Origin of the sequence: Thiobacillus sp., assembly GCF_018780105.1 — a bacterium.
GTDB lineage: Bacteria > Pseudomonadota > Gammaproteobacteria > Burkholderiales > Thiobacillaceae > Thiobacillus.
The window spans coordinates 1-56438 of the sequence record NZ_JADMKC010000060.1 but is presented as its reverse complement, the minus strand read 5'-3'; the positions used below and the strand labels follow the sequence as shown (position 1 = coordinate 56438).

Sequence of the window (56438 nt, the reverse complement as noted above, 5' to 3'; positions counted from 1 at the left end):
CGTCTTCGTTCAGGGTCTTGTCGCCTTCCAGCCATTGCGTCAGCGGCAGGTCGAGGCTGAACTGCGCCGCCAGGGCCTTTTCCAGACCCGGCACGTCCCATTGTTCGTCCATGCTGCCCGGCGCGATGTGCAGGCTGATGGTTTCGTGCAGCACGTCGTCGCGCATGGCGCGGATGGTGTCGGCGATGTTATCGCTTGCCAGTACTTCGTTGCGCTGCTCGTAGATCACCTTGCGCTGGTCGTTCGACACGTCGTCGTATTCGAGCAGCTGCTTGCGGATGTCGAAGTTGCGCTGTTCCACCTTGCGCTGCGCGTTCTCGATCGCGCGGGTGACCCACGGATGTTCGATCGCCTCGCCCTCGGGCATTTTCAGGCGATCCATGATGGCGGCGACGCGGTCGGACGCAAAAATGCGCAGCAGCGGGTCTTCCAGCGACAGGAAAAAGCGGCTGGAGCCGGGGTCGCCCTGACGGCCGGAACGGCCGCGCAGCTGGTTGTCGACGCGGCGCGATTCGTGACGCTCGGTGCCGATGATGTGCAAGCCGCCCGAAGCCAGCACGGCGTCGTGGCGTGGCTGCCAGTCGGCCTTGAGCGCCGCGGTATGCGCATCCTTCTCGCTGTCGGACAGCGCCTCGTCGTTACGGATCGCGTCGATTTCTTTCTGGATGCTGCCGCCCAGCACGATGTCGGTGCCGCGGCCGGCCATGTTGGTGGCAATGGTGATGCCGCCCGGCATGCCTGCCTGCGCGATGACTTCGGCTTCGCGTGCGTGCTGCTTGGCGTTCAGTACGTTGTGCGGCAGACCGGCTTTCTTCAGCTCGGCCGACAGATGCTCGTTGGCCTCGATCGAGGTGGTGCCGACCAGCACCGGCTGGCCGTTGGCGTTGCGCGCACGGATGTCGTTGATCACCGCCTGGTCGCGCTCGGCAGCGGTACGGTAGACCTGGTCGTGCTCGTCCTTGCGGATCATCGGGTTGTGGGTCGGGATGACCACGGTTTCCAGGCCGTAGATGCTCTGGAACTCGAAGGCCTCGGTGTCGGCCGTGCCGGTCATGCCGGACAGTTTCTTGTAAATGCGGAAATAATTCTGGAAGGTGATCGAGGCCAGCGTCTGGTTTTCCTTCTGGATCGCCACGCCTTCCTTCGCTTCGACGGCCTGATGCAGGCCTTCCGACCAGCGGCGGCCGCTCATCAGGCGGCCGGTGAATTCGTCGACGATGATGACTTCGTCATTCTGAACCACGTAATGCTGATCGCGGAAAAACAGCGCGTGCGCACGCAAGGCGGCGTACACGTGATGCATCAGCATGATGTTGGCCGGCTCGTACAGGCTGCCGCCCTCGGGCAGCAGGCCCATTTCGGTCAGGACGGCTTCGACTTTTTCGTGTCCGGCCTCCGACAGCAGCACCTGGCGGGATTTCTCGTCGACCGAATAGTCGCCTTCGCTGTCTTCCTTGTCCTGCCGCACCAGGCGCGGCGGCACCAGATTGACTTGCTGGTAGAGCGCGGTGTTGTCTTCCGACTGCCCGGAGATGATCAGCGGCGTACGCGCCTCGTCGATCAGGATCGAGTCGACTTCGTCGATGATGCCGAAAGCCAGCGGACGCTGCACTTTTTCGCTCATCTGGTGGACCATGTTGTCGCGCAACAGGTCGAAGCCGTATTCGTTGTTGGTGCCGTAGGTGATGTCGGCGGCATACGCGGCCTGCTTGGCGTCGTGCGGCATTTGCGACAGATTCACCCCGGTGGTGAGGCCGAGGAAGCCGTAAATTCGCCCCATCGCCTCGGCGTCGCGGCTGGCGAGGTAGTCGTTCACCGTTACCACGTGTACGCCCTTGCCGGTCAGCGCGTTCAGGTAGGCGGGCAGGGTTGCCATCAGCGTTTTGCCCTCGCCGGTGCGCATTTCGGCGATCTTGCCGTCGTGCAATACCATGCCGCCGACCATCTGCACATCGAAATGGCGCATGCCCATCACCCGCTTCGAGGCCTCGCGCACCACCGCAAAGGCCTCGGGCAACAGCTTGTCGAGCGTTTCGTCCAGCTTGTCCGCGCCAGCCTGACTCAGCCGCGATTTGAACTCGGCGGTCTTGCCGGCCAGTTCGCTGTCGGACAATTGTTCCATCGCCGGCTCCAGCGCATTGATCGCTTTGACCTTTTGCAGGTATTGTTTGACCAGCCGGTCGTTGCGGCTACCGAAAACTTTTTTGAAAATGGATTGCAGCATGGGGAATCCGAAATGTCCGCAGGACGCGGTAAATCGTTCGATTTTAACATAGCGATCGCGGCTTCCTGCGACGTTCACGTGACACGTCCATGAGCTCAGCCAGCCTCGCCGATCTGCTTGCAAGCCAGTTGCCACCGGGGCTGGCCGTGCGCGCCCGGGTATTGCTCAATACCCAGGCGGCATTGGATCGCGCCTTGCCGGCGGCGCTGGCTGGCCACGTCCGCGTCATGCAGCTGGAAAGCAGCGTGTTGAGTGTCGCCTGCGACAGCGGGGCGGTTGCCAGCCGTCTGCGACAGCTGGCCGACGGCCTGGTGGTGGGCCTCGTCAAACGCGGCATCGCGGTGGCGTCCCTGCGCGTCAACGTCAACCCCGAGTTGATGGCGCGTTATGTCCATCCGGTGGAAAAAGCCGGTGTGCCACCCGCCGCGCTGGAGGGGCTGGCGCATCTGAATGCGGAAATCGAAGCCGGACCGCTTAAAGACGCGCTCGACAAGCTGTTACGGCATCACCGTTCGGCTTGAGAGGCTGAGCGCCCGGCTCAGGTCTGTTCCCACGGCAGCCCGTCGAACTTCCAGCCGTTGCGGGTGCAGCGGTGGCGCTGTTCATCCATGTCGCCCTCAAATCCGTGGGTGACGTTATAGACCTCGGGAAAACCGTATTTCTCAAGGTAGCGCCCGGCTTCCATCGAGCGTCGTCCGGAGCGGCAGATCAGCACCACCGGGCGATTGACCGAGGCCGCCTTGCGCGAGTGGCCAAGAAAATCGGGGTTCACGTCCCAGTCGGGGCCATCCTGCCAGGCAATGTGGATCGCGCCGACCGGGTGGCCTACAAACAGGTATTCGATTTCCGAGCGGCAGTCGATGAACACAGCTTCGGGGTGTGACTGCACAAAGGCATGGGCTTCTGCTGGATTGAGCTGTTTCATGTGCGGCTCCTTCAGGATCAGATTTACACCATAGCAGCGAGGCCGAGCGGTTTGAAACGTTGCGGCATAAAAAAACCCCGCACTGGCGGGGTTTTTCTTTGGCCGGATGACTTAAACCGCGGGGCGGCGGCTCGTCATGCGGGTCAGGCTCAGCAGTCCGGCGCCCAGCAGCAGCATGGTGCCGGGTTCGGGAACAGGGTTGTTGCCGCCGCCGCCGCAACCGCTGCCACCGGGGTTGTCGGTACAGGTGAGGCCCGAAACGGTTTTCAGCTTGAAGTAATCGTAGGTCGAGTCGGCGCCGGCGCCGTTGTAGGCGCCAATCAGCCAGTAGCTGGAGTAAATGCTGTTGGCGAAATCCTTGCTGTCGCCGTTGTTGTTGCTCTGGCTGGCTTCGTTGGAATGGCTGATCAGCGTCCAGCCATTGCTGGTGAGGTTGCCATAAGTCAGCCCGGCCACAGAGCCCACGCCTGCGCCGGTGTAGGCATAAACGGAGAAGTCGGAGTCGCCGGAGATCCAGCCGAAATAGCTGGAAGTGAGGTTGACCTTGTCGCCGGCAAAGCTGAACAGGATGGATTCCTGGCGGCCATCGTTGTCGATGGCGTGCTGCGGCGAGTTGGTGCTTTCGCTGTCGGCATGTTTTGCGCCTACGCCGCTGGTTCCTTGCGGGGTCAGATAGGCGCTGGCCAGTACGGTGTTGCTGCCGCCTGAGCCATTAGCGGTATTCGCCCATGCGGTTGCGGTGGCGGTCACGGGACCGACGGTGCTTTGCGCCGCACCAAATCCGGCCGGCTGTTCCAGCGTGCTGCCGGTGAAGGTCCAGGTCGTGGCACCGGCACTGCCGGCTGCGCACAGAGCGGCAGCGGCCAGCAGGCGGGAAAGGGATTGAATCCGCATCATTTTCATTTTTTACTCCTGAAGCTATAGGGTGAGTTGCTTAACAAGTAAGCAACATTGATACCAGAAACAAAAACCATCATTTAATCAACGCATTAACAAATACACGCCCATGCCGGCAAGGTTTTGTGTAAAAAAACCCGACAGTCTGGGGCGGTTAACGCTTGCCCAGTTTGACCAAAGCCGCGTTCAAGTGGGATTGGATTTCGCGATTGTCCGGCGCGCGCAACGCAGCTTCGCGCAGATAGCGCAGGCCCTTTTCGGCTTGTCCCTGTTGCACCAGGACCCATCCCAGGGTGTCGTTGACCTGCGGGACATTCGGCGCAAGGGCGCGGGCACGCTCGGCATGGCTGAGCGCGGCAGCCAGTTCGCGCTGCTGCAGCAGCACATTGGCCAGGTTGTTGTGGGCTCGGGCGTCGTTCGGATCGGTTTTCAGCAGTTCAGCGAACACGGCGCGCGCGCGCGGCCAGTCCTTGAGCAGCATATACGCTTCGCCGAGGGCATGCCGGGCGGTCCGGTCCTGCGGGTGCAGCTTGCTCCAGGACGCCATCAGGGCTGCGGCTTCGTTGATCTGGCTGGTGGCCAGCAGGGCGCGATACAGATTGAACAGGCTGTCGCTGCTGTTCTGGGCGGCATGGGCGATCTGGAAAGCCTGACGTGCTTCGGCGTAACGTTTTTGCTGCATCCGCAGTTCGCCCAGCAAACTCTGCGCCTGACTGCGGGCGTCGGGCCGGGCCATGAGTTCGGCAATGCGTTTGTCGGCTTCGGCCAGCTTGCCGGTTTGCAGGTCGATGCGGATCTGCAGTTCCAGCGCAGTCAGGGCACGCGGATCGGCCAGCAGAATCTTGCTCAGGGTGTAGCGGGCGGCTTCGGTATCGCCGATGCGCATCTGCTGGTTGGCGACGCGTCCCAGCCAGACGGGATCGAAGGTGGCGAGCTGGCTGATGCGGCGCAGGGAAACGCGCGCCAGTTCGGCATTGCCGACGGCAATTTGCGCCATGGCCAGCGTCATCAGGGTGTTGGGCTGGTCGGGCGCGATGGCCTGCGCTTCCTTGGCGGTGTTGAGCGCCAGTTGGGCGTTGCCCTGACGCAGATACAGGCTGCTCAGCGCCAGCAGGGGGCGCAGGTCGTTGGGTTGCAGGCTGCGGGCTTTTTCCAGCCAGCGGATGGCTTCATTAGGGCGGCCGGTGGTTTCTTCCAGGCGCGCCAGTTCGAGCATGGCACTGACGTGCGTGGGGTCGGCCTTGAGGACGCCGAGGTAGCGCGCGCGTGCGCGTGCGGGCTGTCCGTCGGCCTCGTCCAGCCGTGCCAGATTGAGCTGGGCGGCGTGGAATGCCGGATCGGCCTTGATGACGGCTTCGTAGGCGGCGCGCGCGCCCGCGCGATCGCCCGCCGCCAGTTTGGCCACGCCCAGCAGGTTGCGCGCAGACAGGTTGGCGGGCTCGCGCTTCAGCACCGCCTCCATCACGGCCACGGCTTTCTTCGGCTCGTTGCGCTTGAGGTAGGTGATCGCCAGCGGCGCGCCGGTCTGTTCCTGCCCAGGGTTCTTTTGATAGGCGCGTTGCAGGGCGGCAAAGCCGGCGTCCTGCTGGCCGCGTCCGATCAGGCTCAGGCCCAGGCCCAGCTGGACATTCGGGCTGTCTTTGGCCTGTGCGGCTTCCTGAAACAGGCTGGAGGCCTTGACGTGATTGCCTTTGCCCATGTGCGCCGAGCCGAGCATGGACAGGGTGTCGGCGTCGCCCGGCTGCGCCTTCAGGGCAGGCTCGAGCATGGCGATGGCGCGGTCGTATTGCTTTTCGGCCAGATAGATCGCGCCCAGCACCTTGCGGGCGCCGGCCTCGCGCGGGCGCTTCTTCAGATACTGCACCAGGTAGCCTTTGGCACGTTCGAATTCGTTCAGTGCGTAATACGAAAGACCGCCGAGCAACTGGAGTTGTTCGCGCGTGGCAATGAATTCCGGCGACAGCTGCGACAGCGTGCGGGTGGCTTCGATCAGCGCTTCGCGCCCGTTCTGGGTGTCGCCGCGCCGGCCGTAATAGAGCGCGCGCAGATAGGCGCCGCGCGGGTCATAGGCAAACCGCTTCTGCAGATAATCGAGATCGGTCTTGGCTTCGGCATCGCGCTTGAGGTCGAGCAGCAGCCCGGCGCGTGCCAGACGCGCTTCCAGATGGTCGGGCTGGAAGCTCAGCGCGCGCGTGTAATCCGCAACGGCCTGATTCAGGTTGCCGCTCAAATGCGCGATCGATGCCTGCATGTTCCAGGCATCGGCATCGCGCGGTGCCAGCTGCAGCGCGCGCGCCACGCTGGCGCTCGCCTCCTGCGGCCGCCCGGCGTTGAGATGGATGCGCGACTGCAGGGCCAGCGTGCGCGCCGCCCCGCCTGGCACCTGTTCGGCGAGCTGCGCCGTGCGCATGGCGGCGTCGAACTGGCTCAGCGCCATCTGCGACTGCGCGCGCAGCAGCAGGATTTCCAGGCGCTGGGCAGAGGGCAGGCCCTGGTCGCCAAATTTTTCGAGTAGCGCCTGATATTTGCCTTGGTCGAAATACGCTTTTGCCTGGAACGTCACGATGCTGGCGCGTGCCGCCCCCAGCCGCTCGGCGTCGGCGAACACCCGCTCCGCCGCGGCGAATTCACCGCGCCGCGCATAGGCCTGGCCCAGCAGCACCAGAGCCGGCAGCATGCGCGGGTCTTCCTTCAGCGCATTTTTAAGCTGGATGATGGCGCCGGCGTCGTCGTGGCGCTCGTAGCGGGTCAGGGCATTTTCGTAATAGCGCGAGGCATCCTCGGCGCGGTCGGCCAGTGCCAGCGGGGACAGGCACGAGCCGGCCAGCAGGCCAGCCAGGAGATAGGGTTTCAGCATGAAATCAGCGTCTCATTTGTATTGGATGCGGAATCGATGACGGATCGTTCGCTTCCGTCGGTACCCGATCTTTCGCAAGTTTTGTACCGGCGTGCACCCTATCCGCGCTGCCCGGCCCGTGTGGCCGGGGCGGCTGCTCCGGCAGGTCCGGGCAAGCCGGTCTGGCTGTCGAGAGTTGAACAGGTGTGACAGGAATTCAATAAAACGCGGCCGCGCAGCGGCACGCGCAAGCCGTCCGGGCATCGGGTTGCAGACCTTATATAATCCCGCGCTCCCCTCGCTTTCTCTGATCGCCATGTCCCGCCTTGCCCTGCTGCAATCCCTGCTTGCCCAACGCATCCTCGTGCTCGACGGCGCCATGGGAACGATGATCCAGTCGTACTCGCTCGGCGAGGCCGACTATCGCGGCACCCGCTTCGCCGATTTCGCGCACGACCTCAAAGGCAACAACGACCTGTTGTGCCTGACGCAGCCGCACATCATCAAGGAAATCCACGCCAAATACCTGGCGGCGGGCGCCGACATGCTGGAGACCAACAGCTTCAACGCCACTTCGATTTCCATGGCGGACTACCACATGGAATTCCTGGTGCCGGAGCTCAACTTCGCCGCCGCCCGCCTCGCACGCGAGGCCGCTGACGAGGCGACCGCGCTCAATCCGGACAAGCCGCGCTTCGTCGCCGGCGTGCTCGGCCCCACCTCGCGCACTGCCACGATTTCACCCGACGTCAACGACCCGGGCTTCCGCAACGTGACGTTCGACCAGTTGCGCGTGGCCTATCTGGAAGCGATCGACGGTCTGGTCAAGGGCGGCGCCGACATCCTGATGGTCGAGACGATCTTCGATACGCTCAACGCCAAGGCTGCTTTGTTCGCCATCGAGGAATACTTTGAAGCGAACGCCCTGCGCCTGCCGGTGATGATCTCCGGCACCATCACCGACGCCTCCGGCCGCACGCTTTCCGGCCAGACTGGCGAAGCGTTCTGGAACTCGGTGCGTCACGCCCGGCCTTTGTCCATCGGCCTCAACTGCGCGCTGGGCCCCGACCTGCTGCGCCAGTACGTCGCCGAGTTGTCGGCCAAGGCCGACGTGTTCATTTCCGCCCACCCGAATGCCGGCTTGCCGAACGCTTTCGGCGAATACGACATGGACGGCGCGGAAATGGCGGTGCATATCGGCGAATGGGCGCGTTCGGGCCTGTTGAACATCGTTGGCGGCTGCTGCGGCACGTCACCCGCGCACATCGCGGCGATTGCCAAGGCGGTCGAAGGCGTCGCGCCGCGGGTGCCGCCGGTGCTGGAACCGGCGATGCGCCTGTCGGGTCTGGAGCCGTTCAACGTCGGCAAGGACAGCCTGTTCGTCAACGTCGGCGAGCGCACCAACGTCACCGGCTCGCGCGCGTTTGCCAAGATGATCCTCGAAGGCCGCTACGACGACGCGCTGTCGGTGGCCCGCCAGCAGGTCGAAAACGGCGCGCAGGTGATCGACATCAACATGGATGAGGGCATGCTCGACGCCGAGGCGGCGATGGTGCGCTTCCTGCTGCTGATCGCGTCGGAGCCCGATATTTCCAAAGTGCCGATCATGCTCGACTCGTCGAAGTGGAGCGTGATCGAAGCCGGCCTGAAATGCATTCAGGGCAAGGGTATCGTCAACTCGATCTCGATGAAGGAAGGCGAAGCCGAATTCATCGAGCGCGCCAAACTGTGCCGGCGCTACGGCGCGGCGGTGATCGTGATGGCCTTCGACGAGACCGGCCAGGCCGACACCTACGCGCGCAAGACCGAAATCTGCGCCCGCGCCTACAAGTTGCTGACCGAAACGGTGGGCTTCCCGCCCGAGGACATCATTTTCGACCCGAATATTTTCGCGGTCGCCACCGGCATCGAGGAACACGCCAACTACGCGGTCGACTTCATCGAAGCCACCCGCTGGATCCGCCAGAACCTGCCGCACGCCCACATCTCCGGCGGCGTATCGAACGTGAGCTTCTCGTTCCGCGGCAATGACGGCGTGCGCGAGGCGATCCACACCGCCTTCCTCTACCACGCCATCGCGGCGGGCATGGACATGGGCATCGTCAACGCCGGGCAGCTCGGCGTGTACGCCAACCTCGACCCCGAGCTGCGCGAGCGCGTCGAAGACGTGTTGCTCAACCGGCGCGAGGATTCGACCGAGCGGCTGGTGACGTTCGCCGAAGGCGTGAAAAGCGGCGCGAAGGAAAACGTCGTCGACCTGGCCTGGCGGCAACTGCCGGTCAACGAGCGCCTGAGCCACGCGCTGGTGCAGGGCATTACCGAATTCATCGTCGAAGACACCGAAGCCGCGCGCCTCGAATGCGAGCGCCCGCTGCACGTCATCGAAGGCCCGCTGATGGCCGGCATGAACGTGGTCGGCGACCTCTTCGGCGCCGGCAAGATGTTCCTGCCGCAGGTGGTGAAATCGGCGCGCGTGATGAAGCAGGCCGTCGCCCATTTGCTGCCCTACATCGAAGCCGACAAGCAGGCCGGCGACGCGCAAAGCGCGGGCAAGATCATCATGGCCACGGTCAAGGGCGACGTGCACGACATCGGCAAGAACATCGTCGGCGTGGTGCTCGGCTGCAACGGCTACGACATCGTCGATCTCGGCGTGATGGTGCCGGCACAGAAGATTCTCGACGCCGCGCGCGAGCATAAGGCCGACATCATCGGGCTGTCCGGGCTGATTACGCCCTCGCTGGAGGAAATGGCACACGTCGCCAAAGAGATGCAGCGCCAGGGCTTTACGATTCCGCTGCTGATCGGCGGCGCGACGACCTCGCTCGCCCATACCGCGGTCAAGATCGAGCCGAACTACGAACACCCGGTGGTGTACGTGAAAGACGCCTCGCGCGCGGTCGGCGTCTGTACCCAGCTGCTGTCGAACGACTTGCGCGCCGCGTTTGCCGCCGAAGTGAAGGCCGATTACGCCGTCACCCGCGAGCGCCACCTCAAGCACAAGTCCGACACCGTGCGCTTGTCGATCAACGAAGCCCGCGCGCACAAATTTGCCATCGACTGGTCGGCCTACACCCCGCCCAAGCCAGCGCAGCCCGGCGTGCACGTGCTGAAAGCCTACGACCTGCAGAAGCTGGTCGGTGTCATCGACTGGACGCCGTTTTTCGCCTCGTGGGAACTGCACGGAAAATTCCCGAAGATTCTCGACGACGAAGTCGTCGGCGTCGAAGCGACCAAGCTCTACAACGACGCAAAAGCGATGCTGAAGAAGATGGTCGCCGAGAACTGGGTCGAAGCGCGCGCCGTATTCGGCCTGTTTCCCGCCAATGCGGTGAACGACGACGACATCGAGGTCTACGCCGACGAATCGCGCACCCAAACCCTGATGACCTGGCACAACCTGCGCCAGCAGATGAAAAAGCCCGAAGGCCGCGCCAACCTCTGTCTTGCGGATTTTGTCGCGCCCAAGGCAAGCGGCTTGAAAGATTACCTGGGCGCGTTTGTGGTGACCGCGGGCATCGGCGAAGACGAACGCGCCAAAGCCTTCGAGGCCGCCCAAGACGACTATTCCGCCATCCTGTTCAAATCGTTGTGCGACCGTCTCGCCGAAGCCTTCGCCGAGCACCTGCACCTGCGCGTACGCCTCGAATTCTGGGGCTATGCCAGCGAGGAAGCGCTCGCCAACGAAGATCTGATCGGTGAGAAATACCAGGGCATCCGCCCCGCCCCGGGTTACCCGGCCTGTCCCGAGCACAGCGAAAAAGCGGCCTTGTTCGAGGTGCTCGACGCAACGAATGCCATCGGCGTCGTGCTCACCGAAAACTACGCCATGTGGCCGGGCGCGGCGGTCTCGGGCTTCTACCTGTCGCACCCCGACAGCCAGTATTTTGCGGTGGCCAAACTGGAGAAAGATCAGGTCGAGGATTACGCGCGGCGCAAGGGCTGGGATCTGGCGACGGCGGAACGCTGGCTGGCGCCGAATCTGGCTTACTCCAGCTAAGCCATGGCTCTATTCAAGCATCTACCAGATGCGTTATTTGCACCTTTGGCAGGCGCAAACCGGAGCATTTACGTTAACGTTTTGACGCGTTTACACGCGTTGTTCTTTGGTTCCTCTGCAGCGTTGCTGCCTGCTTACGAAACGGTGCGGAACGAGATCGAGGAAGTGCTTTCGGATATGACGTTGCAGAACTGGCAACCCGAGGAAGGCGAAGAGAATTCCTTGGATATCCCCAATACTCAACTTGGTTATGCTGCCCGCGCCTATAGGCGTTTACGGCAATGCGGCTGGCTGGAAGAAGAGCAGGACGGCTATCGCACCCGCGTCGCTATGCCGCCCGATGTCGGGCGGCTGCTCGGGAATTTGTTGGAGATCGCTCAGCAACGTAATCGCCTTTATGGCGGGATCGTGCAGACCATCCACAACAATATCGTCCAAGTGCAACTCAATCCTGGTGAGCAGGCTGCCGCACTGTCCGAAGCGGCGCGACAGGCGCGAGAGTTCTTTTTACATCTGCGCTCATTGGCCTACGGCTTACGCGAAGTATCGCAAAGGCTACGCGCAGAGCATGACCCCAGGATTCTTCTGGGCGGATTCTTCTCGGACTTTGTTGAGGAATTTCTGGTTGCGGATTACAAGACGCTGTACACCCGTGATAACCCCTTCCGTTATAAGGCGGAAATCCTTAACAAGGTCAGAATCATTCGTTTTTCGCATGATGCGCGCACGACACTTCCGCAGGCTTATCTGCGCCAGCGCATAGCCCGTAGCGAAGCAGAAGCCTTGCGTCGGGTGGACGACGACTTGGCTACGCTAGAACAGGTATTCGCCGAAGTGGATACGCACTTGGAACGCATCAATGAATTTCGTGCGGGCCTGGAACGCCGGGTTGCCGAGGCAGTGCGTTATATGGATAAAACCCAGCCCGGTGCTGCCGCACGCATCGCACGGTTAGTGACGCGCTTGGCCTTAGCTGATGATGCCGCAGCCTTACCGGCACCCCATCGCCTGATGCGTGTGTTGCCGTTTTCACCGCGTAGTCCTCGCACCCCCGTTTCACCTAAGCGTCCGCCCGAGCCGGAGCGCCTGCGCCGCACTGCGCCAGACCCGGCACGCTTGGCGCGACAAAAGGCTATCCGTGATTACCTTGCTCGCCGCCGGCTGGATCCGCGTGCGGTGGAGATCTACCTGGATCAGCAAATGGGATCGCGCCACGAGCTGCGTGCGCAAGAATGCCGCATAGAATCGGTCGAGGATTTCGTCGCCTTCTCGCATCTTTCGCAACTTGGCCATCTGACACGGTCAGGTGAAAGCGGTCGGCGGCTTAATCGACGTTTTGAGGTGCGCACTGGAACGGCACGTATCGAGACAGAATGGCTTGCGTGTCGGGATTTCACCATCATCCGCAAGTCAACATGATGCTGCGCGACCTCAAACACCTGCTCGACCGCAACGACGAACTCAGCGAAGCCGATTTCAAGAGTGCTGCCAATGCCTTGTTGACCCGACAGTTTCTTTATCTGGCCGACGAGCGCCCGCACTATCGCTTAATTACTGACCATTTCGAGTACTTTCACGCGCTATTCGATGCGTTGGGCTGGCAACTTTATCTGGACCAGGACTTTGGCTACGTCGGCGTACTACCAGGCGATGAAGAGACCTATCTGCGTCTTGATCTCACCGAAACCTTGTTCCTTTTTATTGCGCGTCTGGCATTTGAAGAAGGCGTGGAAGCGCGCCAAACTCAGGATGGCAAGGTGCACCAAAGTGCCGCCGATCTGCTGGAGCGCTACGGTGTGTTGACCCACCGTGAATCGCCCAAGAAGAGCGATTACATCGGTTTGCTGAAACGCTTTCAACGCCACGGCCTGCTGCGCCTTGGTGACGAAGATGCCGCTACCGGCCTACCTCGAATTGCCCTGTTGCCAGCTTTGCGCCAGGTGGCAGGAGACCACTGCCTGGAACGGCTAGAAGCGCACTTGAACAAGACTGGGCAAGCCAATGACATTGACACGTCGGAAACAGGTGAGCCATGAAGCTGCTTAACCGCATCCTGCTGGTCAATTGGTATCTGCTGTCGGCCGAACAGATTGACATTGAGGGCAACACAGCCTTTATCGGCCCGAATGCATCGGGCAAATCCTCTATTTTGGATGCAATTCAGGCGGTGCTGCTGGGCGGCGACCAACGGCTAATTCAACTCAACGCCAGCGCGGGCGAAAAAAGTCGGCGCACGTTGCGCGAATATTGTTTGGGAGTGGTGCGCGACCCGTCTACCGGTGCAGACCTTGACCCTGACTTGGCACCACGTCGGCAGGCTGTTTCTTATATCGTGCTGTGTTTTCGCGACGATGAAACCCATGATGAGACCGCCATCGGCCTCGCTATGCACGCCCACCTCGACAACGGTGTATTCGAGGTTGATGGTCGCTTTATCGTGCCGCGCGCCTCATTGATTTTGCGCGATCTCATTGAATCGGCCGGAGGTGAAGATCGCCCGATTCCGTGGGATCGCGTGCGCGAAGACCTGCGCCGCCGTTGCCACGCGCAGGGCGCGGAGTTCGAGAACCTGAATGAATCTGGGCGCTTCATTAAACGCTTGGGCGAAGCGCTCGGTTATGGCGGTCGTTCATTCGAGCCGATTCGTTTCGCGCGCAGCCTGAAAAATGCCGTGACCTTTGCCCCGATCAAGGATGTATCTGAATTCGTGCGTCGCCACATTCTCGACGACAAGCCCATCCGGGTAAAAGCCCTGCAGGAATCGCTCAAGAATTACCGCGATATCGAAGCCAAAACGAAAGAAGTGCGCGACCGTATCGCCGCGCTCAAGCTTGTCCAGGCTCACTATTTGGAGGCGGCACGCCGGGGACAACGGGCGGTGCAATACGATTGGATCGAGATGGAAGCGGCGGTGCTACGGCTGGATGACGAGCGAGTACGCATCGAAGACGCGCTGGATCAGATTGGTCAACAAAGCGAGGCATTGGAGGTGGCGTCCAAAGACTTGACCCACCAAGACGAGCAGGATCAAAGAGAAGTCTTGCGTCTCAACAGGCTGATCGCGGCAAGCGGTAGTGAGGCCAAACGCCAGGAACTGGAAGCGCGCATCGAGACGCAGCAGACGCACGCAAACCAGGCTGACAACGGCTTGGATATCATTCGGCGAAATCTCTCCGCTGTCTGGAAACTACTCGACTTTAGTGAAGACTTGCCCAAGCCCTTTCTGACTGTCCTGCAAATGCTTGCGGATACGCTCCCCCAAGACGAGTTGCTCATCCCGACTTGGCCAGAAGTGTCCGAGATCGTCGAACAACTTGCCAACGAAGTTCGTACCGAGCTAGAAGCTGTGCTGCCAGGCATACAGGAACGTGCTAAGAAACTCGGAAATGAAGTCGAGGCTATGAACACCAACTTGTTGGATTTGCGCGAGCGACTGCAGACCCTTCAACGCGGCGAAATCCCTTTGTCGAAAAAAGCCCAAGCGCTCGTCGCCTTGCTCGACCAGCACAACATTGGTAGCCGCCCGCTGTGCGATTGCGTGGAAATCGTGGACGAACGCTGGCGGGACTGCATTGAGCGCTATCTCGGCAGCAATCGCGAAGCCTTAATCGTCGCACCCGAATATGCGCGTGACGCCATCAGCGTCTACCGCCGCCAAGGTCGTGAGCTGTTCGGTGCACGCGTAATCAACACCCGCAAAACCCAGGATTGGCTGAAGCGTTGCGAGCCGGGTTCGCTGGCAGAAATCGTCACCACCGACGACGACCATGCCCGCGCCTATATCAATCGTCTGCTTGGGCGTGTGATGCGGGTGGATACTGAGGATGAACTTCTGCGCCAGGAACGCGCGGCCACTGATGACGGGATGCTTGCCGCCAACGGCGCCATCGAACGCATGGCGCCTGTGGGTGATCACCTGCTCGGACGCGCCAGCCGTGAACTCACACGCAAGCGTCTGGAACTACAGTTTCAGGAGGATGCAGCCAAATACGCCGAGGCTGATCGCAGTCATAAAAGCTTTGCGGGCGTTTCCGAAGCCTTGGCTGACTTTGCACGCAAGCTGGAAAATGGCATCGAGCTTACTGCACTGGCGGCTAACCGAACCGATGCTCAATTTGAGATCAAACGTCTGAACGAAGAACTGGGGCAACTTGATCTGAAAGAAACAGACACTCTCAAACAGAAACTCAAAGATACTCAGGAAAGCATAAAAACGCGCAAGGAGCAGTTCAGCGCACTTGAAACGCAGAAAAAAGATTTGTTAAAACAAACTACGCTCGAGGAAGAGAAGAGTCGCCAGAATGATGTGGCATTCGCACAAGCCACCGATGAACGCACGTGCCGCACCCAGTCCGCGGCCCTCAAGATGGCAGAGGCTTCTGCCCAATTCGAGCGCCTGCAGACTGAACACGGTGAAGACCTCAACAAAGTGGAGGAAACTGCTCGTCAGCGTGCCCGAAAAAACCGCACCGAGCAGGTTCAAAATCGGGATGCCGCGCATGCTGAACTACGCGAATACGCGTTGAAGCACTCTGCTTTGTTGCCCGGTTCGGCCAATCAGATGCCCGAAACTTTGCACACAGAACTGGAAGCCTGGAGTATTGCCACCCTCTCCAACTTGGAAGACACTCAACTTGCCGGCCTGACTGATCGCGCCGAGAAGGCAAGGCTGGATGCCGAACAAATTTTTCACGCCCAGTTCATCGGCCAGTTACGTGACAATCTGGCCGGCATCGACGATGCACTCGACGAGCTCAATCGCAACCTGAAAAAGCGTAATTTCCACGGCGAGTTGTACCAGTTCAAGAAATTTGATGAGAAAGAATTTGAACCACTAATCAAATGGATTAAATCAGCGACAGCTGAAGTACAAGCCAATGTCGGCAGTCTGTTCGACACGCAGGCTTTGCCGGGTTCTGAGCATTTCGAAGCACGCAAAAAAGTCCGCGAACTGCTCATGGGCGGTGCCGATGGCGCTAAGGCGCTGGAAGACAAGCTGGCCGACTACCGAAACTACTATCGCTTTGACGTGGAAATGAAGGACCCCAATCGGGCAGGTTCCGCTGCCTGGCTATCGCAGCGCTTGGGTAAAGGCTCCGGAGGTGAGCATCAGGCGCCTTTTTATGTCGCCATTGGCGCTGCGCTGGCAGCTACCTACCGGCTGGAGCGTGACGAAGCGACTGGCAACGTGAGGGGCGGCATGGCATTGGCTTTGTTCGACGAGGCGTTTAGCAAACTGGATGTGGGAAACACGCAAAGCGCGCTCGCTTTCCTGCGCGATCTTGGGATGCAGGCGGTAATCGCCGCACCCGACGAACGCCATGCACTGTTAGCCGAAGAGATGGACACCATCGTCAACGTATACCGGGATGGCGGCGCGGTATCGATCGAGTCCCAATACTTCAACGCACCGCTACACGCGTTGCTGGCTAAGGATAATCCTTTCAAGATACATGGCTGAGCCGGCTCTCGATCTTCTGAACAAGTTGTTTGAGCGCTGGCAGCGAACCGACAACCACGACAGAACATTCAGCCTCAACCTAGCTGGCCGCGATGGCTCTCGCTATCGAGAAACTTCAGGTGCGAGCCGCGAAGCTTTCCATGCCGTAATGGCGAACGCCGCCAAATGTGGCGCGGTAAAGCTTGAGTGGGGGCGGTTTGAAATTTCACACGAGCTGGTTCGAGTGGTGTTTGTAGATGGCAACAAGCTTGCCAGTTTTCTTGACCGCTTACCTGCCCAAGCCCTGGTGGAAGCGTTTTCACCACGAGTCGCCCCACTGCTGGAGTTGGCTCCCCCATGGCTGAAAACTTGTTGGGATAACGCTGCTGTTCGCTGGCAACGTGGCGAAGCTGCGCTGCGGTTGCGGCTCCCACAAAACGCCGACGACATCGAACGGCTATTCAAGGCTTTGCTAGCAGTCAGTCGCAATCAACAGGCCAATCTCGATCTGCGCAGTTTCAGCGCCCTGACCACCGGCGACTCGAAAGCCTTGGAGCGCCTGAAAGCTAGCTTTGCTGAAGCATGGTGTACCGCGCACGACTGCGAATCATTGGATGCCAACGACCTGTACCACTCGTTGGGTTTGATCAAAACGCCTCAACCAATCTTGTTACGGGGAGCGGTGGGGTTGCGCAATGAAAATGCCGTGTTGGATTTGTCCGGGGTGCTTCCCTGGGTAGGTCTGCCAGGCGAAATGCTTGCTCAGATGATTCTGCCTAAACAACCAGTCTATGTGCTCAGCATAGAAAACTGGGCAAGCTTTGCCCGCCATTGCCGAGAGGTGCGTGACCAAGGCCTGATCCTCTACACCGGCGGATTTCCCAACCCAAGTGTTCAGATTTTATTCAACCGTCTCGGGCAAGAACTCAGCGAGGCCACCCCTTTTTATCATTGGGGCGATACGGATGTACGTGGCTTAGAAATTTTCGCCTTGATTGCTCGACTGAGCCATCGTGAGATAAAGCCCCATCAGATGGACCGTGCGCAGTGGTCAAGTCCACAACCACTTACACGATCCGAAATTCGCACTATTGAAGGTCTACGCAATACATGGGGCATTGCAGCCTTAGCAAACAAGCTCATTTTGTTAGGCGTACCACAAGACTTTGAGCAGGAAAACCAGGCGCCTAAAGCGCCCGTTTAACCAGCCGCAAGGTTGGCAATCACAAGTTACCAGCCCTGATCGCGCAGTTTTTCCAGCCAGAACAGCCCGATCACGGTCTTGGTTTCGCAGATTTTCCCGCTGCGCAGCCAGTCCATCGCCTCGCCGAACGGCAGGCGGAACACTTCCAGAAACTCGTCGGGGTCGCGCGCGTGGTCGCCGAGGGTGAGGCCGCGCGCCAGATAAAACGCCAGCCGCTCGTCTGAATAACCGATGCACGGATAGATGGTGGTGACTTCGCGCCATTCGCTGGCGGTGTAGCCGGTTTCCTCTTCCAGCTCGCGTTGCGCGCACAGCAGGTCGGCTTCACCGGGATCGATCTTGCCGGCCGGGAATTCGATGAAATCGCGGTGCAGCGGGTAGCGGTGCTGGCGTTCGAGCAGGACGTCGCCGTTGTCGAACACTGGGATGACGACAACCGCGCCGGGGTGAACGATGTATTCGCGGGTGGATTCGCCGCCGTTGGGTAGACGCACATGGTCGCGCTTGACGTGCATCAGCCGCCCCTGAAAAACGGTTTCGCTGGTCAGCGTGGATTCGGTGAGGGAGAGGGGATTGTCGATTTTCATGTGCGCCATGATACCCAGCGCGGGCAAAAAAATTGCCGGGTTCTTGCGAACCCGGCGAATCGAGGAGTAAGACTCCTCAGCGGAGAACTTCTGCCTGCAGCGCAAACCACAAGCGAAGCCATCTTACGAAGCCGGGCAAAACTTTGATATACAACTTTAGTTGTAGTCGGATGATAACCGGCTGTTTATATTGACTTTATTTTTTCGCGAAGGGCGGAGTACTGGCGCCGGCTGACCATTAACCGCTCGTCCAGCCCGTCCAGACGCAAAAAATGGCCGTCTTCGTCGCCGGGCAGCTTGCCGATTTCGCGGATGCGCGCACGGGTGACCAGACAGTTGCGGTGGATGCGCAGGAACACCGTGTCGAACTCGGTTTCCAGATGGGTCAGCGATTCCTCGATCAGGAATTCGCGTGCCGCGGTGCGCACCGTGACGTATTTGAGTTCGGCCTTGAGATACAGGATATCGTCCACCGGGATCAGCACGATGCGGCCTTTTTCATTGAGCGACAGATGCGTGCGGGCCTTGGGGTGGGCGTCGCGCAATTGGTCGAGCGCGCCGTGGCTGAGGCGGTGCGCCCGCGACAGCGCACGCACCAGCCGTTCTGCGCGCACCGGTTTCAGCAGGTAGTCGACCGCGTTGAGGTCGAAGGCCTGGCAGGCATAGGCATCGTAGGCGGTGCTGAAAATGATGGCGGGCGGGGGGGCCAGGCGGTTGAGGTGGGCGGCGCATTCCAGCCCGTCCATGCCGGGCATGCGGATGTCTAGCAGCACCACGTCGACCGGCTGCTGCTGGGCCTGTTCGAGGGCGTCGAGGCCGTTATCGGCCTCGGCGACGACATCGACCGCGAGCTGATCGGCGCAGTCGGCCAGCAGATCGCGCAGGCGATGCCGCGCGGGGGCCTCGTCATCGACGATGAGGACGCGCAGCGGCAGGCTGGGTGGTGTGTTCACGGGTATAGGGGATGACGATGCTCACCTGGTAAACGGCGCCCAGCGGTTCCAACTTGAGTTGCGCGTCGAGGTCGAAATGCAGCAGCAGGCGCTCGCGGATGTTGTCCAGTGCGATGCGGTTGCCCTTGTGATGGCTGGCTTCGGCGGCGATGGGGTTGCGCACCACGATATGCACCTTGTCGCCGCTGCGGTAGATGTTGAGGCTGATTTCGCCGCCCGCGGGCAGCGGTTCGATGCCGTGGTAGACCGCGTTTTCCACCAGCGGCTGGATCACCAGCGGGGGAATCAGCGCTTCGCCCGGCATCTTGCCGATGTGCCAGACGACCTGCAGACGGTCGCCCAGGCGCAGTTGTTCCAGTTCCAGATAGGCGCGGGTCAGCGCGACCTCGTCCTCCAGTGGCGCCAGCTGGCGGGCGTCGTTCATCAGTGCGCGGAACAGGTCGGCCATGTTTTCCAGCGCGTGCTCGGCGCGGCGCGGGTCGCTGCGCACCAGCGACAGCACGGCATTGAGGCTGTTGAACAGAAAGTGCGGGCGGATCCGCGCTTGCAGGGCCTGCAGCCGCGCCTCGGTGATGGCGGGCGACAGTGCGCGTGCACGCAGGTTGAAATACGCCAGCAAGCCGGCACCGACCGCCAGCGAAAACAACGCGACTCCGGCCGGCGAAAAAGCGGTCGACCCGGTCAGCAAGGGGTTGAACCAGGACCACACCAGCACCGGCACGATGGCACCGATGGCCAGCGCGGCGCCCGCGCCCCAACGATACGGCAGGCTGCGCAGCCTGCGCCCCGCCAGGCACAGCGCCAGCAGGCTCAGCAGCAGGGCCGGCTGCGCCAGTGCCGACAGGGCGATGAAGTCTGACTGGAAGTCCGCCGCATTCGACGCCCGCGCCACGGCCCCGGCCACCAGCGCGGCTTCCACCGTCAGCGCAATGCGCAGGTTCACCCCCAAATGGCAGAAGTTCGGTAATTCAACCAGCCGGTTGTTATGATTCTTTCTTTTCATACCCTGTTATTTGCCCCATGAGCACGCCATCGACGCCGCCTGCAGCGTGGTCGGGCCGGTTTTCCGAGCCCGTTTCCGAAATCGTCAAACGCTATACCGCGTCGATTCCCTTCGATTATCGGCTGGCCGAGTTCGATATTCAGGGTTCGCTCGCACACGCAGCCATGTTGCATCACGTGGGCGTCCTGTCCAAGGACGATCTGGCAGCGATTCAGCGCGGCATGGCCGAATTGCTGGGCGAAATTCGTGCCGGTGGCTTCGCCTGGTCGCTCGACCGGGAAGACGTCCACCTCAACATCGAAGCCGCGCTGACCGCCAAAATCGGCGACGCAGGTAAGCGCCTGCATACTGGGCGCTCACGCAACGACCAGGTGGCGACCGACATCCGCCTGTATCTGCGCGACGCCATCGACCGCATTGTCGGCGGCCTCAAAGCCTGCCAGACTTCGCTGGTCAATCTGGCCGAACAGCATGCCGACACCGTGATGCCAGGCTTCACCCACCTGCAGGTCGCGCAGCCGGTCACGTTCGGCCACCACCTGCTGGCGTACTTTGAAATGCTGGCGCGCGACGTCGAGCGCATGGTCGACTGCCGCCGCCGCGTCAACCGCTTGCCGCTGGGCTCGGCCGCCTTGGCCGGCACCAGCTACCCGATCGATCGCGAATACGTCGCGCGCGAACTCGGGTTTGAGGCGGTATGCGAAAACTCGCTCGACGCCGTCTCCGACCGCGACTTTGCCATCGAATTTACCGCCGCTGCCGCGCTGGTGATGACGCATCTGTCGCGCCTGTCGGAAGAGTTGATCCTGTGGATGAGCCCGCGCTTCGGCTTCATCGATCTGGCCGACCGCTTTTGCACCGGCTCCAGCATCATGCCGCAGAAGAAAAACCCCGACGTACCCGAACTGGTGCGCGGCAAGACCGGCCGCGTCAACGGCCATCTGGTGGCGTTGCTCACCCTGATGAAGGGCCAGCCGTTGGCCTACAACAAGGACAATCAGGAAGACAAGGAACCCTTGTTCGATACCGTCGACACCTTGAACGACACCCTGGCGATTTACGCCGACATGCTCACCGGCATCACCGTCAAACCCGACGCGATGCGCGCCGCCGTCCTGCAGGGCTTCGCCACGGCCACCGATCTGGCCGACTATCTGGTGAAAAAGGGTCTGCCCTTCCGCGATGCGCACGAAGTCGTCGCGCGTGCGGTGCGCGCCGCCGACACCAGCGGGCGTGATCTGGCCGATTTGTCGCTGGCCGAGTTGCAGGCGTTCAGTCCGATGATCGACGAAGGCGTCTATGCCGTGCTGACGCTGGAAGGCTCGCTGGCCGCGCGCGACCATGTCGGCGGCACCGCGCCCCGGCAGGTGCGGGCAGCGATTGCGCGGGCGCGGTTGCGGATTTAAGCCAGCTTAAATAAGCCGCAAATGCGGCGTCGCCGATCCTGGGGTGAGGATGGCGATCGGCACGGTCAGGATATGTCAATCATTGTGACCCTTGCCTTTGTCCTGGCCCTTGCCTTGGCCCTGGCCTTTGCCCCGTTCTTCATAGTGCTTCTGCACCATGGGGTCACGCGGCTGGTAACGGTAGTGCTGCTGTTGAAGCTCATGCTGCCGCTCCACTTTTTGGGGGTAGCGATCCCCTGAGTATTGGCGCTGGTAGCTGGGCAGCGGAGCCGGCGGCGGGGCAGCCCGGCGCGCGTCTTTTTTGTCCCAATCGCTTCTATGCTGCTCCCAGCCAGGGCCCCAGCGATCCTCCCAGCGTGGCGGCGCGTCGGGGTGCCAGCCATGAAAATACGGCGGGGGCCTGCGGTAATAGCGCACCGGAACGCGCAGCACGTACAGCGGCACATAAGCACGATCCACCCAATCCCACGGCCCGTTGTACCAGCTGCTGACATACCAGCCGTCGCCATAGAACACCCAGTACAGGCCGTCGTAAAAGAAATAATTCGAATTGACGCGGGGATCGTAGTACACCGGATAGCCGGGCACCGGGACAAGTCTCGGATAGGCTGGCAGGTTGATCCCGATACTGACGCCCGGGACGTTGATGCCGATTCCGACACGGACCTCGGCGTGAGCTGCGGTTAACGGAAAAAGCAGCATCGACAACACAAGCAACAGGTAGCGCATGTTTGTTCCCCTCTGATGGGTAAAAGGCCACCGCAGCGATGTTCATTCAAATCGGCCGCTTGCTGCGACGACGGGCCGCACGGGGTCACGATATGTTCCCGTTTCTGCGCCTTGTTGTAATGATAGAAAATCCCAAGGCATTTGCTGGCGGAGGGTGCTGGGGCGATGCGTTAACCGAGCTCAGTCAATCGCTCTGTGTCTGTTCCGCGCGAGCCAGTTCACGCAAGCCGTCCAGTGCAAGTTTCAAGGTGGGGTTGTCGCTGTCGCGTGGGTACACCATCCAGGCGGGCAGCTTGAATTGCGGGGCATCCGGCAGGCGCCATAATTGTCCGGCTTCGAGGTATTGCCGCACCAGGCGCAGCGGAAAATAGCCGCTGCCGCCGTAGGTGAGCAGTTGCTGCACGCCCAGCCAGCCGATATTCGCAATCAGCGCGGGCGGGCCGGCCTCGGCAAAGTGATCGCTGAACTGGGCATGGAATTCCGGTCCCCAGTCGATGTGGATGTAGCCGCTATCGGGCCAGCCGCGCTTGAGGTCGCTGGTCACCAGCAGCAGGGTTTCGTCGAACAGCGGTTCGACCACCAGCCCGCTGCGCGAGGTGGGGGTGTACATCACGCCGATGTCCACCGTACCTTCGATCAGTCCTTGCATGATGTCGGGCTCGAAGCCGATTTCCAGCCGCAGCGAGACATCCGGCGCAGCTTCGCGCATCCACGCCACCCAGTGCGGCAGAAAGCCTTCCCACAACGCGATGCGACCGGACAGCGTCAGCACGTCGCGAAAACCCTGCGGCAGGCCGACGTCGTGGTGCGCCTGTTCGACCGTTCGCACCAGGTTTTTGGCGTGGCGCAGAAAGCGCTTGCCGGCCGGCGTCAGCTCCGCGCCGTTGCGGCCGCGCTGGAACAGGCGTCCGCCAAGCAAAGTTTCCAGTGAGTGTATGCGCGCACTAACCGTGGACTGGGTAACGTGTAGCCGGCTCGCGGCAGCGACGAAATTGCCGGTGGCGGCGACCATCAGAAAGGTACGGGCGAGTTCTGTATCCATGGTTTAACTATCGGATTATTCGATATTAGATAGCAAAATATATCGTTGGATGGATGGTTAGGGAATCCCTAAACTGGGCGCATCGTGAATTTCAGGGGACTGAAATGGATGCAATGACCCAGACTGTGATGCCCGAGCGCGATGCCGAGGGCTACCTGATCGAACCCGGCGACTGGAACGAGGACGTGGCGCGTGCTTTGGCGGAGGATGAAAATATTGCCTTGAACGACGACCATTGGGACGTGCTGCGTTTCATGCGGGCATTCTACGAAGAGCACCAGGTGGCGGCCGATGCCCGCTTCGTCATCAAGCATTTGGCTGAGCGCATGGGGCGCGAGGCGCAGAAGCAGCTGTTCGTGCTGTTCCCGTACGGTTACGTCAAGCAGGCGTGCAAGATAGCCGGCATGCGGCGCCCGCGCGCCTGGAGCACGGGCTGACCGGGAGCGGAACATGGTGCGCAAACTGGCGTATTCCGTATCGGAGCGTGAGCACTGGATCTCGGCGACAGGTGGCCTGCTCGGCATACTGGCGGTGCTGTGGGTGAGCCACGCCCTGCTGGGCGATCACGCCGGGACCCTGGCCGTGGCCTCGATGGGTGCATCGGCGGTACTGTTGTTCGCCGCGCCGCATGGCGCCTTGTCGCAGCCGTGGCCCGTAGTGGGCGGCCACCTGGTGTCGGCGGCGGTCGGCGTCACCTGCGCGCAATGGATCGCCGAGCCAATGCTGGCGGCTGCCATCGCAGTCGCGCTGTCCATCGGCTTGATGTACGGGCTGCGCTGCCTGCATCCGCCGGGCGGGGCCACGGCCCTGTTTGCGGTGATGGGCGGCGAACCGATCCTGGCGCTGGGTTACGACTATCTGTTTGTGCCCGTGCTGTTGAACGTCACGGTGTTGTTGATCGTCGCAGTGCTGTTCAATTTCCCTTTTGCCTGGCGGCGCTATCCGCAGGTTTGGTGGCGAGAGTCGGTGGAAGGGCAGGCCGCCGAACCGCTGCCCGAGGCGGCAAATGAACGCATGATTTCGCACAGCGATCTGGTGTATGCGCTGTCCCAGCTCGATACCTTCATCGACGTCAGCGAAGAAGACCTGCAGCGGATATATGCGCTGGCGCTGGGCCGCAGATCAGAAACGCACCCGCTCGCAGCACTGCAGGAACAGGCGGGGCGCGCCTGAACCCCGTCGTTGCGGCGTATCAAGCACGTGAGCGTGCGGTGTTAATTGGCCGGGAAGGGCGTCGGGACAGCACGCAGGGCCACGTCGCTGGCATACAACTGGATCATCGCCCGCGCATGTGCGGTAAAGCGCGCCAGCGCTTCGCAGTTTTCGGGGCTGGCGCAGCTTTTGTCCTCGATCAGCCGTGACACGGTCACCGCCAAGGCATCGCATGCCTTGATCAGGCGGTCGAACCGCACGGCACCGGCACATTCGCGCAAATTCAGCAAAGCCAGTGCATACGACGTAATGCCATCGGGCGTCAGGGCATCCGGGCTTTTGACGCATTGCATCGCCACCACATTTTCCAGCCTGCCCAATGCATCGAGGACCGCCGAAATCCCGTGTACAGGCACCGCATGGCCCCGCTGCGGCAGCTTGTCCAGACGAAAAGACGCAACAACGCCAAATGCGTGTCTGGCATTCCGGTTTTGCGTAGCGCGCATGGCAACTCCCCCGTGATTAAGACGGCCAGCAAACCAGGTGTGTGCGGTGCTGGCTGACCAGTAACGGCGGATGCTAACCGGACTTTAATGAATGTACTAGTAATTAATGGTTGTTTTGTACTACTTTAAGCCATTGATAATATAAGCACATTCTTAACTATTGGCCTGGACAGGCAGGGCACCGATGCGCCATCGCTGCCAGGGGCATGCAAACAAATCGACGTCGCCCGCACGTAGTGCGCGGGTTTTACGCAGGCAATTTCAAGTTCATGCGTCAGAGCGTCGAGACGTTTATCTCGCGTCCAAAGCCGAGCGCTCCGCTACGCCGGACAGCAAGAGGGCGCGTTCCAGCAAGGCGTCGTCAAGATTGATGGTGGTGCGCCATAGGAATCTCGCTTGAAATGAGGCCTCATCAAGGTGATGTGGTTCGGGAAAGCAACCAGGGTGAACCCGAAGTTCATTCTTGGAATTGAGGTGCTGGCCGAGGATTCGGCTGAAATTCATCCGCGGACAGCAGCATGTCAGTAGAGGAAGGCAAAAGACAAGGCTTGGCCCTGTGCCTGGGGTAAGTGGAGATAGGCTCTATGGCAAGGCCTGACCCTGCAACTTAGGGCCGGCAAACACCGCATAGCCAGCCCCCACTTTGCTATAGCCTCACGGCGAGACCAAGGACTTGAACTCAGGTGCCTTGACCAGCTTGCCGATCAGATTCTGAACGGCGGGCAGATAAGCTTCAGCCGTTTGCTTGCAGGCCGTGTCAGCAATGAAACCACTGTTGAATTCGTAATGTTCTGCAATGAAAACGGATTGCCCATTTGACGAACTGACATTGAGTCCGATATCCCAGGTTCCGCCGGTTAACCCTCTCGATGATGAAAACCCGAGCTGCACAACAGTGCCGGTGAGGGTGATTTTTTGGGATTTATCGTCAAACTTTCCAGCGACTTTCAATTCATCTGCTAGCGCCTTCTGGATATAAGCCTCGAAACTCATATTGTCTGGCGGCGAGATGGGCCCGGCAGCCCGGCAGCCCGGCAGCTGTTGTCAAAATTCTTGGGGCCCTGGAAGGCACCAACATTGATATTGCCCACAGCCATTTCTTTCAAGGCCACATTGGTATCCGCGTTGATGCTGTAACGCTGGGGCATGTAAGTAGAGCACGCACTCAGAGATACAACGGCAACTGCAACAATCATTTTCCTCACTATTTACTCCCTGGTTAAAATTTGACGGATGACCTGCATCAGCTTGAACGTACTTCGAGGTCCTGTATTAACGCATGCCTCCCTGCCTTCACGCAGCCAAGGCCCGCATCACCGCCTTGGGTTCCCGATCGATCAAATTCAGCAAGACCAGAGCCGGGCCATGCGGCGTCCTGTCACCGCGTTCCCAATGGCGCAGGGTGGCCACCGAAAACCCGAAGCGGGCGGCAAACTGCTCTTGCGTCAAACCCAGGCGCTTGCGCAAACCGGCCACGTCGACTTCATAAGGTTGGTATTCATTGACACCCGCCTGATTTCCTTTGGCATGGGCAACCGCTTCGGTCAGCCCCTGTTTGATACTTTGAAATGTGCTCATGCTTATTTCTCCAGCCATGCCGAGACCAGGATATCCACGAGTCCGGCCAGTTCGTTGCGTTCTGCCTTGGTGAGATTGGCGCGCTCGTTTTTGGCAAACAAGGTCAACAGATAAAGCGGCATCAGTTCGGAGTGAACGTAATAAATCACCCGAACGCCGCCACTTTTACCGCGGCCCTGTCGGCCCCAGCGCAGCTTTCTAACGCCGCCGGTGCCTTCCATGATGTCGCCGGCCTTGGGGTTCGCCGCCAGGTAATCCACGATGTCCCGGCGTTCTTCTTCGGTCAGTAATTTCTCGGATCGACGGATATATTCCGGCACTTCCGCGATGGTCAGCACAATCTAATCATAATCCATTGGATTAGTCATGGCTATCTCTCCCGCTCACCGCAACACCACTCGCTCCACCACATAAAACAACGCCGAGATCAGGCCGACCACCAGCGCGAAGCGCAGCACGCGGCCGATATACCCGAGGTATGTGCGGTTGCCGGTGAACAGCCACGCCAGACCGAGCGCCACCACTGCAACGACGAGGGCGACGATCAGCAGGCGCAGGACGATCATGCGGCGGCGAGGGGATGCAGGCGGAGGTAGGCGGGCGGGGTGTCTTCCTCGCGTTCGAAGCTGACGTATTCCCACGATTCCTGGTGCTGCAGCAGTTCGCGCAGCAGGGCGTTGTTCAGCGCATGGCCCGATTTGTAGGCTTCGAAGGCGCCGATGATGGGGTGGCCCAGCAGGTAGATGTCGCCGATGGCGTCGAGCACCTTGTGTTTGACGAACTCGTCGTCGTAGCGCAGGCCATCCTGGTTCAGCACGCGGAATTCGTCCATGACGATGGCGTTGTCGAGCGAACCGCCCAAAGCGAGCCCGTTGTTGCGCAGGTATTCGACTTCGTGCATGAAGCCGAAGGTGCGGGCGCGGGCGACTTCCTTGGTATAGGCGCTGTCGGCAAAATCGATGCTGACGGTCTTGCCGCTCTTGTCGAATACGGGATGCTTGAAGTCGATGGTGAACTCGACCTTGAAGCCGTTGTGCGGTACGAAGCGCGCCCACTTGTCGCCGTCACGCACTTCGATCGGCTGCTTGATGCGCACGTATTGCTTCGCTGCGTCCTGTTCGACGATGCCGGCGGATTGCAGCAAAAACACGAACGGCGCCGAGGAGCCGTCCATGATCGGAATTTCGGGGCCGGTCAGATCGACCAGCAGGTTGTCGATGCCGAGGCCCGCGAGCGCGGACATCAGGTGTTCGACGGTGGACACCTTGGCCAGGCCGGATTCCAGCATGGAACACAGCCGGGTGTCGGTGACGAGATACGGGTCGGCCTTGAGTTCGGCCGGCGGATCGAGGTCGATGCGGCGGAACACGATGCCGGTATTGGGCGCGGCCGGGCGCAGCGTCATCTCGACCTTGACGCCGGAATGCAGGCCCACGCCGGCAGCCTTGACCGACGATTTCAATGTGCGTTGCTTGATCATCTCGTCATTTTAATCACTTTGAGGGCGAACGACCCCGGCCTGGCACGCATGGCGTGCCAGGTTGCAGCCGTCGCCGGCCATCTCAGTCTGCCTGGCGACGCAGGAAGGCCGGGATGTCCAGGTGGTCGACGCCGGAGTCGGTCATTGCCTGAACCCGGGTGCGGCGGTTGCTGCCCATTACGCTGGGCAGTTCCTCATCGCTGCCGAGCGTCATCACAGCATCGTCGGTGCCGGTGCGGATGATCTGCATCGGACGGGTCTGCTGGCGGGCGACCGGGCTGCCGAGGCCGGTGGCGACCATGGTGACGCGCAGCGCATCTTCCATGCTGTCGTCGAGCACCTGGCCGACGATGACGGTGGCTTCTTCCGCGGTGAAGGCCTTGATGGTGTTCATCACTTCGTGGATCTCGCGCATCTTCACGGTGCTCGATGCGGTGATGTTGACCAGTACGCCGCGCGCGCCGGCCAGGTTCACGTCTTCCAGCAGCGGGCTGGCGACGGCTTGTTCGGCCGCAATGCGGGCGCGGTTTTCGCCGCTGGCCTGCGCCGAACCCATCATCGCCATGCCCATTTCGCTCATCACGGTGCGCACGTCGGCAAAGTCTACGTTGACCAGTCCGGGGCAGTTGATGACTTCGGCGATGCCGCCGACTGCGCCGTGCAGCACGTTGTTGGCGGCCTTGAAGGCGTCGAGCATCGACACGTCGTCGCCGAGCACCTGCATCAGTTTTTCGTTGGGGATGATGATCAGCGAATCGACGTGCTTGGACAGCGCCTCGATGCCGGCGTTGGCGGCGCGCACGCGCTTGCCTTCGAACATGAACGGCTTGGTGACTACGGCCACGGTCAGGATGCCGAGTTCCTTGGCGACTTCGGCCACCACGGGGGCGGCGCCGGTGCCGGTGCCGCCACCCATGCCGGCGGTGATGAACAGCATGTCGGCACCGTCGATCAGTTCGGCGATGCGCTCGCGATCTTCCAGTGCGGCTTCGCGGCCGACGTCGGGGTTGGCGCCGGCGCCCAGACCCTTGGTCACGCCGTTGCCCAGTTGCAGCTGCAGCTTGGCCTGGTTGCGGTTGAGCGCCTGCGCGTCGGTGTTGATGGCGATGAATTCCACGCCATTCAAGCCCGAGCTGATCATGTGATCGACCGCGTTGCCGCCGCAGCCGCCCACGCCTATCACCTTGATCACTGCATCCTGGGTATCTACATCCATCAATTCAAACATCGTGCTTCCTCCTTATTGCTAATCAAAAAACCCAAATCCTTTGGTGTGTCTGCCTGGATGGTTTGTCTGCATCCGGCACAACAGCCAAATCCCGTTTCAACGTCGCACGCGTGGATCACGCGGCGGCGTCAGAAATTCCCCTTGAACCAGCTTTTCATGCGTTCCAGAATGTCCTTCAGGCTGCTGCCCGACAGCTTCGGTGCGTCGCGTCCGCGCGCTTCCAGCCCGGCCAGCAGCAGCCCCATGCAGGTGGCGTAGCGCGGGTTGTGCATAACGTCCGACAGCCCGCCTTCGTAGCGCGGCCAGCCCATGCGCACCGGCATGTGGAACACCTCTTCGCCGAGTTCGACCATGCCCTGCATGCCGGCCGAGCCGCCGGTGATGACGATGCCGGACGACAGCAGTTCTTCGAATCCGCTACGGCGCAGCTCGGCCTGCACCAGCGAATACAGTTCCTCCATGCGCGGCTCGATGAACTCGGCCAGCGTCTGCTTCGACAGCGTGCGCGGTGGACGATCGCCGATGCCGGGCACTTCGATCATGTCGCGCGCGTCGGCCAGCTGTCGGAGCGCACAGCCGTACTGCACCTTGATGTCCTCAGCCTCTTTCGGCGGGGTACGCAGCGCCACCGCGATATCGTTGTTGACCTGGTCGCCGGCCACCGGGATCACTGCGGTGTGGCGAATCGCGCCGTCGGTGAACACGGCGATGTCGGTGGTGCCGCCGCCGATGTCGACCAGGCAGACGCCGAGTTCCTTTTCGTCTTCGGTCAGCACCGCCATCGCCGAGGCCAGCGGCTGCAATACCAGATCGCCCACCTCGATGCCGCAGCGGCGCACGCACTTGATGATGTTCTGCGCGGCCGACACTGCGCCGGTGACGATGTGGACCTTGACCTCCAGCCGTACCGCGCTCATGCCGAGCGGGTCGCGCACGTCTTCCTGGCCGTCGACGATGAATTCCTGCGGAATGGTGTGCAGGATCTGCTGGTCGGTCGGGATGTTGACCGCGCGCGCGGTGTCCACCACGCGGTCGACGTCGAGCTGGCTGATTTCCTTGTCCTTGATGGCATACATGCCATGCGAGTTGAAGCTCTTGATGTGGCTGCCGGCGATGCCGGTATAGACCTCGCGGATCTTGCAGTCGGCCATCAGTTCGGCTTCTTCCAGCGCGCGCTGGATGGCGTTGACGGTGGCTTCGATGTTGACCACCACGCCGCGGCGCAGGCCGCGCGAGGGATGGGTGCCCATGCCGATGATGTCGAGCGTGCCCTCGTCGTTGATTTCGGCGACGATGCAGACGATCTTGGAGGTTCCGATGTCGAGACCGACGACCAGGTTTTTAGGGTCTCTTGGCTTGCTCATGATGTACTCGGTTTGAAAGGGGAGGCGCCGTTCGGCATCCGCACGGCAAAGCCGTCGGCGTAACGCAGGTCGACGCTGAGGGGAAGAGTCGAGGCAGCAGGTTTGAGATCAACGGCTGCCGCTACCGCCGAGGCCAGCGCGCTGCCAGGCGCCTGATTGAGCGCAGGCACCAGGCGCGTCACCGCCTGCGCGGTCATCAGGCGCGGGTACAGGCTGACAAAACGTGCCAGCCGTGCGTCGGTTTGCTCGCGTCCGAGCACGAGCTGCATACCGTTGTCGAGGCGGATCCACCACGCCCGGCGCGGCGACAGGCGCAGCTCGGCGATGTTCATGTCGAGCGGCTTGAGCGCAGTCTGGTAGCGCTGATAGGCGGCGACCACTTCGGCGCTGCTCTCCTCCGGTCCGGACAGGCGCGGCAGGGCGTCGGATGCCGCTGCGACGAACACGCCGCCCTCGCCGTTCACCAGCGCGTTGTCGTTCCAGCGCGCCACCGGCACCTGCTCTACCAGCGATACGACCAGGGTATCGGGCCAGCGTCGTTCGACTCGCGCCTCGCGTACCCACGGCAGTTTTTCCAGACTCTCGCGCACGTGTTCGAGATCGACCGTGAAGAAGGTACCGCGCACGCGGCGCTCGGCCACCAGGCGAATTTGTTCCTCGGTGACATGCGCCACCGGCGTTTTGACTTCCAGCGTGGTCAGTGCAAACCACGGCTGCGCCACCACCCAGCTGGTCGCGCCGTAGGCCAGCAGGCCGAGCGCGCCCCAGGTCAGCACACGGGCGACCTGATTGAGCGGATGGTTGGCGAGTTCGGCGTTCATGCCAGCGTCTGCTCCAGAATCGTCAAACACAGGGTGTCGAAATCCAGCCCGGCCACGCGGGCAGCCATCGGCACCAGACTGTGGTCGGTCATGCCGGGCGAAGTGTTCACTTCCAGCAGATAGGGATTGCCGAGGCTGTCGCGCATCACGTCGACGCGCCCCCAGCCGCGCCCGCCGACCAGCCGGAAGGCGTCCAGCGCCAGTTGGCGCATCGCCTGTTCGTCCGCTTCCGGCAGGCCGGCCGGGCAGTGGTACTGGGTGTCATTGCGCAGGTATTTGGCGTCGAAGTCGTAGAACGCGGCGTCCTTGGCCGGCTCCAGGCGGATCAGCGGCAAGGCGCGGTCGCCGAGGATGCCGACGGTGAACTCTGGACCATCGATGAAGGTTTCGGCCAGCACCAGCGGGTCGTGTTCGGCAGCGGTTTCATAGGCGGCTTGCAGCGTGCCGGCCACGGTCACCTTGCTCATGCCGATGCTGGAGCCTTCGCGTGCGGGCTTGACGAAAATCGGCAGGCCGAGCTGTTTTTCCACGGCGGCGAAATCGCTGTCGGCGTTGAGCATTGCCCAGTCGGCGGTCGGCAGTCCGGCCGCGCGCCACAGCAGCTTGGTGCGCCATTTGTCCATGCCCAGTGCCGACGCCATCACGCCGCTGCCGGTGTAGGGCATGCCCAGCACTTCGAGCGCACCCTGCATGCAGCCGTCTTCGCCCAGCCGCCCATGCAGCGAAATGAACACGCGGTCGAATTCGCCGCTGATGAGGTCGCCGAGATTGCGGGTGGCGGGGTCGAACGCATGGGCGTCGATGCCCTGACGCTGCAGCGCCACCAGGACGGCCGCGCCGCTGTTGAGCGACACCGGGCGCTCGGCCGAGGTGCCGCCCAGCATCACGGCGACTTTCCCGAATTGTTTTGCTGACGCGTTCACTGCCGTTCTCCAATAATCCGGACTTCGCGGATCAGCCGCACATTGGTGCGCGCTTCCACGCTGTCTTCCACATGTTCGATCAGGCGTTCGATGTCGGCCGCGTAGGCATGGCCGAGATTGACGATGAAATTGGCGTGCTTCTCCGACACCTGCGCATCGCCGATGCGGAAGCCCTTGAGGCCGCAGCTTTCGATCAGGCGCGCGGCGTGATCGCCGGGCGGATTGCGAAACACCGAGCCGGCGTTGGGCAGATTCAGCGGTTGCGCCGCGATGCGGGTTTTCAGCAGGGTCTTGATGGTGTTGCGCGAGGCCGCGCCGTCGCCGTGCTCAAGACGGAACCAGCCGCCGACGAACCATTCTTCATGCGCCTGCTTGAGCGCCACGTGGCGGTAGCCGATGACATAGTCGCCCGGCAGGCGCTCGTTCAATTGGCCCTTGCGGTCGAGCGTCAGCACCTGTACCAGCTTGTCCCAGGTTTCGCCGCCGTAGCAGCCGGCGTTCATCGCAATTGCGCCGCCGACGGTGCCGGGGATGCCGGCCCAGAATTCGCCGCCGACCAGATTGTTGTTGGCGGCAAAGCGCGCCAGTTTGGGCGAGGCCACGCCGGCCTGGGCATAGATCAAGGCCGTATCGCGACCGGTGGGCGCAGCGGGCAGTCCCTGGGTACGCGACTCGATCGCGAGTTTTTTCAGTACGCCGTGCAGCAGGATCACCACGCCGGCGACGCCGCCGTCGCGTACCAGCAGATTGCTGCCGAGCCCGACCATGTGGATGGCTTCGTGCGCCGGCACTGAGCGCACCAGCCAAGCGAGGTCGTCGAGGTCGGCCGGGATATAGACGCGCTGGGCTTCGCCGCCGGCGCGCCACGACACGTGCTTGCTCATCGGTTCGTTGTAGAGGAAATGGCCGCGCAGCGTCGGGGCTGCGCCGCCGCCCAGATCCATCTCGCTCATGCGGAAATCATGTCGCATGCGGCGTCCCCAAAGCAGGCGCGACCTGACCGATGCTGCCCGCGCCCATCACCAGTACCACGTCGCCGTCGTGCGCCAGGTCGCGCACCGTTGCCGGCACATCGCCCACCTGTTCGACGAACAGCGGCTCGACCTTGCCGCCGACCCGTACCGCGCGGGCGAGGGCGCGGCCATCCGCTGCGACGATGGGCGCTTCGCCGGCCGGATAGACCTCGGTCAGCACCAGCACGTCGGTTTCCGACAGCACTTTGACGAAATCCTCGAAGCAGTCGCGCGTGCGGGTAAAGCGGTGCGGCTGGAAGACCAGCACCAGCCGCCGCCCCGGGAAAGCGCCGCGCGCCGCGGCCAGTGTCGCCGCCATTTCCACCGGGTGGTGGCCGTAGTCGTCGACCAGCGTGTATTGACCGCCGTCCTTGGCCGGCTGTTCGCCATAGCGCTGGAAGCGGCGACCGACGCCATGAAATTCGGCCAGGGCCTTGACGATGGCGGCGTCGTCCGCGTCGACTTCGGTGGCCACCGCGATCGCCGCCAGCGCGTTCAGCACGTTGTGCATGCCGGGATGATTCAGCACGATGTCGAGATCGGCCATGCCTTCACGCTGCACGGTGAAATGCATCAGGCCCTGCTCGAAACGCGGGTTGACCGCACGCACCTGCGCCGCTTCGTCGAAGCCGTAGGTGGTGATCGGCTTGGTGATGCGCGGCATGATTTCGCGCACGTGCGGGTCGTCAATGCACAGCACCGCCATGCCGTAGAAAGGCAGCCGCTGGCAAAAGTCGACGAAGGCGGTTTTCAGGCGCTCGAAATCATGGCCATACGTGTCCATGTGATCGGCGTCGATGTTGGTGACGATGGCGATCACGGGCGTGAGGTACAGAAAGCTTGCGTCCGACTCGTCAGCCTCGGCGACGAGGAAATCGCCCTTGCCGAGCCGCGCATTGGTGCCGGCGGCGGTGAGCTTGCCGCCGATGACGTAGGTCGGGTCCATACCCGCCTCGCCGAGGATGCTGGCGACCAGGCTGGTGGTGGTGGTTTTGCCGTGGGTGCCGGCAATCGCGATGCCGCGCTGCAGCCGCATCAGTTCGGCGAGCATCAGTGCACGTGGCACGATGGGGATTTTCTTTTCGCGCGCGGCGACGACTTCGGGGTTGGATTCCTGCACGGCAGTCGAAGTGACCACCGCATCGGCGTCGGTAATGTTTTCGCTGGCATGCTGGTGATGGATGCGCGCGCCCAGGCTGGCCAGCCGCTGCGTTACCGCATTGTCGGCCAGATCGGAACCCGATACCGCGTAGCCCAGGTTCAGCAGCACCTCGGCGATGCCGCTCATGCCGACGCCGCCGATGCCTACGAAGTGAATGTGTTTGACGGCGTGTTTCATAGGGGGTGAGCGGTGAGCAATAAGCGGTGAGCGGGGCGCACTTGGCAGAGATGGGTGCGGGAAGTCATTGATTGCCTGCCTTTCCTGCCAGCGCTTCGCAAATATCGGCGACGCGTGCGGTCGCATCGGGTTTGGCCAGTGCGCGCGCCTTGCCGGCCATCGCCGCCAGCTGGCCGCGATCCAGCCCGGCGATCAGCGCGGCCAGCTTCTCTGCAGTCAGATCCTTTTGCTGGATCAGCCAGGCGGCGCCGGCTTCGGAAAGGAATTCGGCGTTGCCGGTCTGGTGGTCGTCCACCGCGAAGGGGAAGGGCACCAGCACGGCGGGCACGCCAGCGCAGGCCAGCTCGGCTACCGTCATCGCGCCGGCGCGGCAGATGGCGAAATCACAGGCGCGGTATTCGGCGGCCATGTCTTCGATGTAGTCGCGCACGTCGGCTTCGACGCCGGCGGCAGCGTAATTCGCGCGCAGGATGTCGAGGTGTTGGCGGCCGGATTGGTGCACGACGGCCGGGCGCTGGTCAGCGGGAAGCAGTGCCAGCGCTTTGGGCACCAGATCGTTCAGCGCCTGCGCGCCCAGGCTGCCGCCGACCACCAGCAGCCGCAGCGCGCCGCTACGCGCTGTGTCGGTTCCTGCCGTGATGTCTGTACGCTGTTCGTTGGCCAGAGCGAAGACTTCGCTCCGTACTGGGTTGCCCACCCACTCGGTCGTCACGCGGCGGCAGGGAATCGGCTTGTCGTGGGCATGGGTGAACACCTTGGGGAAGGCGGTCAGCACGCGCTCGGCCAGACACGCCAGCACGCGGTTGGTCAGCCCACCGACCGAATTCTGTTCGTGGATCACCAGCGGCTTGCTCAGCAGGCTCGCCATCATGCCGCCGGGAAACGCGGTGTAGCCGCCCATGCCGAGCACCACGTCGGGTCGGCGCTGCACGATCGCGCGCAGGCTTTGCCAGAACGCGAGCAACAGCGTGGCGGGCAGCAGCAATTTCTTCAGCCAGCCCTTGCCGCGCACGCCGCCCATCGATACCCACACCATGTCGATGCCGGCAGCCGGCACCACGCGTGCTTCGAGGCCGTTTTTGGTGCCGAGCCAGAATACGTCCCAGCCGCGCGCGCGCAGTGCATCGGCCACCGCCAGCGCGGGGTAGACGTGGCCGCCGGTACCGCCGGCCATCACCATCAGGGTACGGTTCGCGGCGGCCATCAGAAGGTTTTCCCCCGCATCGTCAGTCGATTTGGGCGCGCGTCGCGCACGTTCGTTCCCTCGCCCCTTGTGGGAGAGGGGTAGGGAGAGGGGAGATGATGCGAGGACGACCGAATCAGCATCAGAAGGTTTTCCCCCGCATCATCTGCCGGTTTTCCCAGTCGATGCGCAACAGCACGGCCACCGCCAGGCAGTTGGCGAGAATGCCGCTGCCGCCGAACGACAGGAAAGGCAGGGTCAATCCCTTGGTCGGCAACAGGCCGACGTTCACGCCCATGTTGATCAGCGATTGCACGCCGATCCAGATGGCGATGCCTTGCGCCACCAGCGCGTTGAAATTGCGCTCCAGCTGTGCGGCGCGCAGGCCGATCAGGAAGGCTTTCACGATCAGCCAGGCGAACAGGCCGACCACCACGAGCACGCCGATGAAGCCGAATTCTTCGGCAATCACGGCGAGCAGGAAGTCGGTGTGCGCTTCCGGCAGATAGAACAGTTTTTCGATGCTGCCGCCGAGGCCGAGGCCGAGCCACTCGCCGCGACCGAAGGCGATCAGCGCGTGCGACAGCTGGTAGCCCGCGCCGTAGGGGTCTTCGAACGGGCCTTTGAGGAAGGTCTGCAGGCGCTGCAGGCGGTACGCGGACGAGAAGATCAGCGCGGCAAAGCCGATCACCAGCATGACGATGAGGCCGGCGAACACTTTCCAGTTCAGCCCGCCGAGGAACAGGATGCCCATGGCGATCGCCACGATCACCACGAAAGCGCCAAAATCCGGCTCGGACAGCAGCAGCAGCCCAGTCATCAGCATCACCCCAGCCATCGGCAAAAAGCCTTTCTTGAGGTCGTGCATGAACGCCGCCTTGCGCGTGGTGTAGTCGGCGGCGTACAGCACGGCGAGCAGCTTCATCAGTTCGGAAGGCTGCAGGTTGGCAAAGCCGAGCGGGATCCAGCGGCGGCTGCCCTTGACCTCGTGGCCGATGCCGGGGATCAGCACCACCACCAGCAACAGCAGGCCGAGCAGGAACAGGTAAGGCGCGATCTGCTGCCATATCCGCATCGGGATCTGGAATGCGCTGATGCCGACCGCCACGCCGGCGGCGATGAAAATGCCCTGCCGCATCAAATAGTATTCGCCGTTGTGGCCGGTGTAGCGGGCCGCTTCGGCAATCGCGATCGAGGCCGAATAAATCATCACCCAGCCCAGCGCCAGCAGGCCGAGCGTCAGCCACAGCAGGCTGAAATCGAGCTCGGCACTGGGTTTGGGCGCGCGCGCGGTGTAGAGCATCAGCCCGCACTCCTTTGCGCAGCGAGTTTGTGCACCGCCTGGACGAACACTTCGGCGCGGTGCGCGTAATTGCGGAACATGTCGAAACTGGCGCAGGCGGGCGACAGCAGCACCGCGTCGCCGGCCAGGGCGAGGCGCTGCGATTGCTCGACCGCGTCGGGCAGGCTGGCTGCCGGGTAGGTCGGGATATTGCAGCCCTCGATTGCGGCTGCGATCAGCGGTGCATCGCGGCCGATTAGCAGCACCGCGCGCGCGTTGGCTTCGACGGCGGCCTTGAGCGGGCTGAAGTCCTGGCCCTTGCCGTCGCCGCCGAGGATGACCACGGCACGGCGGGTACCCAGGCCGTACAGCGCGGCCTCGGTGGCGCCGACGTTGGTGCCCTTGGAGTCGTCGTAATAGGTGACGCCATCGATTTCGGCAACCTGTTCGACCCGGTGCGGCAGTCCCTTGAAGTGGGCCAGTCCGCGCAGCAGGGTCGCCATCGGCAAATCCAGCGTGCGGGTCAGCGCCAGCGCGGCCAGCGCATTGGCAACATTGTGCAGGCCGTGGACCTGCAGCGCGGACATCGGCATCAGCATGTCGCCGCCCAGACACAGCTCGTCCTCGCACAGGCCGAAATTTTCATCGTGCGGGCAGCGGTCTAGGCCAAAGCTGATGACATGGCGCCCAGGCAGCGCCATCGCCAGCGTCAGGTCATCGTCGCGGTTCAGCACCTGAATGCCGTTGCCGCTGAAGATTCGCGCCTTGGCCTCGGCGTAGGCGGCGAGGCCGTCATAGCGATCCATGTGGTCCTCGCTGACGTTGAGCACGGTCGCGGCGGTGGCGTTGAGGTTGGAGGTGGTTTCGAGCTGGAAGCTGGAGAGCTCCAGCACCCACACCTCGGGTGCCGTGGCGTAGCCGGTTTCCACTTCGAACAGGGCGTCGAGCACTGGCAGGCCGATGTTGCCGGCGACGCAGGTCGCCAGTCCGGCGATGCGGCACATCTCGCCGCACATGGCGGTGACTGTGCTTTTGCCGTTGCTGCCGGTAATCGCGAGCAGCCGCATCGGCGCAGCCGGCTCGGGGGCGGCTGCGCGCACGGCGTTGATGGCTGCGAGCGCGCGGGCGAACAGTTCGACGTCGCCCACCACTTCCACTCCAGCGGCGATGGCCGCGGCCACGGCCGGATCAGTCAGCGGCACGCCGGGGCTGACCACCAGCAGTTCGGCCGCCTGCAGCTGGGCCGGGTCGAACGCGCCGGTGGTGAGCGGCACGCCGGGCGCCAGTTCGGCCAGCCGCGCAGCCTGCGGCGGCGCGGCGCGGCTGTCAGCCACGCTGACCCGCGCGCCGCGCGCCTGCAACCAGCGCGCACATGACAGGCCAGTGTCGCCGAGGCCGAGCACCAGGACGTTTTTACCGGAGAGATTCAGGCTGTCGTAGTTCATCTGAGTTTCAGGCTCGCCAGGCCGATCAGCACCAGCATCATTGAAATAATCCAGAAGCGGACCACCACCTGCGTCTCCTTCCAGCCCTTGAGTTCGTAGTGGTGGTGCATCGGCGCCATCAGGAACACCCGCTTGCCGCGCGTCTTGAACGAGGCGACCTGGATCATCACCGACAGGGTTTCCATGACGAACACGCCGCACATGATGAACAGCACGATTTCCTGCCGCACGATCACGGCCACCACACCGAGCGCCGCGCCGAGCGCCAGCGCGCCGACGTCGCCCATGAAGACTTCGGCCGGGTAGGCGTTGAACCACAGGAAGGCCAGCCCCGCTCCCGCCATCGCGGCGCAAAAGATCGCCAGTTCGCCCGCGCCGGGTACATGCGGCACGCCGAGGTATTTGGAGAACACCGCGTTGCCGGCGACGTAGGCGAAGATCGCCAGCGCCGAGGCGACCATCACCGTCGGCAGGATCGCCAGGCCGTCGAGGCCGTCGGTGAGGTTGACCGCGTTGCTGGAGCCGACGATGACGAAGTACACCAGGGCGATGAAGGCCACGGCCGACAGGCTCAGCGTGGCGTGCTTGAGGAAGGGAATGATCAGCTCGGTGTGAGCCGGCAGGCTGGCGGTCTGCCACAGGTAGGCGGCAACGGCCAGGCCGATGACCGACTGCCAGAAATACTTCCAGCGCGAGGGCAGGCCGCGCGAGTTCTTCTCCACCACCTTGCGCCAGTCGTCAATCCAGCCGATGACGCCAAAGCCGATCAGCGTGGCGAGCGCCACCCATACGTAGTCGTTCGACAGATCCGCCCACAGCAGGGTGGTGATGGCGACCGACATCAGGATCAGCACGCCGCCCATGGTCGGGGTGCCGGCTTTCACCAGATGCGTCTGCGGGCCGTCGTTGCGCACTGACTGGCCGATTTTCAGCGCAGTGAGTTTGCGGATCACCGCCGGGCCAAGGATGAAGGAAATCGTCAGCGCGGTGAGCATCGCCATCACCGCGCGCAGCGTCAGGTAATTGAAGACGTTGAAGGCGCGGATGTCCTGGCCCAGATATTGAAACAGCCACAAGAGCATGTCAGGGAGTCTCCATAAAGCTGTTGACCACGCGTTCCATCTGCATGAAGCGCGAGCCCTTCACCAGCACGGTCGTGTCGGGTGTCAGGGCGTTTTCGAGTTCGGCGAGCAGTTCCTGGATGCGCTCGAAATGCATCGCGCCGGCGCCGAATGCGCCGACGGTTTCGCGGCTCAGCTCGCCCAGTGCCAGCAGGCGGTCGACGCCGGCGGCACGCGCGGCGAGCCCGATCTGCGCGTGCATCGCGGCGGCGTCTTCGCCCAGTTCGCCCATGTCGCCCAGTACCAGCAGTTTCTTGCCGGGTTGTTGTGCCAGCACCGCCAGCGCGGCTTTCACCGAATCGGGGTTGGCGTTGTAGGTGTCGTCGATGAAGGTGCTGCCGTGCAGCGCGGGCTTGCGCTGCAGGCGTCCCTTGACGCCGGTAAAGCCGGACAGGCCGGTGACGATGCTGCGGTGGCAGACGTCGAGTGCGCAGGCGGTGGCGGAAGCCGCGAGCGCGTTCATCACGTTGTGGAGGCCGGGCACCTGCAAGTCGATCTCACAGTGGCCGCTCGGCAGGGTGACGCTGAGCGTCGAGCCGAATGCGGTGGGTGTGAACGTCGCGTGCACCTTGGCCGACGGGTCGAGACCGAAGTCGATGATTGGGCGCTGCGCGTTCTGCTCGCGCCACAGGTGGGCGTGGGCATCGTCGGCGTTGAAGATCGCAATACCCGTCTCGGCGAGCCCGTTGAAAATCTCGCCCTTGGCACGCGCGATGTTCTCCACCGAGCCGAGAAACCCGATATGCGCCGTCAGCGCATTGATGACCACGGCGATATCGGGCCGTGCCAGGCGGGTCAGATAGTCGATCTCGCCGCTGTGGTTCATGCCCATTTCCAGCACGGCGTAGCGATGCGACTCGCGCAGGCGCAGCAGCATCAGCGGCAGGCCGATGTCGTTGTTCAGATTGCCCTCGGTGGCGAGCACCGCATCATCCGCACCGGCTTCGATGCGCAGGATGGCTGCCAGCATTTCCTTCACCGTGGTCTTGCCGTTGCTGCCGGTGATGCCGATGACAGGCAGACTGAAGCGCTGGCGCCAGGCGGCAGCCAGCGTGCCGAGCGCGAGACGGGTGTCGGCCACGCGCAGGGCGGAGGGGAGGTCGGGCGCCTGGCGGGCGTCCAGCACCACGCCGGCCGCGCCCTGTTGCAACGCCTTGGCGGCGTACGCGCCGCCGTCGAATTTGTCGCCGCGCAGGGCGAAGAACAGGTCGCCCGGCTGGATCGTGCGGCTGTCGGTGGAAATGCGCAGCACCTCGGCATCGGCGCCGCTGAAGGGCACGCCGAGCATGGCGGCAGCGTCGGAAAGACGCATCATCGGCGCGCTCATGTCCACGCCTCCAATGCCTTTCTGGCGACCAGCACGTCTGAAAACGGCAACCGTTCGCCGGCGACTTCCTGATAGTCCTCGTGGCCTTTGCCCGCGATCAATACGACATCGCCCTGACGTGCCTGGCCGATGGCCTCGAAAATGGCGCGGGCGCGATCGGGTTCGACATGCGGCTTGCCGCTGACGCCCGCAAGAATGTCGTCGATGATGCGGCGCGGATCTTCGTTGCGCGGGTTGTCGCTGGTGATCCAGACCGCGTCGGCGCCTTCTGCCGCCGCGCGCCCCATCAGCGGCCGCTTGCCGCTGTCGCGGTTGCCGCCGCAGCCGAAAACGCAGATCAGGCGGCCGCCGCTGACGATTTCGCGCAGCGTCGCCAGTACCTTTTCCAGCGCGTCCGGCGTGTGCGCGTAGTCGACCACGACCAGCGGATGCGCCTCGCCGCCCAGTGTTTGCATGCGCCCCGGCGGCGGCTGGATGTGGGCCAGGGCCTGGCAGGCCGCGTCCAGTTTGACCTCCGACACCAGCAGGGTGGTCAGTACAGCAAGCAGATTGGCGGCGTTGAAGCGGCCCAGCAGTGGCGCGGCCAGATCGGCGCCGCCCCAGTCGGTGCGCACGCGCAGTTGCAGGCCGTTTTGCGACAGGCGCAGGCTTTCGCCGATCACCGCGCCGCGCTGGAAGCCGTAACCCGCCACCCGGACGGAGCGGAGGGATTGTTCGAGGCGCTGGCCGAAGGCGTCGTCCAGATTGAGCACCACCGTGTCGAGTCCCGGCCAGTCGAACAGTTGCGCCTTGGCGGCGGCATAACTGTCCATGTCGCCGTGGTAGTCGAGATGGTCGCGCGACAGGTTGGTCAGCACCGCGACATTGAATGACGTGCCGTTGACGCGTCCCTGCACCAGGCCGTGCGACGACACTTCCATCGCGCACGCGGTCGCGCCCTGCTGGCGGTAATACGCCAGCCGCTGCTGCAGCTCGATGGCGTCGGGCGTGGTGTTGAGTGCCGGCGTCAGCGCGCCGGGGAAACCGTTGCCGGCGGTGCCGACGATGGCAGTTTTGCGATCAAGCCGGGCAAACGCTTGCGCCAGCCAATGCGCCACAGAGGTTTTGCCGTTGGTGCCGGTGATGCCGACCATGTGCAGTGCACGCGACGGCTCGCCATAGATATGCGCGGCAATCTCGCCGATGCGGGTTTTGAGATCGAGTACGCCGGCGTTGGGTGTCGGTAGTGCGGGGTCCCACAGAAAATGGTCGGCCTCCCACAGCACGCCATCGACGCGCCGCGCCACCGCCTGCGGAATGAAGTTGCGGCCATCGCGCGATTCGCCGGGATACGCCGCGAACACGACACCCGGCGCAGTTTTGCGGCTGTCGTTGACGAGTTCGGTCGGCGCAATACCGAGGCGCTTCAGGATATGCGTCACCGACTCGTGCGGGCGCGGCGCGGCGGACGTGGGCTTGCGCTGGGCTCTGGGCATTACACCCCCTTGCCCGCAGCCATCGGCAGCGGCGGCGTGTTGTGCGTCATCTGGGTCGCCGTCTCCGGCGCGTCGGGCGGCAGGGCGAGCTGGCGCAGGCTGGCCGCCATCACCTGGGCGAACACCGGACCGGCCACGCTGCCGCCGTAGTACGCGCCGCCGGAGGGCTCGTCGATCACCACGCCGATGATGAGGCGTGGGTTGGACGCGGGCGCCATGCCGATGAACGAGGCCAGATAGCGGTCGGCGGCGTAGCGGCCGTTGACCAGCTTGTGTGCGGTGCCGGTCTTGCCCGCCACGCGGTAGCCGGGCACGCGGGTGCGGGTACCGGTGCCGCCTTCTTGCGTCACGGTTTCCATCATGGCGCGCACCTCGCGCGCCACGCTGGGGGAAAACACGCGTTCGCCTACCACTTCCTGCGGCTCGCGCTTGAGGAAGGACAGCGGCATCACCTCGCCGTCATTGGCAAACGCCATATAAGCGCGCGTCAATTGCAGCAGGCTGACCGACAGGCCGTAGCCATAGGCCATGGTGGCGTGCTCGACCGGCCGCCAGGTGGCGGGGTCGCGCAGGCGTCCCGACGACTCGCCGGGGAAACCCGAGCCGGGTTTTTCGCCGAAGCCGGAACGGTGCAGCACTTCCCAGAATTGCTGCGGGGTGAGCGACATTGCCATTTTCACGGCGCCGACGTTGCTCGATTTCTGGATGATTTCGCTCACGCTCATGCGCGGATGCGGGTGTTCGTCGCGCACCAGCTTGGTCCCCACGCGCCAGGTTTGCGGCGTGTCGAGCACGCTGTCGGGATGGAACAGGCCGCGCTCCAGCACGGCTGCCGCGACAAAGGGCTTCACCGTGGAGCCGGGCTCGAAGGTGTCGATCACCGCGCGGTTGCGCATCGGCTCGGGCTTGTAGTTGCGGCGGTTGTTCGGGTTGAAGTTCGGCTGGTTGGCCAGTGCGAGGATCTCGCCGGTCTTGGCGTCGAGCACCACCACGCTGCCGCCCTTGGCCTTGTTCAGCTTGATCGCGGCGGCGAGTTCGCGGTGCGCCAGATACTGGATCTTGAGGTCGAGCGACAGGGCGAGGTTGCCGCCCATCTGCGCCGTCTTGATCGGCGCGAGGTCGCGGATGATGTTGCCGCGGCGGTCGCGCACGATCTGGCGTTCGCCTTCGCGGCCGACCAGCCAGGTTTGATACGCGCGCTCGACGCCTTCCTGCCCGACGTCGTCCACATTGGTGAAGCCGACCACGTGGGCGGCGACTTCGCCGGCCGGGTAGTAGCGGCGGAATTCGCGCCGCAGATAGAGACCGGGTACGCCCATGGCGGCGATATCGAGTGCCTGCTCCGGTGTGACCGGGCGGCGCACACCGAATTCGCCGCGACCCTTGCGCTTGAGTTTTTTGCCGAGTTCGGCCTCCGGCATGTCCAGCACCTTGGCCAGGTGCGCCTGCTGCCCGGCGGTCAGCTTGAGTTCGGACGGGCGCGCCCACAGCGATTCGACCGGCGTGCTGATCGCCAGCAACTGGCCGTAGCGATCGGACACCTGGCCGCGATGGGTGGGCAGGGTGAGGTTGCGGTTGGAGATCGCATCGCCCTTACCTTGCAGGTAATCGGTATTGAGCCCCTGCAGATAGAACGCGCGGCCCGCCACCAGCACCAGTCCGCCGATCAGCAGGCCGCCCACCGTCGCCATGCGCCAGGGCGCCAGCTTGAGATCGAGCAACTGATTCGAGCGGGCGTGACGGGTTTTGAAGCTCACGGCGTCACCCCCCGGATTTCCGCCGGCACAGTTTCAACGTGGATGCGTTCCTGCGGCGGCGGCACCAGTCCGATGCGGCTGCGAGCGAGCGTGTCCACCCGTGCCGGATTGGCCCAGGTGCTTTGCTCCAGTTGCAGTTGTCCCCATTGCTCGTCGAGGAGACGCGCTTCTTTTTTCAAACGTTCCAGACCCACAAAATACGTACGCGAGCGATGCTGTGCCTGTATCACCGCCAGCGCGCACACGATCAACACCAGTGCCAGGACGATGTTGAGCCGGCTCATGTCGTTTCGCTCACACGCTCGGCCACCCGCAGCACGGCGCTGCGCGCGCGCGGATTCGCGGCCAGTTCGGCATCGCTCGCATGCTGGGCACGCCCGAGCAGTTTGAGGCGACCGGGTTTCAGCATCGCAGCCGGAATCGGCAAGCGGCGCGGCGCCTGTTCACCCAGCGCTTCGTCGCGCATGAAGCGCTTGACGATGCGGTCTTCCAGCGAATGGAAGCTGATCACCGCGAGCCGGCCGGCGGGCAGAAGGGCCTCCACGCATTGCGGCAACACGGCGCTCAACTCTTCCAGTTCGCGGTTGAGATAAATCCGTATAGCTTGAAAGCTACGCGTGGCCGGGTGCTGCCCCGGCTCGTGCCGTTTGACCGTTGCGGCGATGAGGCGCGCCAACTGCCCGGTCGTGCGGATGGCTTCGATTTGCCGCGCTGCAACAATCGCGCGCGCAATCGATTTAGCAAACCGCTCTTCCCCGTAGTTGCGGATGACTTCACAAATCTCTCCCTCTGCCGCCGTTGCCAGCCAGTCCGCTGCCGACAGCCCGCTTCCCGGATCCATGCGCATGTCGAGCGGCGCATCGAAACGAAAGCTGAATCCGCGCGTGGCGTCGTCCAGTTGCGGCGACGACACGCCTATATCCAACAAAATACCGTTCACCTGCGGCACGCCCATTTCAGCGAGCACGGTGCCCAGGCTGGAAAACGTGCGCTGCACCAGCGTCAGCCGCTTGTCCTGCATATCCGCGCCGGCGCGGATGGCGTCCGGATCGCGATCCAGCGCGATCAGGCGTCCGCCCGTCCCCAGCCGGGCGAGAATCAGGCGGCTATGACCGCCGCGCCCGAAGGTGGCGTCGACGTAGACGCCATCGGGTTGAATCGCCAGCGCCGCCACCGCCTCCTGTGCCAGCACCGGCACATGGGCGGGTTCCATCACAACGTAAAGCCTTCGAGTTCCGGCGGCAGCACGTCATCGCTGAAGGTCAGCGCCTGCGCCACCTGCGCTTCCCAACGTGCCTCGTTCCACAGTTCGACCTTGCTGCCTTGTCCTACCAACACCACGTTTTTGTCCAGGTCGGCGAATTTGCGCAGCATCGGCGGCAGCAGCACGCGGCCGGCGCTGTCCATGTCCATGTCATGTGCATAGCCCACCAGCAACTGCTTGAGGCTGCGCGTACGCGGATTGAAGTCGGACAGGCCGTTGAGCTTTTTCTCGATCGGCTCCCATTCGGGCAGGGGGTAGAGCAGCAGGCACTGGCTGGGGTCGGCCGTGATCACCACGCGACCGCCACCATTCACCAGGAGGGCGTCGCGATAGCGTGCCGGCACCACAAGCCGGCTCTTGCTATCCAGACTGACTGTTGCGACCCCCCGAAACATGCGCTCTCCGTATTTGATTGGTTTGTGCTCGGCAGGGGGATTTTCTCCCACATCCACCCACTAATCACCACTGGCACCCACTATAGGGGATAGTTTTGGGGAGGTCAAGACGACGAACGTAAAAAAACCCCTATGCCTCAATGACTTAGGGGTGGTTCGTGGCTGTGGATAAGTTTCTGGAAAAACCGTCGCTTAGCAGGTGATTTTGCCTAAAATTTTAGGAAAAATCGCTAAGCCATTGAATTAAATAAAAAGTGGAAAAGTCGGTCGATAAGCCGGGTTCTGTCGTGGACAACCATTCCTCTAGGCGGGTCATTACTGGCCCGCTCCAGCCACCTACCCGCAGACTCAGCGAGCCGCTTCATCGCCTGCCTATTTGGTGTTGCTCCGGATGGAGGTTACCGCGTTTCACCGTAACTGAATACGCTCGTCTCTGTGGCCCTATTCCTCGCCTTGGCCGCCATGTCTTGCAACATGACGGTTGCTGCGTCTGGCCGTTAGCCAGCATCCTGCTCTGTGGAGCCCGGACTTTCCTCCCCCATCTGCATGGCGGCGGTTGTCTGACCGGCTTTTCCACGCACAGTATAACTTTTACTTGTATGTACCCGTAGATTTGCTAATACGACGTACCAAAGGCAGATCAATGCCATCTATCCAGGAGACCCATCATGAGAAGACGCTTGTATTTCATGGTGCCGGACGTCAGACGAGCCCGACTCATCCGCGATGAACTGTTGCTGGCCCGCATCGAAGACAACAACATCACCCTCATGGCCAAGGACGGCGTGCCGCTGACCGGCTTGCACGAAGCCTCTATCCTGCAGAAGTCCGATTTTGTTCATGGCGCTGAAACCGGCCTCGCGGTGGGCGGCGGCATTGGTATACTCGCCGGTCTGGTCGCGCTGGTGTTCCCGCCGGCCGGGGTGGATATGCAGCTGGTAACGGTGCTGGTGACCGCGCTGATTGGTGCGGCGTTCGGTGCATGGGTGTCCAGCATGGTGGCGAGTTCCATACCCAATTCACGGCTGAAAACCTTTGAGTCGGCGATTGCCGCCGGGCATGTATTGATGATGGTGGACGTGCCTTCCGGGCGCGTAAGCGAGATCAGGCAGATGATCGCTGCGCATTACCCCGAGGCCGCCAGTTCAGGTATCGAGCCGACTATTCCCGCATTTCCGTAGACGACTCCTCACGCGCGACGCAAAATCGCGCGATCCTAGGAAGCGCTGGCTAGCTTCCACCAACGGCAGACCCTAACGTCTGCCGTTTTTATTTTCAGCGCGTGCGGGATTCATACCACCCGCCACTGAATGGTTTCCCCTGCGCGCAATGGAACCAGCGCCGATTCGCCCATGTTCAGTTGCTGCGGCGCGGTCCAGCTTTCACGTTGCAGCGTGATCGTGTCGGTATGCCGCGGCAGGCCGTAGAAGTCCGCGCCATAAAAGCTGGCGAAGGCTTCCAGTTTGTCCAGCGCGCCTGCAGCGTCGAACGCCTCGGCGTAGAGTTCAATGGCGGCGTGCGCGGAATAGACGCCGGCGCAGCCGCACGCGGATTCCTTGGCGCCGAGCGCGTGTGGCGCGGAATCGGTGCCAAGGAAGAACTTTGGATTGCCGGAGATGGCAGCGGCCATCAGCGCCTGGCGATGGGTTTCGCGCTTGAGGATCGGCAGGCAATACATGTGCGGGCGGATGCCGCCCTGGAACATGGCGTTGCGGTTGTATAGCAGGTGATGCACGGTCAGCGTCGCGCCGACGGTAGCGGGCGCGGCGGCGACAAACTCAGCGGCCTGCCGGGTGGTGATGTGTTCGAGCACGATCTTCAGGCGCGGAAAGTCGCGCATCAAGTGTGTCAGGTGACGCTCGATGAATACGACTTCGCGGTCGAATACGTCGACCTCCGGGTCGGTGACTTCGCCGTGCAGCAGCAGCGGCAAGCCGGCTTCCTCCATCGCGGCAATGGCGGGGTAGGCGCGGGCCAGATCGGTGACGCCGGAATCGGAATTAGTAGTCGCGCCGGCCGGGTAGTACTTCACCGCATGAATGAACCCGCTATCTCGGGCACGGACGATTTCGTCCGGCGCGGTGTTGTCGGTGAGGTAGAGCGTCATCAGCGGTTCGAAGGTCCGGCCTGCGGGCACCGCAGCCAGCAGTCGTGCACGGTAGGCAGCGGCGAGCGCAACGCTGGTCACCGGCGGCTTGAGGTTGGGCATGGCGATGGCGCGGCCGAACACGCGTGCGGTGTCGGGCAGCACACTCGCCATCGCAGCTGCGTCGCGGAAGTGGATGTGCCAGTCGTCGGGGCGGGTAATCGTGATCGTATCGGTCATGGCGGAAGCGTTGCTTATTGAGATTCCTGGGGTTTGCGGGCGAGGGACATCTGATACAGCTCGGCCTTGGGGCGTCCGGTGATTTTGGAAGCCAGCTTGGCCGCCAGCGTGGGCGGCAGCGCATCCGCCAGCAGGTCGAGCACGCGCATCGCCTCGGCGTCGACGGCCACGGCGGCGGCGCGTGGCGGATGCACGATGACGACGAATTCGCCGCGCACATTGTTGGGGTCGGCGGCCAGCCAGGCGGCGGCGTCGGCCAGCGGCAGCGTGACGATGGCCTCGAATTTCTTGGTCAGTTCGCGCGCCAGTGTCAGCAACCGGTCGCTGTCGAGCACGGCGGCCAGATCCGCCACGGTTTCCTCGATGCGGTGCGGCGCTTCGTAAAATACCAGCGCGGCGGGCAGTGCAGCCAGCGTCAGCAGTTCGGCCCGGCGTGCGCCCGTCTTCGGCGGCAAAAACCCATGAAAAAGCCATGGAGAGGGCTCGATGCCGGCAGCCGACAGTGCGGTCACGACCGCCGACACGCCGGGAATCGGTACCACGCTGAGGCCTGCCGCGCGCACCGCCGCGACCAGCCTTGCGCCGGGGTCGGATACCGCGGGGGTGCCGGCGTCGGACACGTAAGCCACGGCCTCGCCCGCCACGATCCAGGCGATCACTTTTTCGGCCGCCTCGCGTTCATTGTGTTCGCGGATCGACACCAGCGGCTTGGAGATATCGAAATGCGCCAGCAGTTGCCCCGACACGCGGGTGTCTTCGGCGGCCACGCGATCCACTGCTTTCAGGGTGTCGAGCGCACGTAGGGTGATGTCGCCGAGGTTGCCGATCGGCGTGGCGACGACGTAAAGCGCGGCGGGCAGGCGGTTATGATGCGGGCTGTCTTTCATCCTTCTCATTGTCGCAGATGTTGAAATCCCTGCTCGGGCAAACCGCCGAAGCGCGCGCCGAAGCCTTCCTGGTCAAACAGGGACTGGCACCTGTTGCGCGCAACTGGCGCTGCCGTTTTGGCGAGATCGACCTCATCATGCAGGACGGCGCGACGCGGGTGTTTGTCGAGGTGCGCCTGCGCAGTCGCAGTGATTTCGGCGGCGCCGCCGCCAGCGTGACGCTGGCCAAGCAACGCAAGCTCCTGGCCGCCGCTCGCCAGTATCTGAGCGGACTGCAGACGCTTCCGCCGTGCCGTTTCGACGTGGTCGCGCTCGACGGCAGCAGTGCGCCGGACTGGATCAAAAACGCGTTCGACGATGTGGCTTAGCGCGAAGGTGGGATAATTCCGCTATGCCTTTACACGACAGAATTCTGGGCCACTTCCAGGCCTCGGCCCAAACCCTGCTCGACGCGGCTGAGGCGCTGGCCCCGTCCATCGAACAGGCGGCCCGCCTGATGGTGCACAGCCTCACGCAGGGCGGCAAGATCATGGCCTGCGGCAACGGCGGGGCCGCGGCAGACGCGCAGCGCTTTGTCGCCCAGATGGTGCACCGCTTCGAACAGGAACGTCCCGGTCTGGCCGCGATTGCGCTGACCACCGACAGTTCGACCCTGACCTCGATCGCCAACGACACCGCCTACGATCAGGTGTTTGCCCGCCAGGTCAAGGTGCTCGGGCAGCCGGGCGACATCCTGCTGGCGATCTCCACCAGCGGCCATTCCCCCAGCGTGCTGCAGGCGGTGGTCGCGGCGCATGCACGCAACGTCCATGTGATTGCGCTGTCCGGCCGCAGCGGCGGCAAGCTGGCGGAACATCTGATCGAAGACGACGTCTTAATTTGCGCGCCAGCCGAATCGGCAGTGCGTATCCAGGAAGTCCACCTGCTGACCATCCATTGCCTGTGCGATGCGGTGGACAGCGTTTTATTAGGAGTCGAAGAATGAACAAACTGATTTATCTGGCGCTGGCGGGTGTTGTGGTCGCGCAGTTGCAAGGCTGTGCGGCGGCAGTGGTGGGAGGCGCGGCCGTCGGCACCTCGGTCGTACTCGACCGCCGCACCACCGGCGTATACGTCAGTGACCAGGAAATCGAGCTGCAGGCGATGGATCGCCTGGGCAAGGCCTATCCATCGGCCAGCAACAGCATCTCGGCCACCAGCTACAACAAGCAGGTCTTGCTGACCGGGCAGGTACAGGACGAGGCGACCCGCAGCGATGCGGCCAGCCGGGCCAAGGCGATCCCCGACGTGCGCACCGTGTTCAACGAGTTGAGCGTCGGGCCGGTTTCCTCGTTCAGCACCGACGCGAACGACACCGCCATCACCAGCAACGTCAAGGCGCGCCTGCTCGGCAGGGACAAGGTGCCCAGCAGCACCATGAAGGTGGTCACCGAGTCGGGCGTGGTCTACCTGATGGGGCTGGTGACTCCGGCCGAGGCGAAGGAGGCCACCGACATAGCCAGCTCGTCTACCGGCGTGACCAAGGTCGTCACCCTGTTTGAGATCATCAACTGAGCGCACCTGCGCACCTTGCGCACAAACCGGCTACTGAGCGCACCCTATGATCTACCGTGACCTGCGTGATTTCATCGCGCAACTGGAAAAAATCGGCGAGCTGAAACGTATCAGCGTCGAAGTCGATCCCAAGCTGGAAATGACCGAAATCGCCGACCGCGTGCTGCGCGCCGGCGGCCCGGCGCTGCTGTTCGAAAAGCCCAAGGGCCACGGCATGCCGGTGCTGGCCAATCTGTTCGGCACGGTGAAGCGCGTGGCGCTCGGCATGGGCGAGGACGATCCGTCGCGGCTGCGCGAGGTGGGCAAGCTGCTCGCCTATCTGAAGGAGCCGGAGCCGCCCAAGGGCCTGCGCGATGCCTGGGAAAAGTGGCCGGTGCTGAAGCAGGTGCTGAACATGGCGCCGAAGGAAGTGAAGGGTGCGCCGTGCCAGGACATCGTGTGGGAGGGCGCGGACGTCGATCTGGCGCGCCTGCCGATCCAGCACTGCTGGCCGGGCGACGTCGCGCCGCTCATCACCTGGGGGCTGACGGTGACGCGCGGGCCGCACAAGAAGCGGCAGAATCTCGGCATTTATCGCCAGCAGGTGGTCGGCCGCAACAAGCTCATCATGCGCTGGCTGGCGCATCGCGGTGGCGCGCTGGATTTTCGCGAGCATCAGCTGGCGCATCCGGGCACGCCGTTTCCGCTGGCGGTCGCTCTGGGCGCCGACCCGGCCACCATTCTCGGCGCCGTGACGCCGGTGCCGGACACACTGTCGGAATACCAGTTCGCCGGCTTGCTGCGCGGCGCCAAGACCGAAGTCACGCAGTGCCTCGGCAACGACCTGCAAGTGCCGGCGTCCGCCGAGATCGTGCTGGAAGGCGTGATCCATCCGGGCGAGACCGCGCTCGAGGGGCCGTACGGCGACCACACCGGCTACTACAACGAGCAGGAAACCTTCCCCGTCTTCACCGTCGAGCGCATCACCATGCGGCGCGACCCGATCTACCACTCCACCTACACCGGCAAGCCGCCGGACGAACCCGCCATCCTGGGCGTGGCGCTGAATGAAGTGTTCGTGCCTTTGCTGCAAAAGCAGTTTCCCGAAATCACCGACTTCTATCTGCCGCCCGAAGGCTGCTCCTACCGCATGGCGGTGGTGAGCATGAAAAAGCACTACCCCGGCCACGCCAAACGCGTGATGTTCGGGGTGTGGAGCTTCCTGCGCCAGTTCATGTACACCAAGTTCATTCTGGTGACCGACGACGATGTCGACGTGCGCGACTGGAAAGAAGTGATGTGGGCGCTGACCACCCGCGTCGACCCGGCACGCGACACGCTGCTGGTGGAAAACACACCGATCGACTATCTCGATTTCGCCAGCCCGGTGTCTGGGCTCGGCAGCAAGATGGGCATCGACGCCACCAACAAGTGGCCGGGCGAAACCAGCCGCGAATGGGGCACGCCGATCGTGATGGACGCGGCGGTCAAGGCGCGTGTCGATGCGATGTGGGGTGAGCTCGGTTTGTAAGATGGAAATCCAGGCCATCGAGTGGACCAACCAGATTACTGAAGACACTTCGACCTGAGTGCAGTGCCTACCTTTGCGAGCCAACCCATGCGCCATTCACGATTTGTCCTGAGCCTCCTGTCCGCCACGCTGCTGCTGACTGTTCCCGGCTACGCTGCGGCGCTTGCCGCGCTCGACCGCATCGACGGCAGCGTGAGCACCCGCGAGCCGGTCGCGCTTCCGGCTGACGCCACCCTGACAGTCGAACTGCTGGATGTCTCGAAAGCCGAGGCGCCAGCCGGACGGCTGGCGCGGCTGAGCCTGTCTGGCGGGGGGCGACAGCTGCCGTTGCCGTTCGAATTGCCTTACTACCGGGCCGACGCCCAGCCGGGCCATCGTTACAGCGTGCGCGCCACCCTGACCAGCAGCGGCGGCGCGCTGCTCTACACCACTACCCGGCACGTGGCCGTGCTCACGCAGGGCGCGGGCAAGCAGGTGCAACTGGAACTGCAGCAGGTCCAGCCCCGGACGGCCGCCACGCTCGAAAACACTTACTGGAAGCTGACGGCCATCGGCGCGCTGCCGGTACAGGTGCAGGCGAACGAGCGCGAAGCTTACCTGCTGTTGCTCGACGGCCGCGTCAGCGGCAGCAGCGGCTGCAACAAACTGATGGGCACTTACACGCATCAATCGCCCAATGGACTGCGCATCGGCCCATTGGCGAGTACGCGCATGGCGTGTCTGCCCGCGCTGGCCGATCAGGAAACGGCGCTTACCGTGGCATTGGCGCGCGCCACCGGCTACCGGATCGACGGCAACGCGCTCGACCTGATGGCAGGCGATGCCGTGCTGGCGCGCTTCGAGGCGCGCTACTTCAAATAGGCCGTTTGATCGTAAGTGTCGGCCGCCCAATAAAAAATCCGGCATGGCCGGATTTTTTATTGGGCGCTTGCAAGCCTCATTCTTTCTTCGCCACGACAGGCAAACCGGCCTCTTTCCATTCCGGGAACCCGCCGCGGAACCAGTACACGTTTTTCCAGCCGCCTTGAATCGCCATCAGGGCGGACTTGTAGCTTTTCCAGCAGATGGTGCCGTCGCAGTACATCATGAACGGCGTGTTTTTATCCTTTGGTAATTTGTTCAGCGCGAACTGATCGTCAGCCGGGTCGAAGCCTACTTCCTTGGCGCTGGCCTCCTTGTAGGGGACGGAAATCGCACCGGGCATATGGGCGGTATCGAATTCTTCGGCCACCCGCACGTCGTAAATGGCCATGCCTTTTGCCGCCAGCATCTTGGCTTCGGCCGCCGAAATGACCTTGGCGCCCGGCAGGCTGGTCGGGGTGGTATTCAACATCGAGGCCACGCCCTTGAAATCGGCCTTGGTTGCAGCGACCAGGGTCAGGTTGAGGCTGCTGCTGTTTTTCAACGCGGCGGCCAGCTTTTGCTGCGCGGCGGGAGGAACCGTTTCAGTCTGCACGCTGAAGGCACGCAGCGGCACCGGGGTACTGGTGAATACGATGCGCCCGCCGTTGGCGGCAGCCCAGGTTTTGGCTTCTTCGGCCGAGGCCACGGCGAGGTCGTAGCGTCCCAGTTTCAGGCCAAACAGCGGCGCTTCGGGCATGCGGTGAAACTTGATTTCTGCGAAGTCGCTCTTGGACAGACCGCGGCTGTTGATCTCCCCGCGTGCCATCCCGCCCATCAGCGACTCGTAGTCGGGAATCCCGAGGCGGGCCTGCGATTTGGCCGTCAAGCCGCCTTTGTAGGCAGGGGCGGCCACAAACGAGACGGCCGTCACTGCACTGGATTTGAGTATGGGTTCGAAATTGAACTTGCTGATATTGGCAATCACCTGCGGTGGGCCGAACACCAGATCGACCGAGCCGCTTTTGGCATCCTTGATGGCCGAAAAGCCGCGCGTGTAATAGTGCATCTCGACGGGCTGGCCAAGTGCCCGTTCGATATCGCTTTCAAGCGCGCGATAGCGCTTGGTGATGATGGGGTCGGTCATGGCCTCGTTTTGATCCAGCACCACGCCGAGAGTCAGTGGCTCTGCCTGGATAGAGCTTGCAGCCAGCAGCAAAGGCAAAATGGCAAAACGCAACATGATCATCTCCATAAGTTGTCAGCTGCATAACGACTGGCCGGGGCCAAAAGTTTAGCCGTTGCCTTGACACGCTGATTCGGCCTGTCCGCTTGCATCATGAATGGATGCGCATCCCGGTCGCAATGGCGATGCCCGGTTTAGGCGGGGGCGTCCTGCAACCACGCCTGCAGCGTGTCGCGCAACTGGCTTTCCTGCACCGGCATGCATAGGGCTGCGTCTATTCGCAGACGTGCGCGTACAGTGTCGAGCACGGCCTGATGTGCCGGTTCGTAAAACACCAGAATGCGGGTGCAAGGTGTACTTTGCACCGCGGCCAGAACGGATTCGAGATTGGAGAGACGGTCGCGAAAATCGGTTTGATGATAAAAATCCGCGACGATGACGGCAGGCGGATTTTTGCGCACCAGGCTGATGGCCTTGCGCTCCGACCATTCGGCGATGACGTTGAAGCCGACTTCCTGATACAACTTTTTGTAACCCGCCGTGCCGATAAAGGCATTGATCATGAGCAGGCTGGGGGGCGTGCTCATGCAGCAGCTTTTTTGGCAGCAGGTTTTTTAGCGGCAGTTTTAGCCGCAGTTTTTTTGGCGGCCGGTTTCTTCACTGCAGCTTTTTTGGCAGCAGGTTTCGGGGTTTCGTCAGTATCGGCGGTCTTGGCTTTCTTCGCAGCAGGTTTGGCGGCTGCCTTTTTCGCCGGTTTCTTGGCGGGGCCTTTGGCTTCGCGTGCGGCCAGCAGCGATAGCGCCTCTTCCATCGTGACTTCTTCCGGCGTGATGTCCTTCGGCAGGGTGGCGTTGGTGCTGCCGTGCTTGACGTAGGGGCCGTAGCGACCGCTACGCACCGTGATGTCCTTGCCGTCGTCCGGGTGCGGGCCGAGCGTTTTCAGAACCGCGGCGGAATCGGCGCCACGTGGGGCGCGTTCCATCACCAGCACTTCGAGCGCACGCGGCAGGTCGATTTCGTAGACGCTGTCGGTCTTGGGGATCGACTTGAACTTGCCGTCGTGCAGCAGATAGGGGCCGAAGCGGCCATTGTTGGCAATGATCGGCAAGCCGGTGGTCGGGTGATGGCCTACTTCGCGCGGCAGCGACAGAAATTTCAGCGCCAGTTCCAGCGTCGCCTGATCGAGCGGAATCTCCTTCGGCCACGACGCACGGCGCGGCTTCGGCGCCTTCTTGTCTTCCGGCATTTCGCCGATCTGCACGTAGGGGCCGAAACGGCCGGACAGCAGTTTCACGTCGAGGCCGCTGGCCGGATCCTGACCCAGGATATTGTCGCCCTCGGCAGTGGCGGCGTGCAGCGGGCGCGTGTAATCGCACTCGGGGTAGCCGGAGCAGCCGATGAACAGCCCGCGCTTGCTCGCCTGCATGAACAGCGGCTTGCTGCACTTGGGGCAGGGTTCCATGATCGGGCAGCCGCGCTCGACGTCCTGCTTGGCTTTCAGTTCGCCGTCAAAGCCTTTCCAGAACTCGCCCAGCAGCTGCGACCACACGCGAGTGCCGTTCGACACATCGTCGAGCTTGTCTTCCAGCTTGGCGGTGAAGTCGTAATCGACGTAATGGGTGAAATGGCGGGTCAGAAAGCAGTTGACCAGGCGGCCGATGTCGGTCGGCTGGAAGCGCTTTTTCTCCAGCACCACGTAGTCGCGGTCCTGCAGGGTGGAAATGATGCTGGCGTAGGTCGATGGGCGGCCGATGCCGTGTTCTTCCAGCACTTTCACCAGGCTGGCCTCGGTGTAGCGCGGCGGTGGCTGGGTGAAGTGCTGTTCGCCGTAGAGCTTGTCGACCGGCAGGGTTTCGCCCTCGACCAGCGCGGGCAACTTGGATTCGCCTTCCTCTTCCTCGTCATCCTGATACACCGCCAGAAAGCCGGCAAAGGCCAGGGTCTGGCCGGTGGCGCGGAAGGTGCCTTCGCCCACGGTGATGTCGGCGGCGACGGTGTCGAACTGCGCGGGCGTCATCTGGCAGGCGACGGTGCGCTTCCAGATCAGTTCGTAGAGCCGCGCCTGATCGTGCGTCAGGAACTGCTTCACCGATTCTGGTGTGCGCGTCACTGAAGTCGGCCGCACGGCTTCGTGCGCTTCCTGCGCGTTCTTGGTTTTCGCCTTGTAGCTGAGCGCGGTCGGCGGCAGGAATTCCTTGTCGAAGTTGGCGCCCACATACTTGCGGATGTCGGTGAT

General features: G+C 62.8%; 51 protein-coding genes and 1 other RNA gene (1 of these 52 running past the window's edge). 15 read left to right on the top strand and 37 right to left on the bottom strand.

The genetic code is table 11. The features are described from left to right. A protein-coding gene (gene secA / locus IV098_RS16095) for a preprotein translocase subunit SecA (RefSeq protein ID WP_296890924.1) crosses the window boundary here: on the bottom strand, positions 1-2224 show its 5' portion. Its footprint begins 500 nt before the window's first position; only the first 2224 of its 2724 coding nucleotides appear in the window; it begins with the start codon at positions 2222-2224; the stop codon falls past the left edge of the window. Between the two features lie 89 nt (positions 2225-2313). Here secA and IV098_RS16090 point away from each other — a divergent pair, with 89 nt between their 5' ends. Next, on the top strand, positions 2314-2745 hold the full coding sequence (locus IV098_RS16090; protein ID WP_296890922.1) for a DciA family protein: 432 nt from the start codon (positions 2314-2316) through the stop codon (positions 2743-2745). 17 nt (positions 2746-2762) lie between these two features. On the opposite strand, the gene IV098_RS16085 is transcribed toward IV098_RS16090, so the two are convergent. The 3 genes from IV098_RS16085 to prsT all read right to left on the bottom strand — a co-directional run bounded on the left by IV098_RS16085 (position 2763) and on the right by prsT (position 6903). Continuing rightward, the gene (locus IV098_RS16085) at positions 2763-3149 is read right to left on the bottom strand and encodes a rhodanese-like domain-containing protein (RefSeq protein ID WP_296890920.1); all 387 of its coding nucleotides are present in this window, start codon (positions 3147-3149) and stop codon (positions 2763-2765) included. A 111-nt stretch (positions 3150-3260) separates the two neighbouring features. Further along, entirely contained in the window at positions 3261-4052 is a 792-nt protein-coding gene (gene xdp1 / locus IV098_RS16080) for an exosortase-dependent surface protein XDP1 (RefSeq protein WP_296890918.1), read from the bottom strand. Positions 4053-4200: 148 nt separating this feature from the next. After that, on the bottom strand, positions 4201-6903 hold the full coding sequence (prsT, locus tag IV098_RS16075; protein WP_296890916.1) for an XrtA/PEP-CTERM system TPR-repeat protein PrsT: 2703 nt from the start codon (positions 6901-6903) through the stop codon (positions 4201-4203). 295 nt (positions 6904-7198) lie between these two features. On the opposite strand from prsT, the gene metH reads away from it, so the two are divergent. Genes metH through IV098_RS16050 form a run of 5 tightly spaced genes read left to right on the top strand, consistent with a single transcriptional unit; the run spans position 7199 to position 17526 of the window. Continuing rightward, a complete protein-coding gene (gene metH, locus IV098_RS16070) occupies positions 7199-10882 on the top strand; it encodes a methionine synthase (RefSeq protein WP_296890914.1) in 3684 nt (1227 codons plus the stop codon). Positions 10883-10885: 3 nt separating this feature from the next. Further along, positions 10886-12301, top strand: a complete 1416-nt coding sequence (locus IV098_RS16065; protein WP_296890912.1) for a Wadjet anti-phage system protein JetA family protein — start codon at positions 10886-10888, stop codon at positions 12299-12301. Beyond that, positions 12298-12918 carry a DUF4194 domain-containing protein gene (locus tag IV098_RS16060; RefSeq protein ID WP_296890910.1) on the top strand — a complete coding sequence of 207 codons (621 nt, stop codon included), beginning with the start codon at positions 12298-12300 and terminating at the stop codon, positions 12916-12918. The genes IV098_RS16065 and IV098_RS16060 overlap by 4 nt, the downstream gene beginning before the upstream one ends. Next, on the top strand, positions 12915-16343 hold the full coding sequence (locus IV098_RS16055) for an SbcC/MukB-like Walker B domain-containing protein (RefSeq protein WP_296890908.1): 3429 nt from the start codon (positions 12915-12917) through the stop codon (positions 16341-16343). The genes IV098_RS16060 and IV098_RS16055 overlap by 4 nt, the downstream gene beginning before the upstream one ends. Further along, positions 16336-17526: a Wadjet anti-phage system protein JetD domain-containing protein gene (locus IV098_RS16050; protein WP_296890907.1), complete on the top strand. Its 1191-nt coding sequence runs from the start codon at positions 16336-16338 to the stop codon at positions 17524-17526. Before IV098_RS16055 ends, IV098_RS16050 begins: the two co-directional genes overlap by 8 nt. Before the next feature lie 26 nt (positions 17527-17552). Here the strand turns inward: IV098_RS16050 and IV098_RS16045 are convergent, their stop codons facing one another. From IV098_RS16045 to IV098_RS16035, 3 genes are all read right to left on the bottom strand, one after another. Continuing rightward, positions 17553-18122, bottom strand: a complete 570-nt coding sequence (locus tag IV098_RS16045; RefSeq protein WP_296890904.1) for an NUDIX hydrolase — start codon at positions 18120-18122, stop codon at positions 17553-17555. Between the two features lie 176 nt (positions 18123-18298). Next, positions 18299-19066 (bottom strand): LytTR family DNA-binding domain-containing protein, encoded by a 768-nt coding sequence (locus tag IV098_RS16040; RefSeq protein WP_296890902.1) that lies wholly within the window; start codon positions 19064-19066, stop codon positions 18299-18301. After that, a complete protein-coding gene (locus IV098_RS16035; RefSeq protein WP_296890900.1) occupies positions 19020-20069 on the bottom strand; it encodes a sensor histidine kinase in 1050 nt (349 codons plus the stop codon). Before IV098_RS16035 ends, IV098_RS16040 begins: the two co-directional genes overlap by 47 nt. A 17-nt stretch (positions 20070-20086) precedes the next feature. Here IV098_RS16035 and argH point away from each other — a divergent pair, with 17 nt between their 5' ends. Beyond that, positions 20087-21475, top strand: coding sequence for an argininosuccinate lyase (gene argH / locus IV098_RS16030; protein ID WP_296890898.1), 1389 nt, complete (start codon positions 20087-20089; stop codon positions 21473-21475). A 75-nt stretch (positions 21476-21550) separates the two neighbouring features. On the opposite strand, the gene IV098_RS16025 is transcribed toward argH, so the two are convergent. Continuing rightward, positions 21551-22204 (bottom strand): hypothetical protein, encoded by a 654-nt coding sequence (locus IV098_RS16025; RefSeq protein WP_296890896.1) that lies wholly within the window; start codon positions 22202-22204, stop codon positions 21551-21553. A gap of 184 nt (positions 22205-22388) precedes the next feature. Then, positions 22389-23246, bottom strand: coding sequence for a LysR family transcriptional regulator (locus IV098_RS16020; RefSeq protein WP_296890894.1), 858 nt, complete (start codon positions 23244-23246; stop codon positions 22389-22391). Positions 23247-23350: 104 nt separating this feature from the next. Between IV098_RS16020 and IV098_RS16015 the strand changes: the two genes are divergently transcribed. Both IV098_RS16015 and IV098_RS16010 read left to right on the top strand, forming a co-directional pair. Next, complete coding sequence (locus IV098_RS16015; RefSeq protein ID WP_296890892.1) at positions 23351-23683, top strand: TusE/DsrC/DsvC family sulfur relay protein; 333 nt, start codon at positions 23351-23353, stop codon at positions 23681-23683. Positions 23684-23696: 13 nt separating this feature from the next. Continuing rightward, a complete protein-coding gene (locus tag IV098_RS16010) occupies positions 23697-24419 on the top strand; it encodes an HPP family protein (RefSeq protein WP_296890890.1) in 723 nt (240 codons plus the stop codon). A 41-nt stretch (positions 24420-24460) separates the two neighbouring features. Here IV098_RS16010 and IV098_RS16005 read toward each other — a convergent pair whose 3' ends face one another. The 23 genes from IV098_RS16005 to rnpB all read right to left on the bottom strand — a co-directional run bounded on the left by IV098_RS16005 (position 24461) and on the right by rnpB (position 46471). After that, the gene (locus IV098_RS16005; RefSeq protein WP_296890888.1) at positions 24461-24904 is read right to left on the bottom strand and encodes a hypothetical protein; all 444 of its coding nucleotides are present in this window, start codon (positions 24902-24904) and stop codon (positions 24461-24463) included. Between the two features lie 654 nt (positions 24905-25558). Continuing rightward, entirely contained in the window at positions 25559-25897 is a 339-nt protein-coding gene (locus tag IV098_RS16000) for a hypothetical protein (RefSeq protein ID WP_296890886.1), read from the bottom strand. A gap of 300 nt (positions 25898-26197) precedes the next feature. Further along, complete coding sequence (locus tag IV098_RS15995; RefSeq protein ID WP_296890884.1) at positions 26198-26500, bottom strand: helix-turn-helix domain-containing protein; 303 nt, start codon at positions 26498-26500, stop codon at positions 26198-26200. After that, a complete protein-coding gene (locus tag IV098_RS15990; RefSeq protein WP_296890882.1) occupies positions 26485-26820 on the bottom strand; it encodes a type II toxin-antitoxin system RelE/ParE family toxin in 336 nt (111 codons plus the stop codon). Before IV098_RS15990 ends, IV098_RS15995 begins: the two co-directional genes overlap by 16 nt. Positions 26821-26865: 45 nt before the next feature. Then, positions 26866-27048: a hypothetical protein gene (locus IV098_RS15985; protein ID WP_296890880.1), complete on the bottom strand. Its 183-nt coding sequence runs from the start codon at positions 27046-27048 to the stop codon at positions 26866-26868. Beyond that, a complete protein-coding gene (gene lpxC, locus IV098_RS15980; RefSeq protein WP_296890878.1) occupies positions 27045-27962 on the bottom strand; it encodes a UDP-3-O-acyl-N-acetylglucosamine deacetylase in 918 nt (305 codons plus the stop codon). The genes IV098_RS15985 and lpxC overlap by 4 nt, the downstream gene beginning before the upstream one ends. An 82-nt stretch (positions 27963-28044) precedes the next feature. After that, on the bottom strand, positions 28045-29190 hold the full coding sequence (gene ftsZ / locus IV098_RS15975) for a cell division protein FtsZ (RefSeq protein ID WP_296890876.1): 1146 nt from the start codon (positions 29188-29190) through the stop codon (positions 28045-28047). 128 nt (positions 29191-29318) lie between these two features. Next, complete coding sequence (ftsA, locus tag IV098_RS15970; RefSeq protein WP_296890874.1) at positions 29319-30554, bottom strand: cell division protein FtsA; 1236 nt, start codon at positions 30552-30554, stop codon at positions 29319-29321. Next, positions 30551-31375 (bottom strand): cell division protein FtsQ/DivIB, encoded by an 825-nt coding sequence (locus tag IV098_RS15965; protein WP_296890872.1) that lies wholly within the window; start codon positions 31373-31375, stop codon positions 30551-30553. Before IV098_RS15965 ends, ftsA begins: the two co-directional genes overlap by 4 nt. Beyond that, positions 31372-32298 (bottom strand): D-alanine--D-alanine ligase, encoded by a 927-nt coding sequence (locus IV098_RS15960; RefSeq protein ID WP_296890870.1) that lies wholly within the window; start codon positions 32296-32298, stop codon positions 31372-31374. The genes IV098_RS15965 and IV098_RS15960 overlap by 4 nt, the downstream gene beginning before the upstream one ends. Then, positions 32295-33269, bottom strand: coding sequence for a UDP-N-acetylmuramate dehydrogenase (murB, locus tag IV098_RS15955; protein WP_296890868.1), 975 nt, complete (start codon positions 33267-33269; stop codon positions 32295-32297). Before murB ends, IV098_RS15960 begins: the two co-directional genes overlap by 4 nt. Next, on the bottom strand, positions 33259-34650 hold the full coding sequence (gene murC, locus IV098_RS15950; RefSeq protein WP_296890866.1) for a UDP-N-acetylmuramate--L-alanine ligase: 1392 nt from the start codon (positions 34648-34650) through the stop codon (positions 33259-33261). Before murC ends, murB begins: the two co-directional genes overlap by 11 nt. Before the next feature lie 64 nt (positions 34651-34714). Then, complete coding sequence (gene murG / locus IV098_RS15945) at positions 34715-35854, bottom strand: undecaprenyldiphospho-muramoylpentapeptide beta-N-acetylglucosaminyltransferase (RefSeq protein WP_296890864.1); 1140 nt, start codon at positions 35852-35854, stop codon at positions 34715-34717. 121 nt (positions 35855-35975) lie between these two features. Next, on the bottom strand, positions 35976-37136 hold the full coding sequence (gene ftsW, locus IV098_RS15940; protein ID WP_296890861.1) for a putative lipid II flippase FtsW: 1161 nt from the start codon (positions 37134-37136) through the stop codon (positions 35976-35978). Further along, positions 37136-38560, bottom strand: coding sequence for a UDP-N-acetylmuramoyl-L-alanine--D-glutamate ligase (murD, locus tag IV098_RS15935; protein ID WP_296890859.1), 1425 nt, complete (start codon positions 38558-38560; stop codon positions 37136-37138). Before murD ends, ftsW begins: the two co-directional genes overlap by 1 nt. Further along, entirely contained in the window at positions 38557-39642 is a 1086-nt protein-coding gene (gene mraY / locus IV098_RS15930) for a phospho-N-acetylmuramoyl-pentapeptide-transferase (RefSeq protein ID WP_296890857.1), read from the bottom strand. Before mraY ends, murD begins: the two co-directional genes overlap by 4 nt. Position 39643: 1 nt before the next feature. Then, the gene (gene murF / locus IV098_RS15925) at positions 39644-41008 is read right to left on the bottom strand and encodes a UDP-N-acetylmuramoyl-tripeptide--D-alanyl-D-alanine ligase (RefSeq protein WP_296890855.1); all 1365 of its coding nucleotides are present in this window, start codon (positions 41006-41008) and stop codon (positions 39644-39646) included. Further along, a complete protein-coding gene (locus IV098_RS15920) occupies positions 41005-42483 on the bottom strand; it encodes a UDP-N-acetylmuramoyl-L-alanyl-D-glutamate--2,6-diaminopimelate ligase (RefSeq protein WP_296890853.1) in 1479 nt (492 codons plus the stop codon). Before IV098_RS15920 ends, murF begins: the two co-directional genes overlap by 4 nt. Further along, the gene (locus tag IV098_RS15915) at positions 42483-44240 is read right to left on the bottom strand and encodes a peptidoglycan D,D-transpeptidase FtsI family protein (RefSeq protein WP_367114194.1); all 1758 of its coding nucleotides are present in this window, start codon (positions 44238-44240) and stop codon (positions 42483-42485) included. The genes IV098_RS15920 and IV098_RS15915 overlap by 1 nt, the downstream gene beginning before the upstream one ends. Further along, the gene (gene ftsL, locus IV098_RS15910) at positions 44237-44524 is read right to left on the bottom strand and encodes a cell division protein FtsL (RefSeq protein ID WP_296890851.1); all 288 of its coding nucleotides are present in this window, start codon (positions 44522-44524) and stop codon (positions 44237-44239) included. Before ftsL ends, IV098_RS15915 begins: the two co-directional genes overlap by 4 nt. After that, positions 44521-45453 (bottom strand): 16S rRNA (cytosine(1402)-N(4))-methyltransferase RsmH, encoded by a 933-nt coding sequence (gene rsmH / locus IV098_RS15905; RefSeq protein ID WP_296890849.1) that lies wholly within the window; start codon positions 45451-45453, stop codon positions 44521-44523. The genes ftsL and rsmH overlap by 4 nt, the downstream gene beginning before the upstream one ends. Continuing rightward, positions 45453-45899, bottom strand: a complete 447-nt coding sequence (gene mraZ, locus IV098_RS15900; RefSeq protein ID WP_296890847.1) for a division/cell wall cluster transcriptional repressor MraZ — start codon at positions 45897-45899, stop codon at positions 45453-45455. The genes rsmH and mraZ overlap by 1 nt, the downstream gene beginning before the upstream one ends. A gap of 255 nt (positions 45900-46154) precedes the next feature. Beyond that, positions 46155-46471, bottom strand: an RNA gene (rnpB, locus tag IV098_RS15895) — RNase P RNA component class A. Between the two features lie 96 nt (positions 46472-46567). On the opposite strand from rnpB, the gene IV098_RS15890 reads away from it, so the two are divergent. Next, a complete protein-coding gene (locus IV098_RS15890) occupies positions 46568-47080 on the top strand; it encodes a DUF1269 domain-containing protein (protein WP_296890845.1) in 513 nt (170 codons plus the stop codon). A 110-nt stretch (positions 47081-47190) separates the two neighbouring features. On the opposite strand, the gene pyrC is transcribed toward IV098_RS15890, so the two are convergent. Beyond that, entirely contained in the window at positions 47191-48225 is a 1035-nt protein-coding gene (gene pyrC, locus IV098_RS15885) for a dihydroorotase (protein WP_296890843.1), read from the bottom strand. Between the two features lie 14 nt (positions 48226-48239). Continuing rightward, entirely contained in the window at positions 48240-49112 is an 873-nt protein-coding gene (gene rsmI / locus IV098_RS15880) for a 16S rRNA (cytidine(1402)-2'-O)-methyltransferase (protein WP_296890841.1), read from the bottom strand. A 17-nt stretch (positions 49113-49129) separates the two neighbouring features. On the opposite strand from rsmI, the gene IV098_RS15875 reads away from it, so the two are divergent. From IV098_RS15875 to IV098_RS15855, 5 genes are all read left to right on the top strand, one after another. Continuing rightward, positions 49130-49480, top strand: a complete 351-nt coding sequence (locus tag IV098_RS15875) for a YraN family protein (protein ID WP_296890839.1) — start codon at positions 49130-49132, stop codon at positions 49478-49480. A 23-nt stretch (positions 49481-49503) separates the two neighbouring features. Continuing rightward, positions 49504-50097, top strand: a complete 594-nt coding sequence (locus IV098_RS15870; protein ID WP_296890837.1) for a phosphoheptose isomerase — start codon at positions 49504-49506, stop codon at positions 50095-50097. Next, complete coding sequence (locus IV098_RS15865) at positions 50094-50666, top strand: BON domain-containing protein (protein WP_296890835.1); 573 nt, start codon at positions 50094-50096, stop codon at positions 50664-50666. The genes IV098_RS15870 and IV098_RS15865 overlap by 4 nt, the downstream gene beginning before the upstream one ends. 46 nt (positions 50667-50712) lie before the next feature. Next, a complete protein-coding gene (gene ubiD / locus IV098_RS15860; protein ID WP_296890833.1) occupies positions 50713-52176 on the top strand; it encodes a 4-hydroxy-3-polyprenylbenzoate decarboxylase in 1464 nt (487 codons plus the stop codon). Between the two features lie 87 nt (positions 52177-52263). After that, positions 52264-53037 carry a YbaY family lipoprotein gene (locus IV098_RS15855; RefSeq protein ID WP_296890831.1) on the top strand — a complete coding sequence of 258 codons (774 nt, stop codon included), beginning with the start codon at positions 52264-52266 and terminating at the stop codon, positions 53035-53037. Between the two features lie 76 nt (positions 53038-53113). On the opposite strand, the gene IV098_RS15850 is transcribed toward IV098_RS15855, so the two are convergent. The 3 genes from IV098_RS15850 to IV098_RS15840 form a co-directional block, all read right to left on the bottom strand. Continuing rightward, on the bottom strand, positions 53114-54259 hold the full coding sequence (locus IV098_RS15850) for a rhodanese-like domain-containing protein (RefSeq protein ID WP_296890829.1): 1146 nt from the start codon (positions 54257-54259) through the stop codon (positions 53114-53116). 137 nt (positions 54260-54396) lie between these two features. Next, complete coding sequence (locus tag IV098_RS15845) at positions 54397-54789, bottom strand: hypothetical protein (protein ID WP_296890826.1); 393 nt, start codon at positions 54787-54789, stop codon at positions 54397-54399. Beyond that, a partial coding sequence (locus IV098_RS15840) for a DNA topoisomerase (RefSeq protein WP_296890824.1) occupies positions 54786-56438 on the bottom strand: 1653 nt, incomplete at its 5' end. The genes IV098_RS15840 and IV098_RS15845, both read right to left, overlap by 4 nt.

Excerpts from the sequence above, each read along its gene's own strand:
- IV098_RS16090 (WP_296890922.1), top strand. The coding sequence starts at position 2,314 with ATGAGCTCAGCCAGCCTCGCCGATCTGCTTGCAAGCCAGTTGCCACCG.
- IV098_RS16085 (WP_296890920.1), bottom strand. The coding sequence starts at position 3,149 with ATGAAACAGCTCAATCCAGCAGAAGCCCATGCCTTTGTGCAGTCACAC.
- xdp1 (WP_296890918.1), bottom strand. The coding sequence starts at position 4,052 with ATGAAAATGATGCGGATTCAATCCCTTTCCCGCCTGCTGGCCGCTGCC.
- prsT (WP_296890916.1), bottom strand. The coding sequence starts at position 6,903 with ATGCTGAAACCCTATCTCCTGGCTGGCCTGCTGGCCGGCTCGTGCCTG.
- metH (WP_296890914.1), top strand. The coding sequence starts at position 7,199 with ATGTCCCGCCTTGCCCTGCTGCAATCCCTGCTTGCCCAACGCATCCTC.
- IV098_RS16065 (WP_296890912.1), top strand. The coding sequence starts at position 10,886 with ATGGCTCTATTCAAGCATCTACCAGATGCGTTATTTGCACCTTTGGCA.
- IV098_RS16060 (WP_296890910.1), top strand. The coding sequence starts at position 12,298 with ATGATGCTGCGCGACCTCAAACACCTGCTCGACCGCAACGACGAACTC.
- IV098_RS16055 (WP_296890908.1), top strand. The coding sequence starts at position 12,915 with ATGAAGCTGCTTAACCGCATCCTGCTGGTCAATTGGTATCTGCTGTCG.
- IV098_RS16050 (WP_296890907.1), top strand. The coding sequence starts at position 16,336 with ATGGCTGAGCCGGCTCTCGATCTTCTGAACAAGTTGTTTGAGCGCTGG.
- IV098_RS16045 (WP_296890904.1), bottom strand. The coding sequence starts at position 18,122 with ATGGCGCACATGAAAATCGACAATCCCCTCTCCCTCACCGAATCCACG.
- IV098_RS16035 (WP_296890900.1), bottom strand. The coding sequence starts at position 20,069 with ATGAAAAGAAAGAATCATAACAACCGGCTGGTTGAATTACCGAACTTC.
- argH (WP_296890898.1), top strand. The coding sequence starts at position 20,087 with ATGAGCACGCCATCGACGCCGCCTGCAGCGTGGTCGGGCCGGTTTTCC.
- IV098_RS16025 (WP_296890896.1), bottom strand. The coding sequence starts at position 22,204 with ATGCGCTACCTGTTGCTTGTGTTGTCGATGCTGCTTTTTCCGTTAACC.
- IV098_RS16020 (WP_296890894.1), bottom strand. The coding sequence starts at position 23,246 with ATGGATACAGAACTCGCCCGTACCTTTCTGATGGTCGCCGCCACCGGC.
- IV098_RS16015 (WP_296890892.1), top strand. The coding sequence starts at position 23,351 with ATGGATGCAATGACCCAGACTGTGATGCCCGAGCGCGATGCCGAGGGC.
- IV098_RS16010 (WP_296890890.1), top strand. The coding sequence starts at position 23,697 with ATGGTGCGCAAACTGGCGTATTCCGTATCGGAGCGTGAGCACTGGATC.
- IV098_RS16005 (WP_296890888.1), bottom strand. The coding sequence starts at position 24,904 with ATGCGCGCTACGCAAAACCGGAATGCCAGACACGCATTTGGCGTTGTT.
- IV098_RS16000 (WP_296890886.1), bottom strand. The coding sequence starts at position 25,897 with ATGAGTTTCGAGGCTTATATCCAGAAGGCGCTAGCAGATGAATTGAAA.
- IV098_RS15995 (WP_296890884.1), bottom strand. The coding sequence starts at position 26,500 with ATGGCTGGAGAAATAAGCATGAGCACATTTCAAAGTATCAAACAGGGG.
- IV098_RS15985 (WP_296890880.1), bottom strand. The coding sequence starts at position 27,048 with ATGATCGTCCTGCGCCTGCTGATCGTCGCCCTCGTCGTTGCAGTGGTG.
- lpxC (WP_296890878.1), bottom strand. The coding sequence starts at position 27,962 with ATGATCAAGCAACGCACATTGAAATCGTCGGTCAAGGCTGCCGGCGTG.
- ftsZ (WP_296890876.1), bottom strand. The coding sequence starts at position 29,190 with ATGTTTGAATTGATGGATGTAGATACCCAGGATGCAGTGATCAAGGTG.
- ftsA (WP_296890874.1), bottom strand. The coding sequence starts at position 30,554 with ATGAGCAAGCCAAGAGACCCTAAAAACCTGGTCGTCGGTCTCGACATC.
- IV098_RS15965 (WP_296890872.1), bottom strand. The coding sequence starts at position 31,375 with ATGAACGCCGAACTCGCCAACCATCCGCTCAATCAGGTCGCCCGTGTG.
- murB (WP_296890868.1), bottom strand. The coding sequence starts at position 33,269 with ATGCGACATGATTTCCGCATGAGCGAGATGGATCTGGGCGGCGGCGCA.
- murC (WP_296890866.1), bottom strand. The coding sequence starts at position 34,650 with ATGAAACACGCCGTCAAACACATTCACTTCGTAGGCATCGGCGGCGTC.
- murG (WP_296890864.1), bottom strand. The coding sequence starts at position 35,854 with ATGGCCGCCGCGAACCGTACCCTGATGGTGATGGCCGGCGGTACCGGC.
- ftsW (WP_296890861.1), bottom strand. The coding sequence starts at position 37,136 with ATGCTCTACACCGCGCGCGCGCCCAAACCCAGTGCCGAGCTCGATTTC.
- murD (WP_296890859.1), bottom strand. The coding sequence starts at position 38,560 with ATGAACTACGACAGCCTGAATCTCTCCGGTAAAAACGTCCTGGTGCTC.
- mraY (WP_296890857.1), bottom strand. The coding sequence starts at position 39,642 with ATGCTCTTGTGGCTGTTTCAATATCTGGGCCAGGACATCCGCGCCTTC.
- murF (WP_296890855.1), bottom strand. The coding sequence starts at position 41,008 with ATGAGCGCGCCGATGATGCGTCTTTCCGACGCTGCCGCCATGCTCGGC.
- IV098_RS15920 (WP_296890853.1), bottom strand. The coding sequence starts at position 42,483 with ATGCCCAGAGCCCAGCGCAAGCCCACGTCCGCCGCGCCGCGCCCGCAC.
- ftsL (WP_296890851.1), bottom strand. The coding sequence starts at position 44,524 with ATGAGCCGGCTCAACATCGTCCTGGCACTGGTGTTGATCGTGTGCGCG.
- rsmH (WP_296890849.1), bottom strand. The coding sequence starts at position 45,453 with ATGGAACCCGCCCATGTGCCGGTGCTGGCACAGGAGGCGGTGGCGGCG.
- mraZ (WP_296890847.1), bottom strand. The coding sequence starts at position 45,899 with ATGTTTCGGGGGGTCGCAACAGTCAGTCTGGATAGCAAGAGCCGGCTT.
- IV098_RS15890 (WP_296890845.1), top strand. The coding sequence starts at position 46,568 with ATGAGAAGACGCTTGTATTTCATGGTGCCGGACGTCAGACGAGCCCGA.
- pyrC (WP_296890843.1), bottom strand. The coding sequence starts at position 48,225 with ATGACCGATACGATCACGATTACCCGCCCCGACGACTGGCACATCCAC.
- rsmI (WP_296890841.1), bottom strand. The coding sequence starts at position 49,112 with ATGAAAGACAGCCCGCATCATAACCGCCTGCCCGCCGCGCTTTACGTC.
- IV098_RS15875 (WP_296890839.1), top strand. The coding sequence starts at position 49,130 with ATGTTGAAATCCCTGCTCGGGCAAACCGCCGAAGCGCGCGCCGAAGCC.
- IV098_RS15870 (WP_296890837.1), top strand. The coding sequence starts at position 49,504 with ATGCCTTTACACGACAGAATTCTGGGCCACTTCCAGGCCTCGGCCCAA.
- IV098_RS15865 (WP_296890835.1), top strand. The coding sequence starts at position 50,094 with ATGAACAAACTGATTTATCTGGCGCTGGCGGGTGTTGTGGTCGCGCAG.
- ubiD (WP_296890833.1), top strand. The coding sequence starts at position 50,713 with ATGATCTACCGTGACCTGCGTGATTTCATCGCGCAACTGGAAAAAATC.
- IV098_RS15855 (WP_296890831.1), top strand. The coding sequence starts at position 52,264 with ATGCGCCATTCACGATTTGTCCTGAGCCTCCTGTCCGCCACGCTGCTG.
- IV098_RS15850 (WP_296890829.1), bottom strand. The coding sequence starts at position 54,259 with ATGTTGCGTTTTGCCATTTTGCCTTTGCTGCTGGCTGCAAGCTCTATC.
- IV098_RS15845 (WP_296890826.1), bottom strand. The coding sequence starts at position 54,789 with ATGAGCACGCCCCCCAGCCTGCTCATGATCAATGCCTTTATCGGCACG.